Raw genomic sequence first — 57,671 nt, 5'->3', positions numbered from 1 at the left:
AGCATAACGCTCAACAAGTGAAGGAAACCCCGTGCGACAGGCAGAAACCGAGGCCCTGCCCCCTGAAGAACAGGCAGAATACTCCAGGGGCCGCATCGCTCTATGACCAATCCGCACCTTGGTGGCCACACTTATGCTGTCTCTGTCAAAGGGCGTTGCCGAGGCGCAGGAGGGCTATCCGCTGATGAAATCGCTTTTATTGAAGACCACGGCGACTGGTGCTCAATGTCGGTTGGCACAAAGTCGTTCTGGGCCATTCCTGAATGCTGGGTAGTGTCGCGAGTTTGGTGGAAATTCGAGGACGGCGTAATCTCCGGGTGCATCGAAGCCACCCAACCGGCGGCTGGAACCGCCAAGGAGATCACGCCATGACAAAGAATACAGCAACATCGACATCCGCGCTACTGGCCAATGAAGCAGGCTATGACCCGATTGAAGACCGGCTGCGCCAGAACATCCGCGCGACGATCGAGGCGGTTTTCGAAGAGGAGCTGGAGCAGTTTCTGGGCCGTTGCCGGTATGGCCGCAGCGGCGGGGCAAAGGCCGGATACCGCCACGGGCATCGCGAGCGGCAACTGGTCGGAACATTTGGAACCGAAACGGTGCGCGTGCCGCGTGCGCGGATCACAGGCGAGGCCGGCAAGGCCAGAGAATGGCGCTCGAAGGCATTGCCCCGCTACCAGCGGCTGACGAAGAAGGCCGAGGCGCTGATCGCTGCTGTCTACCTTTCGGGCACCAACACACGGCGGGTAAAACGCGCCCTGTTCGGCCTGTTTCAGGGGGCGGTCAGCAAGGATGTGGTGAGCCGCGCCTGGCGCAAGGTGAAGGTGGACTGGCAGGCGTGGTGCGCCCGCAGCCTTGCGGATGAAGACATCGTGCGGCTGATCCTGGACGGCACCGTGATCAAAACGCGGATTGACAGGAAGGCCACCAATATCTCGGTTCTGGCCGCGATTGGCGTGCGCCGGGATGGGCAGAAGGTCTTGTTATCACTGATGAACATGGGCGGCGAAAGCACCTCCGCCTGGCGTCAGTTCATCAACGATCTGGATGCGCGCGGGTTGAAACGGCCCGAATTTGTCATCGTGGACGGGGCACCGGGACTTGAGGTCGCTCTCATTGCCCTCTGGGGTGAAGATCTGCCGATCCAGAGGTGCACGGTGCACAAGCACCGCAACCTTCTGGCCAAGGCACCCAAGCGTATGCATGATGAGTTGACAGAAGATTACCGCGACATGATCTACGCCAAAACACCCGAGGAAATCGCCACCCGCCGCAAGGCATTTCTGCGAAAATGGCGGCTGAAATGCAAGGCCGTCGCTGACAGCTTGGAAGAAGCAGGAGATAAGCTTTTCACCTTCACGCGTCTGCCACAAGGCCAGTGGAAATCGGCCAGAACGACAAATGCGATCGAACGCCTGAACGAGGAATTCCGCCGCCGCATCAAGACCCAGACCGTGCTGCCATGCGCCGAGACCGTGCCGATGCTGCTTTGGGCTCTGATGGCCTCGGGGCAGATCGTCATGCGAAAGGTCGATGGCTGGGAAACGCTCGCTCAGCCCGTCGCCGACGCAACCCTTGACCAAGCCGCCTGACCGGCGCATAACTCAACCCGCTCGGAGGTGCCTGAAATCAATTTCCACCACTTTCGAGACACAACCCTTTGCAGACCGTCACAACCACATCAATGGCATCGAGAATTTCTGGAACCAAGCCAAGCGCCACATGCGCCGATTTAACGGTGTCCCCAAGGCCCAATTTGGGCTATAGGGAACCTCTAAAAATCCCCCAAAATCCGGCCTGACGGGGTAGAATCGTCATCAGGATGAAAATGATTCGACCGACGGGGTTTTGTCATGGGTCAGATGGGATTTTTTGATCTTTCCAGCCGATACGCGGGACTGGACAAATCTGGTGATCCGCTGGTGTTGCTCAACGACATGGTGCCGTTCGAGGATTACCGGGACGAGCTGAAGGCCATATGGCGCACGCCGCCCGAACAGCGCAAATCCAACGCTGGCCGCCCGCCTTGGGATGAGGTGCTGATATTCAAGACGATGGTTTTGCAGCAGCTCTACAACCTCTCTGACGATCAGATCGAGTATCAGATCCGCGACCGCCTGTCGTTCATGCGGTTTCTCGGCCTTGGCATTGAAGACAGCGTACCTGACGCCAAGACCATCTGGGCCTACCGTGAAAGGCTGGCCGGGGCCGGGAAGATGAAGGAGCTGTTTGACAAGTTCGATGCCTTTCTGCGCGAAAAGGGCTATCTGGCGATGGGCGGGCAGATTGTTGATGCGAGCATCGTTCCGGCGCCGCGCCAGCACAACAAAAGGGACGAGAACGAGAAAATCAAGGCGGGCGAAACGCCTGAAGAGTGGGAGGAAAAACCCCACAAGAAGCGCCAGAAGGACGTGGATGCGCGCTGGACGAAGAAGCACGGCAAGAGCTATTACGGCTACAAGAACCACATCAATGTCGACCGGCGGCACAAATTCATCCGCGCTTATGATGTCACCGATGCCGCCGTGCATGACAGCCAGGCGCTTGCCGGTCTGATTGATGCGAGCAACACCTCATCGGACCTGTGGGCCGACAGCGCCTATCGCTCGCAAAAGATCGAAAGCGAGCTGGAAGAGCGGGGGCTTCACAGCCATATCCATCACAAGGGCAGGCGCGGCAAGCCGCTTGGCGAGCGCCAGCAAAAGGCCAACCGGAGGCGCTCGAAAGTGCGGGTCCGGGTCGAGCATGTATTCGCTTTTCAGGAGCGCTCCATGGGCGGCAAGCTGATCCGCTCCATCGGCCTGAAGCGGGCGCGATTTCGCATCGGGATGATGAACCTGGTCTACAACATGAAGCGCTTCGTCCAGTTCGAATGCGGCCTGGCGGCGCCGGGATAAGGGTTCATGGGGTGAGGTGTGCCTGAAATACCCAAAACCGGCTTGAAACCGGTGAAAATGGGTTTATGATCCGAAGCAATCAGGCGGGACAGGCGAAAAACCGTCCACCCCGCCGCGAAGAAGGCGAAAACGGGAATTTACAGAGGTTCCCCAATGTGAACGTGCCCGCAAATGGGGCTGGAATTGCGGTGATCGCAATATCACATTCCCAGCTGAACCCTTGCGCGCCGTTCAATACTGTCGGCTGCGGGCTTGTGCAGGATTTCTTAAGGTTAACCTTCTCAACCGCAGGCAGGCTTACGGGCTTAATACGCGTCTCCGCACAGCTTTTTGGTGCCTCCAGAACGTCTGATCCATCCACAGTCAAAGTACCAGTGGCACAGTTCTCCCATTCTATGACCTTCTCGTCATCCACTTGGGCCGTGAACAATTCAACTTCGATTACTTGCGATGCTGGCGTTGTTGCGCCATCCATTTCGCAGCTCAGCAGGTCTGTTCCGATACCCTGACACGGCACGGAGGCCGATATAAATTCTGCCCCGCCAACATTGATATTCGACGCATCCTCAGAAAAAGTGAATGTTCCATCAAATGGTGTCGGCGAGATGCCTAAGTAAATTTGACACGTCCAGCTAAGGCCCAAAACACCAATGCGGGTGGTCGGCACTGGCTCCTTACACGATTTCTTCAGATCAATTGTCGGTAAAGTTGGCACTGGATCATTAGGCAAATCAACATAAGCACAAATATCGGGCAGATGATCGTTACTTAGACCGTTAGAATTTTGTTGCCCCGCCAATATATCCAAAACAGTGGCACCGTTCACATATTGATCCACGCAATTAACAGCCTGCGCGGGGTCATTCTCTACATCAAACTGAAAGCTCATATTGGCAGTTGACGTCCCACCAGCCGCGAATAAATCCGCTGATGAAAGTTCGCAATACCCCGCGCCATTACCGCCAGAGGCATCTATACAAGCCCACGGTTCATTCGAGGTGACGTTGGTCATTGGCCCATTCACCGACACATCCGTCGCGCTTGCAGGTTGTGGTGCAAGAAACCCGTCGCCAAAAAGCAAGAACCCATCGGTTGGAAGGTTTGAGCCTGTCACAGTGATCTGACAATTCATTGTCATCGGCCCGCTTGTTACAGGCAAAACAGGGTCACAGATTTTGGCAATGCTCGAAACTGGCTCCCACGGGGCGTTTACACAATTCCCCGCAATCGTTTGGTTCACACCAGCAGACGTAACATAAGAACCCTGCGCACAGTTTTGCAATTGATAGGTTGTGTTATCAACTGGGGTGTTCAGCTGATCACTGGTGACAAACAACGAAACATCAATGACTTCGCCGTCGCTATCAAAATCCGCGCCTGAAACGGTGCAAGACTGGCCTTGCGCGCAATCGAAATTACCGGAGACCGATGAAATAGGTAGTGTCGCGAGTTTGGTGGAAATTCGAGGACGGCGTAATCTCCGGGTGCATCGAAGCCACCCAACCGGCGGCTGGAACCGCCAAGGAGATCACGCCATGACAAAGAATACAGCAACATCGACATCCGCGCTACTGGCCAATGAAGCAGGCTATGACCCGATTGAAGACCGGCTGCGCCAGAACATCCGCGCGACGATCGAGGCGGTTTTCGAAGAGGAGCTGGAGCAGTTTCTGGGCCGTTGCCGGTATGGCCGCAGCGGCGGGGCAAAGGCCGGATACCGCCACGGGCATCGCGAGCGGCAACTGGTCGGAACATTTGGAACCGAAACGGTGCGCGTGCCGCGTGCGCGGATCACAGGCGAGGCCGGCAAGGCCAGAGAATGGCGCTCGAAGGCATTGCCCCGCTACCAGCGGCTGACGAAGAAGGCCGAGGCGCTGATCGCTGCTGTCTACCTTTCGGGCACCAACACACGGCGGGTAAAACGCGCCCTGTTCGGCCTGTTTCAGGGGGCGGTCAGCAAGGATGTGGTGAGCCGCGCCTGGCGCAAGGTGAAGGTGGACTGGCAGGCGTGGTGCGCCCGCAGCCTTGCGGATGAAGACATCGTGCGGCTGATCCTGGACGGCACCGTGATCAAAACGCGGATTGACAGGAAGGCCACCAATATCTCGGTTCTGGCCGCGATTGGCGTGCGCCGGGATGGGCAGAAGGTCTTGTTATCACTGATGAACATGGGCGGCGAAAGCACCTCCGCCTGGCGTCAGTTCATCAACGATCTGGATGCGCGCGGGTTGAAACGGCCCGAATTTGTCATCGTGGACGGGGCACCGGGACTTGAGGTCGCTCTCATTGCCCTCTGGGGTGAAGATCTGCCGATCCAGAGGTGCACGGTGCACAAGCACCGCAACCTTCTGGCCAAGGCACCCAAGCGTATGCATGATGAGTTGACAGAAGATTACCGCGACATGATCTACGCCAAAACACCCGAGGAAATCGCCACCCGCCGCAAGGCATTTCTGCGAAAATGGCGGCTGAAATGCAAGGCCGTCGCTGACAGCTTGGAAGAAGCAGGAGATAAGCTTTTCACCTTCACGCGTCTGCCACAAGGCCAGTGGAAATCGGCCAGAACGACAAATGCGATCGAACGCCTGAACGAGGAATTCCGCCGCCGCATCAAGACCCAGACCGTGCTGCCATGCGCCGAGACCGTGCCGATGCTGCTTTGGGCTCTGATGGCCTCGGGGCAGATCGTCATGCGAAAGGTCGATGGCTGGGAAACGCTCGCTCAGCCCGTCGCCGACGCAACCCTTGACCAAGCCGCCTGACCGGCGCATAACTCAACCCGCTCGGAGGTGCCTGAAATCAATTTCCACCACTTTCGAGACACAACCCCGTCGAACATTCTCCCCACACTAAGGCCTTCGCCGTGGCCGTTGACCAGATTAATCACCCCTATAAGTTCTTAGCTTTAATACCCTTACTGCGCTGTCAGCTAGGCACGACCCTAAGGGTTAACTGTAAACTAAAGAAAAATGCCCACTTTGTAGACATATAAAGCCCGGTTCCCACTTGAAGCGAAGGTCCGCTTTCGGCCTTGATCCCAAAGCGGCATGTCCGCTTTGGGGCTGGGAGCAGACGTTGGGTCCGATCTAACGAACGGCAACAAAGTCCGCATATCTGCCATCCCTCAAACCGTCACCACCACCTGAGCCGTTGATTTCCGCAAGCGTTGTAGGCCCCGCGTCAGGTTTTTCGGAATTCATATACACCTCGCCCGACACTTGCCTATTCCTCAATCTCTCGACAGGCACCGGCCTTGGCCAGATACAGTCGGTAACTGAAAAACGGGCCGGTCCCGATTAATGCCGAGTGCCGGGCTTCTTCCAGATAGAACGCATAGTGACCGTTCTGTTCGTCCTCGTCCCCGTATTCAAAATTTGTCCCGCCGATATCGGACAGGATTGTGTTTCGGGTTTTTATCACGATGCTACCGTCGCTGCGTTCTTTTATCCAAAGCTGGCTTTCGGCCTCGAAGGTCATGCAGGCGGGGGTGGTGGTGTCTGATCCGGTGTTTTCGTAGCAACTGTAAAAGTCGTATCCAAACTGGCCCTTGCGGTTGGTGCCGCTGAGCATGATGGATTTGTCGGTCGCGTCAATTTCCAGCGCCAGCGTGGTGACGTTCTGGTTTGGCTGGCTGCGCATGTGCTTGGCGGAATAGTGGCGGGTGTAGCATGGCTTAAGGTCGTTCAGGCCGGTTGACCAAGCGGGGTTTGCAAGGGCTGTGGCGAGGATCGCTGTTATGATGGGGAAAACAAATCTGAACATATGGGGCTACCTGTCAAAATGAATATGCCCCGAGGGTAGTGGTAAGCCTCGGTGCGATCAACGCAGAACCTGACCTGTGTTAAATATCCTTCATCAATCGCAAAGCATCATAGATCGCCGCATGGGTGTTGCGCGCCGATATGGCATCACCGATGCGAAACAGCTGGAATGCCCCTTCGGGGTTGGTGCTGACGGTTTGCGGCTGGCCCGCGATCAGCGCGTCGTAATCCACTTCGCCCAGATTGCTTGAGGATGGTTTCAGCGCGAAATACAAATCGTCCAGCGGTAGGGTGCCGTGGTTCACCACGATCTGGTCATAGGTGGCGGTGCTGCGGTAATCGCTGTAATCGGTGCCGATGATGGCGCGCAACCGGTTGCCGTCGCGTTCCACGTCCATCAGGCGGCGGGTGACGGTAAAGGTGACGTCTTTGTCCTGAAGCGCGCGCATGTAGGGCACCAGATTCATCGCCATGATTTCGGGGGCGAAGCTGCGATCAGGTGTCATGATTTCCACATGCGCGCCGCTGTTGGCGATCACTTCGGCGGCTTGCAGGGCAGGGTGGTCGCCCGCATCATCATAGACCAGCACATTCTGGCCCGGCTTCACGTCACCCGCGATGATGTCCCATGCCGACACCACCAGATCATTGCTGGTTTCCAGCACTTCGGTATCGGGCAGGCCCCCCGTGGCGATGATCACCACATCGGGGGACAGGGCCATGACATCATCGGCCTCGGCCCATGTGTTGAAACGGAATTCCACATCACGGGCGGCGGATTGGGACATGCGCCAGTCAATGATGCTGATCATTTCGCGTCTGCGCGGGCTTTGCGCGGTCAGGCGGACCTGCCCACCGGGATCAGAGGCGGCTTCAATCACGGTGACCTTGTGGCCGCGCTCGGAAGCCACACGCGCGGCTTCCAGACCGGCGGGGCCTGCGCCGACGACCACCACGTTTTTGCGCGTCTTTGCGGGCGGGATGTCGTGCGGCATGGTCAATTCGCGCCCCGTGGCGGCGTTGTGCATGCACAGAGCCTCTCCACCCTGATAAATCCGGTCCAGACAATAGGTGGCGCCGACGCAGGGGCGGATATCATCCTCGCGTCCCTCGATGATCTTGCGCACGATATGCGGATCCGCCAGATGGGCGCGGGTCATGCCGACCATGTCCAGCAGACCGGCGGATACCGCGTGCCGCGCGGTGGCAACATCGGGGATTTTGGCGGCGTGGAAGGTGGGCAGACCGGTGGCCGCTCGCACTTCGCCGGCAAAATCCAGATGCGGGGCGTTTTTCATGCCCTGCACCGGGATCACATCGGTCATCGCCGGATCGGTGTGGATGCGCCCGCGGATGACATTCAGAAAATCCACCATACCGCTGTCGCGCCATGTGTTGCACACGGTGATCCCGTCCTCGAAAGTGGTGCCGCCCTTTTGGGCCTCGTCCACGGTGAAGCGCATGCCGACGATGAAATCATCCCCCACCCGTTCGCGAATGGCGCGCAGCACGTCCATGGAAAACCGCATCCGGTTTTCCAGCGACCCGCCGTATGGGGCCTCAAGCGTGTTGGTCAGCGGCGAGATGAACTGGTCCATCAGATGGCCGAACACCTCAAGCTCGATCCCGTCCATGCCACCGGCCTGCATCCGTTCGGCGGCATCGGCGTAATCGGTGATGATACGGGCGATGTCCCAGTCCTCCATCTTTTTGACAAAGGCCCGATGCGCCGGTTCGCGTTTATGCGACGGGGTGACAGCCGGCAGCCAGTCGCCCTTGTCCCAGCGGGTGCGCCGGCCCAGATGGGTCAGCTGGATCATCACCGCAGCACCATGTTCGTGACAGGCATCGGTCAGGTTTTTGATCCACGGCACCACCTCGTCCTTGTAGGCCAGGATGTTGTTGAACACCGGCGGGCTGTCCCTGGACACGGCGGCCGATCCGGCGGTCATGGTCAGAGCGATCCCCGCCTTGGCGCGTTCAGCGTGATAGGCGCGGTAGCGGTCCTTGGGCATGCCGTCTTCGGGGTAGGCGGGCTCGTGACTGGTGGTCATGATCCGGTTTTTCAGGGTGAGGTGTTTTAGCTGGTAGGGCTGCAGCAGGGGATCATTGGACATTGATCTTTCCTTTAGTGAAGGGGCAAGCGGCGATATACGCCGGGATTATGTGGATCATCAAAATGGCTGATTGGGCCATTCTCCTGAAAATGGTTGGCCCAGCGTTGCATTTCCACCGGATCAAGTTCAACCCCGAGGCCATAACCTTCTGGAACGCGGACTGTGTCGTTGGTCTGGAGGAACGGGCCGTCCTTGATCACATCGCCGACCTGCCAACGAAACAGGGATTGCGAGGCTTCGGTGATATGCGGTGTTGCGGCGCTGACGTGCAGATAGGCAGCGGTCATGATGCCCAGATCGTTGGAATAACACCAGAAACCTTTACCCATTTCCTCGCAGGCGGCGATAAATTTCAGGGTTCTGGACAGCCCGCCAAGGGCGGCAAAATTGCAAACAAAATAGTCGGGTGCCCCCAAAGCGACAGCGCGGCGCAGGTCAGGGATATGGGTCGAGAACGGAATGATAGAATGTTGGCGCAGGGCGGCCATTTCCTCGAATGTGGCGACAGGGTCTTCGTAGTTGCGAATGTTGTAGGGTTCCAGTTCCCGTAATAACCAGCGTGCCGTGGTCAGGGAATATTGCATGTTGGAATCCAGTTTGATCTGCACATCGTTCCCCAGGGCCTCGCGCAGCATTCGAACGGTTTTGATTTCCAGTTGCGGATCGCCCATGATCAGTTTGCCCTCGAAGATGCTTGCGTTGTGTTCGGATTGCATCCTTAGGCAATAGTCGGTGATCGCTTCGGGGGTCATTTCACCACCGGCGTCGCCCTGTTTCGGGCGGAATGAAAAATACTCCGAGAATTTGATGTCTTTGCGCACCGCACCACCCAACAGTTGATAGAGCGGCATTTCAAATGCTTTGGCTCGGATATCCCACAAGGCAATTTCAACGGCACCAAAGGCGACCGACGCGGCATTTTCACCCGTATTTGCAGTGATCTGGTAGGGTGGCACACAGCGTGCCTCGCAGGCCGCCAAATCCAGAGGGTCCATCCCGATCAGCGCAGGTGCAACTTCGGATTTGATCACCTCGCCAAAATGCCACCACGGGGCTTCGCCCAGACCTATCAAACCCGCATCGGTTTCCACCTCGATGATGGATTTCGAGGCCCCTGCATAAAGGCCGGCCGTCCACCAGAACGGTGCATCAAACGGTATGTTTACATGGGTGACCTTGATATTGGTGATTTTCATCGAGTTTCCCCCTAGTACCACGCATCTTCTACCGATGCTTTTTTCTTGGCAATGAATTCTTTCAGCGCGTCGTCTTTGGCAATATCCAGCGGCGGGGCCTGATAGTCGGCAAGGCGTTTTTTCCATTGGCGGTTGGCGCGGATCATACCGTCTTCGCCGCCTGCTTCGGTCCAAGTTTCAAACGGCTGGTCATCGGTAAAGCCGCTGTCCCAATAGGCAGTTTTATAGTGGCGCATGGTGTGGTCACAGCCGAACATATGTTCGCCGGGGCCTTTTTCGGCCAGTGCCTCGAAACCCAGCGTATCATCGTTTACCTCGATCCCGTTCAGATAGCTGTGCAGTGCGCCGCACATGTCGGTGTCCATGATGAATTTCTCGCAGGACATCGACAGCAACCCATCCAGAAAACCGGCGGAGTGCAGGATATAGTTGCCGCCGCTTTGAATAGCGGACATCATCGACATCATGCTTTGCTGCATGGCCTGCCCGTCGGGCAGTTTCGAGGTGGAAAAATTGCCGGCATTGCGCAGGGGCAGGTTCAGCCGCCGGGCCAGTTGACCCATGACAAGGCTGCCGACAGCCGGTTCCGGCGTGCCGAAAGTGGGCGAGCCTGACCGCATTGCCAGCGTCACAAGGAAAGACGCCAGCACCGTGGGCGCACCGGGGCGCACCAGTTGGGTCAGGGCACAGCCCACCATGCTTTCGGCAAGGTTCTGCGCGATGGCGCCTGCCATTGTCAGCGGCGCAACCGCACCCCCCAGCAGGAAAGGCAGGTGGATCGATCCCTGATTGGCGGCGGCATAAGCGCGGATGCCACGGGTGGAAACGCCATCCCAGACCAGTGGCGAGGTCGAGTTGAAATTGCCCATGATCACGCAGTTATTGTCTACGAAATCCGCGCCAAACAGGATGCGGCACATTTCAATGCTGTCCTCGGCCCGTTCGGGCGCGGTGATTGATCCCAGAAAGGCGCGATCAGAATAGCGCATGTGGGCGTAAACCATATCCAGATGGCGTTTGTTGACGGCAATATCGGTGGGCTCGCAAATGGTGCCGCCCGAATGGTGCAGCCATGGGCTGCTTTGGGCCAGCTTCACGAAGTTCTTAAAATCCTGCATGGTGCCGTAACGCCGCCCCTTGTCCAGATCCATCACGAAGGGCGATCCGTAAGCAGGCGCAAATACCGTTGCATCGCCGCCGATCTGTACGGATTTGGCCGGATTGCGGGCGTGCTGGGTGAATTGTGACGGGGCGGTTTTCAGCAGGGCGCGGATCAGGCCGGGTTCGAATTTAATGTTCCACGTTGTGGCGGAAACTTCGGTCACCTTGCCGCCGGCCTGTTTGAACAGGCGCACGGTTTCGGGATCATCGCGAAATTCGATGCCGATTTCGGCCAGTATCCGGTCGGCACCCTGTTCGATACGGATCAGGCTTTCTTCATCCAGCAGGTCATATGGCGGGATTTTACGGGTGATATAGGGCATATACATATGCGGGTTTTGCCCCGCCTCGGTGCTGCGTTTGTTACCACGCCTGCCGCGTCTTTGAGGGGAAGATGCCATAGGAAACCCTTTGCCGGTTAGAATCGACACTACTGTCGAGAAACAAAGCATATCTGTCAATATGCTTGTCCCCCGACGGTGTGTCGGGTAAACCGTGGTCCATGGAAAATTTAGTAATATCAAAGCCTGACCGTAAAACCGCACCGCGTGGCTCTGAATCGCTTTGGCTGCAAGCGGCCTATGACATGCTGGTGGAATCAGGGGTCGAGGCCGTAAAGGTGATGCCGCTGGCCAAGGCGCTGGGCCTGTCGCGCACCGGCTTTTACTGGCATTTCGAGGACCGCGAGGCGCTGCTTGAGGCGCTGTTGCGGATGTGGGAGGCCAAGAACACCGGCAATCTGGTGCGCCAGACCCAAGCCTATGCCGAGACCATCACCGAAGCGATGTTCAACCTGTATGATTGCTGGCTGGATGAAGACCTGTTTGACGCGCGTCTGGATCGGGCCGTTCGCGGCTGGGCGCATAATGATCCGACGGTGCAGGTGCGGATTGATCAGGCGGACGCGCTGCGCAAGGCGGCAATCATGGAGATGTTCCAGCGGTTTGATTATAGCGCGGCACAGGCCGAGGTGCGTGCGATGACGGTGCTGTATACGCAGGTCGGGTATATCTCGATGCAGGTGGAAGAACCGCTTGAAGAACGTATCAGCCGGATGCCGGAATATGCAGCAGTCTATACCGGTCAAACCCCGACCGAGGCCGAAATCCGGCGGTTTCGCGCCCGCCATGCCGGGCGCAAAGAATAACGGTGTGATCTCTGGAATTATTCTAGACTATCTGTTACATTCAAGTTTGCGAATATTTTTCAGGATGGAAACAATCCCCTTTTCCGATAACGGGCACGGGGGGCATCACAGGGGAGAATGACAGTGAAAGACAAGGTGCTGGATAAGCTGAAGGGCATTGTTTACGGACCGGATGGCAAGGACATCGTAACGGCCGGGATGGTTTCGGATATTGTGGTGCAGGGCAGTAAGGTGATCTTTTCGATCTCGCTGCCGCCGGGGGCCAATGAAGGCGCCGGCGGGATGCAAAAAGAGGCCGAAGAGGCAGTGGCGGCGATTGACGGGGTGGAAACGGTTCTGGTGGTTCTGACCGCCGAAAAGCCGGTCGAACCACGCGATAGAGAAGCACCCAAGTTAAGCAGCAAGCCGGATCGCCCGGTCGGGCCGGATATGCGGCCTGCGGCGGGGGCGATCCCCGGGGTGAAGGCGGTTCTGGCGGTGGCGTCGGGCAAGGGCGGGGTTGGCAAATCGACCACCTCGGTCAACCTTGCGCTGGGGTTGCGGGCGCTGGGGCTGAAAGTTGGTCTGCTGGATGCGGATATCTACGGCCCCTCGATCCCGCGTCTGATGGGGATTACCGAGCGGCCCAATATCGTGAACGAGCGGATCGTGCCGATTGACCAATACGGTCTGAAGGTGATGTCGATGGGGTTCCTGATGGACGAGGAATCGCCGGTGATCTGGCGCGGCCCTATGGTGGTTTCGGCGCTGATGCAGATGGTGCGCGAAGTGGAGTGGGGCGAGCTGGACGTGCTGGTTCTGGATATGCCGCCGGGCACGGGGGATGCGCAACTGACGCTGGCACAACAGGTGCCGCTGGCCGGATCGGTAATAGTATCGACCCCGCAGGATCTGGCGCTGATTGACGCGCGCAAGGGTCTGAAGATGTTCAAACAGGTGGATGTGCCCATTCTGGGGATCATCGAGAATATGAGCACTTTTGTCTGTCCGCATTGCGGCGAGAAATCGGATATCTTCGGCCATGGCGGCGCGCAGGAAGAAGCGGCCAAGCTGGGTGTGATGTTCCTGGGTGCGGTGCCGTTGCATATGGATATCCGGCATTATTCGGACGAAGGCACGCCGGTGGTGATTGCCGAGCCGGACGGGGTGCATGCCAAGGTTTACAAGACCATTGCGATGAAGGTTGCCACCCTGATGGGCGAGGCCGGAGGTGACGAGGAATAGCGGTTTCGCCGGGCTGACGCCCGACGACCAACGCGCGCCCCTTGGCAGGCGCGCGCGTTTTGCCTTCGGCGAAGGTATTTAGAGCAAGAAGAAGGGGATGCTGTCCCTTGTTTCAGACATAAGAAAGCCCCGCGAACCGGTCTGGTTGGCGGGGCTTTTGTTATTAAGCGTTAGGGCTTAGCCGCGCATGGCGGCCCATTCCATGTATTTGATGCCAAGGATGCCCCCCAGTACGATGAACATCAGTGTGAGGCCGGAGCCAACCGCAAGGGTGGAAAAGCCGGTGACGCCCTGGCCTATGGTGCAGCCCAGTGCGACAACCCCGCCGATGCCCATCAACGCCGCGCCGATTGTGTTGCGCACGGTGTCGGATTTATCGGCAAAAGTGGTCATCGACAGTTTGCCTTTGCTAAGCGCGCCAAGGAAGCCGCCCAGCAGCACGCCAGCAAAGGTCATCACGTTGAAGCTGGGGCCGGAATAAGCCGTGGCGCGCATCAGGTAGTCCAGCGTGTCGCCAGCGGGGCGCATATAGGACAGCGAGGCCAGCGCCACTGGCACATCGGCGAATTCATCCTGTGCAAGGCCGGTCAGCAGCCAGCCCGCCGTGACGCACAGCCCGATGCCAACGCCTGCGATGATGTGGGTGGGGGATTTGCGAAAGCCTGCATCCTTGAAGCAGTAAACCAGCAGCCCGCCTGCAAGGACGGCTAGTGCGATTGTGGTCGACAGGCCAAGGTCCATGCCGGTGAAATGTGCGATGAAATCGCCGAAGCCCTGTGTTTCCATGCCCAGTTCCGACAGATCAACGGTTGCGCTGCCAAACAGGGCCACGCGGATCGGGCCGATCAGCCCGCCGATGGTCATATAGGCAAACAGCCCCGCCACCAGCAGCACAAAGCCCGAGCGCAGATCGCCGGACCCCGCCCGTACCAGATTGCGCGACAGGCACCCGCCCGAAAGCACCATGCCAAAGCCGAAGGTCAGACCACCCGCGATATTGGCCAGCCACGTCAGGTTGGGCGCCATATACATGGTGGTGCGGTAATCCGCGACCTCGAGTTTTTGCAGCAGGGCCACGCCCAGCATTGCCGTTGCGGTGGCCAGCAGCCACGAACGAAAGCGGCGTTTGTCCCCGAACGACATCATGTCCGATATCGAGCCCATTGTGCAGAAGTTGGTCACATAAACAATGTATCCGAACACCGTTGCAATGATCAGGCCGCCCCAAGCGACATAAAAACCTGGTGATTCAATCACCATTTCCCGTAGCGTTTCCAGCATTTCACCATCCTGTCAGACGTAGATTATTATATTTTACAGGGGATTCTTTGCGCCCCTGCATACATATTAGCATATAGGGAACCTCTGTAAATTCCCGTTTTCGCCTTCTTCGCGGCGGGGTGGACGGTTTTTCGCCTGTCCCGCCTGATTGCTTCGGATCATAAACCCATTTTCACCGGTTTCAAGCCGGTTTTGGGTATTTCAGGCACACCTCACCCCATGAACCCTTATCCCGGCGCCGCCAGGCCGCATTCGAACTGGACGAAGCGCTTCATGTTGTAGACCAGGTTCATCATCCCGATGCGAAATCGCGCCCGCTTCAGGCCGATGGAGCGGATCAGCTTGCCGCCCATGGAGCGCTCCTGAAAAGCGAATACATGCTCGACCCGGACCCGCACTTTCGAGCGCCTCCGGTTGGCCTTTTGCTGGCGCTCGCCAAGCGGCTTGCCGCGCCTGCCCTTGTGATGGATATGGCTGTGAAGCCCCCGCTCTTCCAGCTCGCTTTCGATCTTTTGCGAGCGATAGGCGCTGTCGGCCCACAGGTCCGATGAGGTGTTGCTCGCATCAATCAGACCGGCAAGCGCCTGGCTGTCATGCACGGCGGCATCGGTGACATCATAAGCGCGGATGAATTTGTGCCGCCGGTCGACATTGATGTGGTTCTTGTAGCCGTAATAGCTCTTGCCGTGCTTCTTCGTCCAGCGCGCATCCACGTCCTTCTGGCGCTTCTTGTGGGGTTTTTCCTCCCACTCTTCAGGCGTTTCGCCCGCCTTGATTTTCTCGTTCTCGTCCCTTTTGTTGTGCTGGCGCGGCGCCGGAACGATGCTCGCATCAACAATCTGCCCGCCCATCGCCAGATAGCCCTTTTCGCGCAGAAAGGCATCGAACTTGTCAAACAGCTCCTTCATCTTCCCGGCCCCGGCCAGCCTTTCACGGTAGGCCCAGATGGTCTTGGCGTCAGGTACGCTGTCTTCAATGCCAAGGCCGAGAAACCGCATGAACGACAGGCGGTCGCGGATCTGATACTCGATCTGATCGTCAGAGAGGTTGTAGAGCTGCTGCAAAACCATCGTCTTGAATATCAGCACCTCATCCCAAGGCGGGCGGCCAGCGTTGGATTTGCGCTGTTCGGGCGGCGTGCGCCATATGGCCTTCAGCTCGTCCCGGTAATCCTCGAACGGCACCATGTCGTTGAGCAACACCAGCGGATCACCAGATTTGTCCAGTCCCGCGTATCGGCTGGAAAGATCAAAAAATCCCATCTGACCCATGACAAAACCCCGTCGGTCGAATCATTTTCATCCTGAAAGACCTCTGCATAACATCGGGATTCCCCCGGGTTGGCCGTTTTGGTAAGCTAGCCGGGAAATCTCTGGGGTGAATAGATGGACCTTTTCCTGCACGAAGCGGCGGCACGGATCGGCGCGGATGACGTTCTGTCGAAGATCGACGCGCTGATGGATTGGAACTCGTTTTTGCCGATCCTGCGGCGCGGTCTGGGGCGCTCGGGGATCGGGCCTCAGGGCTATGATCCGCTGGTTCTGTTCAAGTGTCTTCTGGTTGGCCAGTGGCACGGGCTGAGCGACCCGAAGCTGGAGCGGGCCTTGAAGGTGCGGCTGGATTTCATGCTGTTCTGCGGGCTCGATCTGCACGCGTCGGTGCCGGATGAGACGACCCACTGCCGGTTCCGCAATGCGCTGGTCCGGGGTGGCGTTTACGATGAGCTGCTGGCCGAGGTCTGCCGCCAGATCGAGGCGCATGGGCTGAAGCTGAAAGAGGCTGAGGCGGCGATCATTGATGCGACCCTGATCGCGGCGGCGGCGCGCCCGCGCACCCATATCGACGCCCCGCAGGACCGGGCAGAGGACGGGGCAAGGGAAGGGACGCCGGATGATCCGCCCGAGGTCTCACCCGACGGGGCACAGCTGCATTTCAGCGCCGACCCTGATGCCCGCTGGGTCAAGAAGGGCCGCAAGAGCACGCTCGGCTACAAGGGCTTTGCCCGCTGCGACGAAGAGGGCTTTATCGACAAGGTGCACACCACGCCCGCCAATGCCGCCGAAAGCCCCGAATTCGCCACCATGATCGCGGGCGCAAAGGCGCAGCGGGTGCTGGCCGACAAGGCCTATGCGAGCAAGGCCAACCGCCAGATGCTGCGCGGCAAATACCGCGACGGCATCCTGCGCAAGGCAGCGCGCGGCCGCCCCCTGCGGCAATCGGAGAAACGCTTCAACCGGCTGATTTCGAAACGCCGCTTCCGCATCGAGCAGACTTTCGGCACGATGAAACGCCTCTTCGGCCTGCAGCGGGCGAGATATTTCGGGCGCGCCAGGGTGCATGCCCAGATGGTCATGGCCGCCATCGCGCAAAACCTGCTCAAGGCCGCAAACAGGATCACCCTCAACCCGCAAACCCCCGCAATCGCATAGCCCCAAACCCCGCCACCCGTCTGTCCGCCGGACCCGCAGGGGCGCAAGGTGGGCGGCCGAAATCTTGCTTCAACCGAAAGCCATGGCCTCATGCAGAGGTCTTCCTGATGACGATTCTACCCCGTCAGGCCGGATTTTGGGGGATTTTTAGAGGTTCCCTATAATCATATGTTCATGCAGGGGCCAAACGGTTTTACGCTTTGGGCAGGGGGGTATAGAAGAGATTTTATGCCTCCGGCGGGGATATTTAGGGAACAAAGATGTTTTAGAGCGAACCTTTGGGGGTCAGGCTCATACCGAATTTCCCGTCCTGATCATCTGCAAACCAGCCCAGTTTGTCGCGCAGGGTGACCACGCCGCCGATGATGATAATCGAGGGGCCGGTGAATTTGGCCTCGGTCGCCTTTTGATACAGATCGGCAATGGTGCCGGTGATGATCCGCTGGTTTGGCCGGGTGCCGTTGTCGATGATCGCGGCCAGTGTGGTCGGGTCAACACCGTGGCTGGCGAAGACTTCGGACAGGACTTTCAGACTGGACAGCCCCATGTAAACCGCAACGGTCTGGTTTTTTCGGGTCAGCACGTCCCAGTCCAGATCAAGCACCCCTTCGCGCCCGTGGGCGGTGACGAAGATGCAGGATTGGGCGTGGTCGCGGTGGGTCAGCGGGATGCCGGCATAGGTGGAACAGCCGGCGGCCGCGGTGATGCCGGGCACCACTTGAAAGGGGATGTTGTGTTCGGCCAGCATCTCGATTTCCTCGCCGCCGCGCCCGAAAATGAAGGGATCGCCCCCCTTCAGGCGCAGCACGCGTTTGCCGTCTTTGGCCAGTTTCACCATCAGCGCACTGATGTCTTCCTGAAACATTGCGTGGTTGTCGGGGCGTTTGCCGACATAGATGCGTTCGGCGTCACGGCGCACCAGTTCAAGGATACCATCCCCCACCAGCCGGTCGTAAAGCACAACATCGGCGCGTTGCATCAGGCGCAGGGCACGGAAGGTCAAAAGATCAGGATCACCTGGGCCAGCCCCGACAAGGAACACTTCGCCCTGTTCGCATGGTGCGCCTTTGCCGGTGGCACATTCGAGCGAGGACAAGAGGTGGCTTTCGGCGCGCTCCAGATCGCCGGCAAGGAAATGGTCACCCGCAGGCCCGTCGATCATGGTTTCCCAGAATCGGCGGCGTTCGGTGGTGCCTTTGATACCGGCCAGCACACGGTCACGGAACTTGCCAAGGAATTCGGCCATGCGCCCGTATGCGGGGGGCAGCAGGCTTTCGATACGGGCGCGCAGGATGCGGGCAATCACGGGGGCGGTGCCGCCCGAGGATATGGCGATAACCAATGGCGAACGATCCACCACCGAGGGGGTGATAAAATCGCAGTATTCGCCCACATCCGCGACATTGGCCAGAACACCGGCCTGTTTGGCGGCGGTATAAAGCAGGGTGTCGCGGGCCGCGTCCTCGGAGGCGCCATAGGCGACCACGGCACCGGCTATATCCTCGGCTGTGATGGCGCGGGGGTGGTGGGTCAGGTTTTCGTGGCCCAGCAATGTGCTGAATTCATCCGACAGGTTTTCGTCGAACAGATGCACTTTGGCGCCCGCCAGAAGGGCGCGTTCGACGCGGCGGGCGGCCACGGTTGTGCCGCCATCCACGACGACCAGTTTGTCGGTGATATCAAGAAAGATAGGAAGGTAATCCATTGCGCGCGTCTCTTTATATATAGGATCGGGCCTAGCCCTGATTGCTTTTCGCCCATTCCGATAGGGTAGCACCGAAATCGGCAGCACTTTCGGGGTCCAGATCAAAGATGGTAAAGCGGCGCTGTTCGCGGATGGTCACGCGCAGCCAGTTTGATCCATTGTCATAGGCGACGTTTTTCAGCGTCACATGCTTTTTGAATGGAAAATTGAATTCCGCAACGTCTGTGATGACTTCGTCAGACATATTTCAGCCCCGCTGCAAATACGGCCTCTAGCCGCCATTCCCATTTTCTGGGCGTATCCTTGTAGTCAGGTTTGACGTCGAACTCCAGAAACATCTCGCCTGACTCGCCAGCATGGGCGACCAATAGTTCGAGCGCCTTGAAGGTGTCAATTTCCGGGTGTCCTATAATAAGGTCGCTAAGTTTGGCCATTTCAGTTTCTCCCTGTAACGCGATTGTGGAACCTTACACGCATAAGCAGGCGCGCGCTGGGCTTTTCGCTGTTTGCGTCAAAACCCGTGCGGTTGTGAAGCGAATTATTGCATAACAGCCCGTCGCCGTCCTGCATTTTGATGGTCTGGATATAAGGATCATTCGAATTCATCACCGAATTCAGGAAATCCACGGCGGCCCGGGTGGCGGAATCATCGCGCCACTCAATCGAACGGGTGCGGGCGGTATAGCGCATTTCCAGATGGCCGGTATCATTGTTCACCTCGAACACGGGGCCGATGCTGGCGGGACGCACATTGCCGTTTGGTTCGCGGTTTTCCGGAATGGCCATCGCGCTGGTGTGTGACAGTGCCTCGATATAATCGGGGTTTTCGTCACGCAGGCGGATATAGGCGATTTCCGGATCGAACACCTGATTGACGCCACCATCCTGTGCGGCGCGCACACAATGCAGAACCATCGCGCGGATCTTTTCATCAGGTGCATTATAGTAGCCGTCGGTGTGCCAATTCATCGGTTTTGTCGAATAGGGAATATAGCCTTTTTGACCGGGCGAATCTGAAACCTGGAGGGAAACGATTCCGTCTTTTCCCGCCGATCGGTGCTTTTCCGCGATGCACAAACCCAGTTTTTCGGCAAAAAGCCGCATTTTTTTGCTGGCCTCGTCCGGGACGGCAGTTTTCTGCATATCGCGGTAGAAAACAGCGTTGGATATTTCACAACGGCGAAACAACTCGTCTTGTTCGGCTGGTGTTACGGCCGCTAGATCAGCAATTTCGACCGGGTCGGATTTTTCAAGCAATTCAGATGTTTGTTGCAACTTGTCCGTGCGCCACGCTTGATAGGCTGAGTCATCCCCAAGCGCAAAAGGATTGCCATTCGGATAGCGGGCCCGGGAATCGTTCATTAATGTCTCTCCTTACGCATTACGGCTAAGATTGTTTCGTTTTGTATCTAATTATCGGAATATTTAGATGCAAACCGATTTTTGGCACAGCTTTATCTTTACATTCAAAAAGTGTAATGTAAAATCCAAGTCAAACAAGGCTCCGGAATTTTAGGTTGCGCCGGTCGAAAGAATAACGACCAGACAGGTGATCTAACTTTGGGGCTTAAACCAAATTCGGGGGGCAAAACCCGAAGAAACGCGCAAACAGGGAGTTTGTTATGAAAGATGGCGATCACAAAGACGGCAAAGCAAAAGATGCCGAGATTCACCCAACACCTATGCTTGACCAGTTGGAAGACGGCCCTTGGCCGAGCTTTGTCACCGGCTTAAAACGGCTGCGTGATGCCAAAGGCGAACAATATGCGCCGATGATGAATGACCTAATGGGGCAGCTGAACCATTCCTACGAGAACCGTAAAGGGTATTGGAAAGGTGGCGTTGTGTCCGTGTTCGGTTATGGCGGCGGTATCATCCCGCGCTATTCCGAAGTGGCTGACAAATTCCCCGAATCCAAAGAATTTCACACCCTGCGGGTTATGCCGCCCCCCGGCTTTCACTACACCACCGAGATTCTGCGCAAACTGTGTGATATCTGGGAAGAGCATGGCTCGGGCCTGATCGCGCTGCATGGTCAGTCCGGCGATATCATGTTGCAGGGCTGTACCACTGAAAACACCCAGGCTGCATTTGATGCGATCAACGAATTGGGCTTTGACCTTGGGGGCGCTGGCCCTGCATTGCGCACCGCCATGAGCTGCGTTGGTGCTGCCCGTTGCGAGCATTCCTGCTTTGACGAAGGCAAGGCGCACCGCCAGATTATCAACGCTTTCCTTGATGAAATGCATCGTCCGTCGCTGCCATACAAGTTCAAGTTCAAATTCTCGGGCTGTGGTAACGACTGTGTGAACGCGATCCACCGTGCCGACTTTGCGGTGATCGGCACATGGCGTGACGACATCAAGATTGATCAGGAAAAGGTGAAGGAACACGTCGCAAACGTGGGTCGTAAATATACCATTGATACCGTGGTCAACATGTGCCCGACCCGTGCGATTTCGCTGCATGACGATGACACGATGGAAATCGACAACGCATCTTGTGTGCGCTGCATGCACTGTATCAATGTTATGACCAAGGCGCTTAGCCTGGGTGACGACAAAGGTGTATCGGTGATGATCGGCGGCAAACGTTCGCTGAAAGTGGGCGACATGATGGGCATCATGGTTAAACCATTCATCAAGCTGGAAACACAGGAAGATTTTGACGATCTGGAAGAATTTGCAGAAACCTGCATCGAATTCTTTGCCGACAACGCGCTGGAGCACGAACGCGTCGGAGAAACCATCGACCGCATCGGCCTGCCGGCGTTCCTCGAGGCGGTTGGTGTCGAGGCTGACCCGAACATGGTCAACCACCCGCGCACATCCAGCTATGTCAGAACCGATGATTTTGACGACGAAGCCGCCAAATGGTTCGAACGCAAAGCGGTTGAGGCCGGTATGACGGTTGCAGGCGAATAAACCGCCGGTTTCGGATGACTGATAACTAGAACTCTGCCGCCCCTTGGCGGGGCGCGCAGAGACAGGGAGAAGAATATGAGCAACGAAAAAACCACACCCAGAGCCGCAGACGAGGTCGGTGTACCGGATCACCACCAATACATGCACCCCGTGCTGGAAAAGAACCACGGCAACTGGGCCTATCACGATCGCCCTCGCCCCGGTGTTTTGCACCACGTTTCGAAATCGGGGGACGAAATCTTTACCGTTCGCGCCGGCACCCAGCGCCAGATGGACGTTTTCACTATCCGCAAGCTGTGTGATATCGGCGACGAATTTGCCGACGGACACGTCCGCTTCACCACCCGCTCCAACATCGAATTTATGATGTCGGACGAAGCCAAGGTTCAGCCGCTGATCGACAAGCTGGGCGAAGAGGGCTTCCCCGTGGGCGGCACCGGTGCGTCTGTGACAATGATTTCCCACACGCAGGGCTGGTTGCACTGCGATATTCCGGGCACCGATGCGTCCGGTGTTGTGAAGGGTCTGATGGACATGCTTCACGAGGAATTCATTCAGGAAAAGATGCCGAATCGCGTGCGCATCACAACATCCTGTTGCCAGATCAACTGTGGCGGCCAAGGCGATATTGCGATCAACGTGCAATACACCAAGCCACCGAAAATCAACCACGATCTGGTTGCCAACGTCTGTGAACGCCCCGCTGTTGTGGCCCGTTGCCCTGTGGCTGCGATCCGCCCTGCGATGGTGGACGGCAAGCCGACGCTGGAAGTTGACGAAAAGAAATGCGTTTGCTGTGGCGCCTGTTACCCGCCATGTCCACCGATGCAGATCAACGGCGACGATTCCACCAAGATTGCGATCTGGGTGGGCGGCAAGCACTCGAATGCGCGCTCCAAGCCGACATTCCACAAGCTGGCCGTCGCCAACCTGCCCAACAACGCGCCGCATTGGCCCGAGGTGAACGCTGTGGTAAAGCGCATCATCAAAGCCTACAAAAAGGATGCCAAGCATTGGGAACGTATGGGCGAATGGATCGAACGTATCGGTTGGAACCGGTTCTTTGAAATGACCGATCTGGCCTTTACCAAACACCATCTGGATACATGGACCGGCGCACGTAAATCCATGAACCAGTCGGCCCACATCCACTTCTAAGGAGCGATCAACGTGAAATTCGGAGTCGTTGTAAGCGAAGGCCCATATACGCACCAAGCGTCTGATACGGCCTATCATTTCGTCACCGCCGCGCTTGCGGCGGGACACGAAGTGCCACGTGTGTTTTTCTATCACGACGGGGTTAATGTGGGCACGCGCCTGTCAATCCCGCCACAGGATGAACGCAACATCCAGCAACAGTGGAGCGCCTTGGCCAAAGAACACGGCACGGATTTGGTGATTTGTATTGCAGCGGCCCAGCGTCGTGGTCTGCTGGATAAAAACGAAGCAGACCGTCAAGGCAAGGATGCCGACAATATCGCCGAGGGCTTCCGGATTTCCGGCCTTGGGCAGTTGATTGAAATGGCCATCGACGCTGATCGTCTGATGACTTTCGGGGACTAGGGGGAAAACATGGAAGATGGTGTTAAAAAATTCCTCTATGTAAATCGCAAAGCGCCTTATGGCACGATTTACGCACTGGAAGCTCTGGAAGTTGTGCTGATTGGCGCGGCTTTCGATCAGGATGTCAGCCTTGCGTTTCTGGATGACGGGGTGTTCCAGCTGACCAAGGCGCAGGACACAAAGGAAATCGGTGTTAAAAATTTCTCGCCGACATTCCGTGCTTTGGGCGACTACGAGGTCACAAAGCTGTATGTCGAAAAGGAATCGCTGGACGAACGCGGCCTAACCGCAGACGACTTGCAGGAAATCACCTATGAGGATGAGGATGACGATTGGGCCGAGAAGCCTTCGATCATCATCATCAGCCGGTCCGAAATGGCCGATGTGATGGCCGGCCAAGACGTAATTCTTAGCTTTTAGGGGGTAGATATGGCTACTTTACACACAGTTAACAAATCCCCTTTCGCAACGCAGACATTGCTAAGCTGTCTGGGGCACGCAAAAGCGGGCGACACCGTTCTGCTGATCGAGGATGGCGTTTACGGCGCTGCGGGTGGCACGGGATTGGCTGATGCAGTTGCGGGTTTGGGCGGAGCGGTGACGTTGGCCGTTATGGCCCCGGACCTGAGAGCACGAGGAATAGACGAGGGACGTCTGATGGACGGTGTAAAAACCGTCGATTACGCCGGATTTGTGGAACTGGCGGCATCGCATGACCGCACACAGGCCTGGCTTTGAATTAACACTCATTACGAACACTTTTACCGAAGGGAACTAACATGTCTTACGAAGTAGACGGACAAGAAATCGCAACCGACGAAGAAGGCTACATCACCAATCTGGCAGATTGGACACCGGAATTGGCCGAAGTTATCGCCAAAGCCGAAGATGTTGAAATGACAGACGAGCATTGGGCTGTTGTGAACTTCCTGCGTGATTACTACGAGGAATATCAAATCGCACCGGCCGTGCGCGTTCTGATCAAATCGATCAAGAAATCCATGGGCCCCGAAGTTGGCAACAACAAATATATGTACGAGCTGTTCCCGTATGGTCCGGCCAAACAGGCCTGTAAGATTGCCGGCCTGCCCAAGCCAACCGGCTGCGTATAATAAACTAGCTAACCCCCCGAAATAAAAACAATAAATTCGGGGGGCACACGTCTGGGAGGACTTCAAGTGTTGTCAACGCTTTATGCAGTGCTGTTTTATGTCGCGACGGTTATCCTGATCGTCGGCACGGGGATGAAGGTGGCAAGATATGCCCGCACTCCGGCACCGCTGAAAATTCCGGTATCACCTGCACCACGCACCAAACGGGGTGTCTGGTTCAGAATGTTCCGCGAGGTGGCTTTCTTCCAGAGCCTGTTCAAATCCAACAGATGGATATGGATTTTCGCCGTTCTGTTCCATTTCGGCATGCTGCTGGTGCTGCTGCGCCACCTGCGCTATTTTACACAGCCGGTTTGGTGGTGGGTCGATCTGATCCAGCCAATCGGCGTTTACGCCTCCTTTGCGATGCTGGCCGGACTTGGCGGTCTGTTACTGCGTCGAATTGTGGTGCCGCGTATCCGCTATATCTCGAGCCCGTCCGATTACCTGATGCTGGCCCTGTTTCTGGGCATCGTGATATCCGGTATGGGTATGAAATTCCTGATGCCGGTCGATATTCTGGCGGTGAAACAGTTCTTTCTGGGCCTGATGCGGTTCCAGATCAACGAATTGCCCGCGCAACCAGGCATTTTGATCCATCTGGCGTTGGTTGCCACCCTGATGATCATTTTCCCGATCTCGAAACTGCTGCACGCGCCGGGTGTATTCTTTGCCCCATCGCGCACACAGGTCGATAACGCACGTGAATTCCGGCATCTGTCCGCTTGGGCAAAACAACTGCCGCCGCTTCCTGAAGGCATACCAGAACCAGAGGAGGGCAAATAATGGCACCTCTTGATAAAAAAGAAGAATACGGCGCTTTCGACAGTGTTGATGAAATCTTCAAGATTCCGACGCTTGAATGTGGCGCAATGGCCGATACAAACACCTTTGCAGCCGCCCCCGAGCATAATGAGGCACTGGGTTTCCCCGGTGAGTTGATTGACAACTGGCAAGAGGTTGCCATCGCCAAGATGGGCGAGCTGGCCGAAAAGAACCGCGCCTTTCAGGTCTATCTGGATGCTTGCGTGAAATGTGGTGCTTGCACCGATAAGTGTCACTACTTCCTTGGCACGGGTGATCCGAAAAACATGCCGGTCGCACGGCAGGATTTGCTGCGTTCGGTTTATCGCCGCTACTACACATTCGCGGGTAAATATTTCCCGTGGCTGGTGGGTGCGCGTGATCTGACCAAAGAGGTGCTGGACGAATGGTACACCTATTACCACCAGTGTTCGCAGTGCCGCCGTTGTTCTGTTGCCTGCCCCTATGGTATCGATACCGCTGAAATTTCCATGGCCGCGCGCGAGATTATGGACAGTGTCGGGGTTGGGCAGAAATACTGCAACGAGATCATCGCAAAGCTAAAGAAAACCGGCAACAATCTGGGCCTGAATCCCAAGGCGTTGCGGGCCACGCTGGAAGATCTGGAAGAGGATCTGGAAGACGAAACCGGCATAGCGGTGAAACTGCCGCTGGATGTAAAGGGGGCGGATATCCTGCTGATCACCCCGTCCGCCGATTTCTTTGCCGAGCCGCATATCGACGGGTTGCTGGGATACGCCAAAGTATTCCACGCCGCCGGCGTCAGCTGGACGATGAGTTCTTACGCCTCGGAGGCCGCGAATTTCGGCATGTTCATCGGGTCCTACGAAAATATGCGCGAGGTATCCTGGCGCATCCGTCAGGCGGCCAAGGATCTGGGCGTCAAGCGGATCATCTTTGGCGAATGTGGCCATGCGTGGCGGGTTGGCTATTCCTTCCTGAACACATTGGCAGGCCCGTTCGATTTTCTGGATCAGAACTATCCGATCCCGCAGCACATCATGGAATTCACGTCTGATGCGATAGATGATGGCATCCTGAAGATCGACAAATCGAAAAACGACGAATTTATCATGACCTATCATGATAGCTGTAACGTTGCGCGCGGCTCTTCAATGGGACGCAAGGAAGGCGGCCAGTTTGATCTGCCGCGCAAAGTGCTGAAAGCCGTGTGCAACCATTTCTACGATATGGAGCAGGACACCATCCGTGAAAACACATTCTGTTGTGGCGGGGGTGGCGGTCTGTTGACCGATGATCTGATGGATTTGCGTATCAAAGGCGCGAAGCCCCGGATGACGGCCCTGCAACAGGTTACAACGGATTATGGCGTTAATAAAATGGCGGCGATCTGCGCCATTTGCAAAACCCAGTTTTCCAAGGTGATGCCGAAATACGGGTATGACATGGATGACATCATGTCAGTGCACCAACTGGTCGCCAACGCCGTCATTCTGGACGGACAGGAAACAGAAGAAGAACAAGACGCGCCGGAAGCGGCCGCAGTGGAGGAGAAATAAGATGGACGGTCAACACAACACCTACCGACGCTTTGAAGAGGGTGAAACGCCTGACGATTGGGACCTCAAAGAGAAAATCTTTACTCAGGATAAGTCCTATAAGTGTCCGACTTATATCAATAAAACGCCTCCTTGTCAGGGTAGTTGCCCGTCGGGCCACGAAATCCGTGGCTGGCTGGCGATTGCACGCGGCATGGACAAGCCACCGGTCGAGGATATGGCATGGCAGGAATATGCGTTCCAGCGGATGGTCGAAGCCAACCCGTTTCCCGCCACCATGGGCCGCGTTTGTCCCGCCCCTTGCGAGGCAGGCTGTAACCGCAACGAAGTAGACGATTACGTCGGCATCAACGCGGTAGAGCAATATGTGGGCGACTGGGCCAACGAAAACGACGTAAAAGCCCCCGAAACGGGCGCTGATACCGGCCGCAAGATTGCGGTGATCGGTGGTGGCCCTGCCGGTCTGGCGGCGGCGTTCTTTCTGCGCAAGGATGGCCATTCGGTCACTCTGTTTGAAGAGCACGACAAACTGGGCGGCATGATGCGTTACGGCATCCCCGGCTACCGGACACCGCGTGATATGCTGGACAAGGAAATCGGCCGCATCACCGCGATGGGCGTCGATATCCGCTGCAACACCCGCGTTGGTACCGATGTATCGGTGGACGAGCTGGAAAAAGCATTCGATGCCATCTTCTGGGCGATGGGCGCACAAAAGGGCCGTGGTCTGCCGCTGGAAGGCTGGGACGAAACCGAAAACTGTATCAACGGTGTCGAATTTCTGGATGCGTTCAACCAGGGCTATGTTCTGGGAACTGCGAAAAAGGTGATCGTGGTTGGTGGTGGCGACACCTCGATCGACGTTGCCTCGATTGCGCGGCGTCTGGGCAACATCACCGAAGTAAAGCGCGAAGCACCCAGCGATTTCACCGGCCATGATGTGGCCGGCGCGATTGTGCGTGACGGGATGCAGGCCACCCTGACATCGCTGTTCCCGATTGACCAGATGACAGCAGCCGAACACGAACGCGAAGATGCACTGCGCGAAGGCGTGGACATCAAAGGGTCCGTGATGCCGCTGGAAATCATCAAGGGTGCCGATGGCCGTGCCAAGGGCCTGAAGATGTGCGAATGCACCATGAAGGGCAACGTTCCGCAGCCGATCGAGGGCACCGAATTCGAGATCGAGGCCGACATCATCATATCCGCAATTGGCCAGTTTGGCGATTTCACCGGCATGGAGGATTTGGACAACGGCCGTGGCGCAATCGACATCGACAAAGGCACCTACGCTGTCAAGGGTCGCGAGAAGCATTTCGCCGGTGGCGATATTCTGCAGCCGCACCTGCTGACCACAGCGATTGGCCACGGCCGCATTGCTGCTGATGCGATCACCGATTTTCTGGATGACGGCGAAGTTGAAAAACGCCCGCCGGTGGATGTGGCCCATTTCGACCTGCTGGAAGAGCTGAAACAGCGCGGCCATGCGCCGACGCCTTACAATCACGTTCAGGAAAGTGGCACATTTGAAGCTGACTATGCCGTGCACAACTACGAAGACCGCTCGGAATCACAAATCATCAAGCATACCGAACTGTTCAAAGGCCACTTTGATTTTGTGCCACGTGAAAAACGCGAGGAAAAGCACATCTCGGCGGACGAGGTTCTGGGTAACTTTGAAGAACGCATCATTGCCTATTCCGAAGAGCAAGCCCAGAAAGAGGGCGAGCGTTGCATGTCCTGTGGCATGTGTTTCGAGTGCGACAATTGCGTAATCTACTGCCCGCAGGATGCGATTTTCCGGGTCAAGAAATCGGACCGCACGGTCGGGCGTTATGTCGATACCGATTATACCAAGTGCATCGGGTGCCACATCTGTCAGGATGTTTGCCCGACCGGTTACATCAAAATGGGTCTTGGAGCATAGGTATGATGCGGCTTGTTGCAACCCTTCTGGTTCTGATCGGCCTGTCCACGGGCGTGGCGATGGCGGAATCTACCTATCCGGACATCCCCAAGGCTGTGGGTGCACCGCATCCTGAAGGCAATGATTACATGCGGATCAACCACATGCGATTGTTGCGTCATGATCGAAATCTGACGGTGCATGACGGGGACCGGTCGATCAAATATTCCATCAAGGAATGTGTTGCCTGTCATGCCGTTATGGGGCCGGATGCCCTGCCGATTTCAGTTCAGGAAAAAGGACACTTTTGCCGCAACTGTCATGAATATGCCGCGGTAAAAATTGATTGTTTCCAGTGCCATAACTCGAAACCCGAAGAAGGTTTCGTTGATTTACTAAAACAGAACCCGCCCGCTACTGATGACGAAATACAAGCCTATCTGGATGGGATGTCGCAATGAAGCTACCTGCATTGAACAACAAATCCGAACGGCCCGCCGAATTGAACCGGCGCGAGTTTTTCAAAAGCGGCGCAGCGGTGGCTACAGTCACACTGGCCCCCGGCGTGACGCTGATGGCCTTTGGCGGCGAAGCCAGCGCAACTGCCGATCCAGGCAAACGCTGGGGTATGCTGATCGACGTGAACAAATGTTCCACCGATTGCAACGCCTGTGTGACGGCCTGTTCCGAAGAAAACGGCTGGAAGCTGGACGGCAACCCCGAAACCGATCCCCAGTGGATCCGCAAAGTAGACCTGAAGCACAAGGAAACGGGGCGCGAGGCCTCGTTACCGATGATGTGCCAGCATTGCGAAGAACCACCTTGCGTTGATGTTTGCCCTACAGGCGCATCGTTCAAACGGGTGGATGGTATTGTGCTGGTGGATCGGCATATCTGCATCGGCTGTCGCTATTGTATGATGGCCTGCCCGTTCAAGGCGCGCAGTTTTGTGCATGAAGAAATCGAAGACCAGAAATCATATGCCCCGCGCGGCAATGGCACGGTCGAGGCATGTAACCTTTGTGTGCATCGTGTTGATGCAGGCAGAATTCCGGCCTGTGTCGAATCCTGTTCGGCCACGGGCAATGGCGCGATGATGTTCGGGGATCTGAATGATCCGAACAGTGAAATTGCCCAGGCACTGAAAAATTATCCCTCGATGGGCCTGCGTGACGATCTGCGGGTTAACCCCGGCGTTCGATACACAAACCTGTAGTGGATGGAGACTGAATAATGGACCGCACCGTCTATCGCGAAGTGAAACCGACCCCCGCCATCTGGTTGATGGCTGTTATTGCTGCTGCTTTTATTGGCGCTGCGGGGCTGGCGGTTTTATATATCGAACAGCACGGCCATATCGTCACCGGCATGAACAACCAGATCGTCTGGGGTCTGCCGCATGTGTTTGCGATTTTCCTGATTGTGTCGGCGTCGGGCGCGTTGAACGTGGCCTCGATTGCATCGGTGTTCGGCAAGATCGAAAACAAACCGATGGCGCGCTACTCCGGTCTGTTGTCGATTGCCCTGCTGGCTGGCGGACTGGGGGTCCTGGTGCTGGACCTTGGGCGGCCCGACCGTCTGATCGTGGCGATGACCAAGTATAATTTCACCTCGATATTTGCGTGGAATGTTATCCTGTATAATGGCTTCTTTGCGGTTGTCGGGGCTTATCTGTTTGTGCAGATGGCACGCAATATCTCGCCCAAAGTGGTCCGCTCTGTCGGTACCGCCGCTTTTGTCTGGCGTCTGGCGCTGACCACCGGCACCGGCTCGATCTTTGGCTGGCTGGTGGCCCGTCCCGGATATGACGCGGCGATCATGGCCCCGCTGTTTATCATCATGTCGTTTTCTTTTGGTCTGGCATTTTTCATTCTGGTTCTGGGTACAACCTTCCCTATGACGGGCCGTTACATCGGGCCAAATCTGGTCAAACGGCTGGGCCGGTTGCTGGGCGTGTTTGCGGTGGCCGTGCTGTATTTCACAGCTATTCGCCACCTGACAAATCTATACGCGGCCGAACACGCGGATTTTGAGTATTTCATTCTGTTCAGTGGCAATATCTACACTAAACTGTTCTGGATCGGTCAGGTGTTGATCGGTGGTGTTATTCCGGCAGCGATGCTGCTACGTCACGCCGAGAACACCACCAAGGGGCAGGTGATCCTTGCTTCGGTTCTGATTATCATCGGTGGCTTTGCCCATCTTTACGGCATCATCATCGGTGGTCAGGCGTTCCCGCTGGAAATCTTCCCGATGTACGAGGTCACAAGCACTTTCGCGGATGGCCAAATCAATGCCTATACCCCGACCATTTACGAATGGGCACTGGGCATGGGCGGTGTTGCATTGGCGGTGATGATTGCCGGCATGGGCGTTGTGGCCTTGCGGATTTTGCCGATGAACCTGTCGGACAGAAATATCGACCCGACCGAACCTGATTTCTGATAGGATCGGATTCGTCCGGTCAATGGGCTGGCCCTGCACTTGTTTGAAAAGGCCTGAATGATGGCGCGGTTTCTGATATCGGCGGCACATAAATCATCCGGTAAAACCGTGGTCAGCACAGGTTTGGCCGCTGCCCTGACAGGGCAGGGGGATGTGGTGCAATGTTTCAAAAAGGGGCCGGATTACATTGACCCGATGTGGCTGGCGGCGGCCAGCGGGCGGCCCTGTTACAACCTTGATTTCAACACCATGCCCGCGGCGGAATTCACCACCCTGATGTGTGACCGCGCGTCTGGGGCCGACATCGCGATGATCGAGGCCAACAAGGGGCTGTTTGACGGGGTGAAACTGGATGGCTCAGACGCAAACGCGGCGCTGGCCAAGGTGACGAAAACGCCGGTAATCCTGGTGATAGACACCAACGGCATGACACGCGGCATTGCACCGCTGCTGATTGGTTATCAGGGGTTCGATACGGATGTGGACATTGCCGGTGTGATCCTGAACAAGGTCGGTGGCCCCCGTCACGAGGGCAAGCTGCGCGCAGCGGTTCAGGTCTATACCGACATTCCTGTGATCGGCGCCGTGGGCCGCAATCCGGCGTTGGATATCGGCGAACGCCACCTTGGTCTGACCACCCCGACCGAGACCAACCATTTGGACAGCAAGATCGCCCAGATCGCCGAAATTATCGGCGGGCAGGTCGATCTGGATCAGGTTCGTGCCATTGCGGTAACCGCACCCGTGCTGGATGCCGCTCTTGCGCTGGCGGTGGAACCAGTGTTCAAAGGGTTGCGCATCGCCATCGCACGGGACCGGGCGTTCGGGTTTTACTATGCCGATGATTTGGACGCGTTTACGGCATTGGGGGCGGAGCTTGTACCCTTCAATGCGTTGACCGATACGGCGCTGCCGGATGCTGACGGGTTGTTTTTGGGTGGGGGGTTTCCCGAAACCCAGATGGAAGGGCTGGCTGCGAATACGGCCTTAAGGGCCGAAATCAAACAGGCGTTGGCGGCGGGGATGCCGTGCTATGCGGAATGTGGCGGGTTGATGTACCTGTGCAGGTCGCTGGGCTGGAATGATCAATCCTATCCCATGTGCGATGTGGTGGCGGCAGATGCGGTGATGTGCAAGCGGCCACAGGGGCGGGGTTATGTGGAATATACAACTGCGCCCGCACATCCGTGGGGGCCGCGTAACGGGCAGACCAAGGCGCATGAATTCCATTATGCACGGCTGGACAATCTGGCGGCGGATACGGTGTTTGGCCGTGACCTGACCCGCGGAGCGGGGATTGACGGATCACATGATGCGATTGTTACGGACAATGTGCTGGCCGGGTTTTGCCACCAGCGGCACACGCGGGAAAATCCGTGGGTCAAACGGTTCTTGGGCTTTGTGCAGCGGTGCAAGAATCGCTAACGTCAAAGAAAAACCCCGCAAAAAGCGGGGCTTTCAAAAAATTCGTCCGGAAATAGCGATTATGCGCGCTTGATTTCGAACATGTAAACATCACCTTCCGAAGAAGAAGACAGTAGCTCGTTACCGGTGTGTGTGCAGAACGCAGCAAAATCGGCAACCGAACCGGGATCGGTCGAGCGGATTTTTAGGATGTCGCCCTCGGGGATACCTTTCAGCATTTTCTTTGCTTTCAGGATCGGCAGGGGACAGTTCAGACCTTCTGCATTCAGTTCATGTTCAGCCATAAGTAACCTCTTTTGTGTTGGAGTATCTTTATTTGTTGTTGTTTAGATAAACAGGTTGATGTCCGAGCGTGAAGCGACTTCCATATAAGTCGCAGCGCCACCCAGTTCGATCCCGTCGATCATGTCGTCCGGTGTGTATTCAAACAGGTCCAGTGTCATCTGGCAGGCGATCATGCGTATTTCCAGATCAACCGATGCTTCGCGCAGATCCTCGATCGAGGCCACGCCCTTTTGTTTCATCAGGTTTTTCATCATCTTGCCGGCAGCGCCACCAACGCCGGGCATAACCGACAGAAGGTTCGGCATCGCCATGTGACCACCCATCATCGGCATTTCCATCGCAGGGTTGCCAAGGGTAGTGAATTTCAGGTTCAGCTTTTTCTTCAGCAGGGCAAGGCCGTAGAAGGTAAAGAACATCGTCACCTTCATATCCATCGCTGCTGCGGTTGTCCCCAGAATGAACGGGGGATAAGCCCAGTCCAGCGACCCCTTGGTCACGATGATGGACATGCTCTTTGCATTGTCTGTGCTATCGTCTAACAATTTCATTCCTCCCGTTCGTGCGATTTTAGTCCGCCTTTTGTATCGCGATAATTGAATATATATTTGCCCGTCTTGTCAAGTCACACCCTTGTGCAGTTGGAAAAATAGCCGTTTCAGGCGTATTTTGACAGGATGTAATCCAGGGCTTCCACCACTCCGCGGGTTGTGGGTTCCTTGGCGGTGAATTTGCAAATTTCGCGCACTTTCGGGCTGGCGTTGGCGGGGCATAGGGCATGGTGGACAAAGGATAAAACCGGAATGTCGCCTATGCTGTCACCAATTGCATAAGCCGCGCTTGGGTCTATGGCGTAACGGTTCAGAAGATACGCCGCGCCGGTCTGTTTACTGATCCCTTTGGGGGCGATGTCGATAGCGGAAATCGAATAGGTCCAGATCACGTTGAACCCGTCACATTTGGCCTGATAAGCCTTCATCTGCTCTTCGATCGCCGCGTTTTCGGCCCCGACGATTCCCGGCCCGGTGATGCTGAGGGCGAAATCCTTGCCGGGTTCCAGCACATGTTTGTTACCATCCCCCACAAGCGTTTGCAGATGCTGGCGCAGGCGGGCGATTTCGGTGCGGTCATCAGGGGAGAGCAGGGATATGGCCTCGTCTGTTTCGGGATCAAACACCATTGCGCCGTATTCACAGATAAAGGGGGTGTGCAGGTCCAACACTTGCGCCATTGCCTCGGCATAGGGTTGCGGGCGTCCGGTGCAAAGCGACAGGGTTATACCGTGGCCCTTCAGGGCGCGGATGCGCTGGCGCACTTCGGCCAGTGAGTCCAGATCCAAACCGATGTGCTTGCCGTCATTCAGACAGCCGTCTATGTCGCAGAAAATGATTGCCTTGGGCACAGGGTTATTCCGCGACCAGCCGCATTTCCGAGGGGTCCATCATGATCGATACGCTGTCGCCCATTGCCAGCGGGTTGGCGGTGGTGTTGCTGATCACGAACAACTGCCCCAATTCACCGTCCACGGTATATTGCACCTGATTGCCCAGATAAGCGGCATAGCTGATCACGCCTTCAAACCCCTCGTCCGCCACGCGCGCCTTTAGCCTGATCTGGTGCGGCCGGATCACAATCCTTGCACCGCCCTTGGGCCGGTCAGTATTGGGTACGTTCAGTTTTTGCCCTGCCACCTCGATGTCTGCGGTTTCCCCATTGGCCTGCACCACCTCGCAATCAATCAGGTTCGCGTCGCCAATGAAGTCGGCGATAAAGCTGGAGTTGGGGCGCTCATACAGATCATGCGGCGTGCCTTCTTGTGCGATCTCGGCGTCTTTCATCACGATGATGCGATCCGATACCGCCATCGCTTCTTCCTGATCGTGAGTGACGTAAACAGCCGTCAGGCCCAGATTTTGCTGGATCTGGCGGATTTCCTCGCGCACATGGCGGCGCAGTTTGGCGTCCAGATTGGATAATGGTTCGTCCAGTAACAGAACCTCGGGTTCCAGCACAATCGCGCGGGCCACAGCAACCCGCTGTTGCTGGCCGCCAGACAATTCGGACGGCAGGCGTGGGCCATAACCCTTCAACCCGACCAGTTCCAGCCCCTCTTCGGCCTTTTGATGGGCCTCGCGTTTGGGTACGGATTTCACCGTCAGGCCATAGGCCACGTTATCCAGCACCGACATATGTGGAAACAGTGCGTAGGACTGGAACACCATCGACACCTTGCGATAGGTCGCCGACAGATGCGTCACGTCCTGTCCGCCAATTATGATGCGCCCCTCGGTGGCTGGCTCTAACCCTGCGATCAAACGCAGGGTGGTGGTTTTGCCGCAACCCGAGGGGCCAAGCAAAGTTACCAGCTTGCCCGGCTCGATCATCAGATCCAGCTTTTTCAGCGCGGTAACTACGCCATATTTTTTGACAACGCCGTCGAATTGCACCGACCCTTTGGTAAGATTTGTCATCTGTGGTCTCCGGTAATGTATGTCATATCAGGCCGCCTTTTGCACACGGTTGCTGCGGCGCAGGGTGCGTTGGCCGATGATCAGTTGCAGCAGGATAATTGCGGCCAGCATGGTGACGATCAGCACAGCGGAATAGGCAATCGCGATGCCGAATTCGCCGTTTTCCACCCGCCCGACAATAAAGGCCGTGGCCATATTATGCCGCGCACTGACAAGGAAAATCACCGCGGATACCGAGGTGATTGCCCGCACAAAACTGTAGGTCAGCGCTGCCATGATCGCGGGTCCCATCAGGGGCGCGATAACGCGGCGCACAGTGGTAAAGGAATTGGCGCCAAGGGTGATCGAGGCTTCGTCCAGTGACGCATCCAGTTGCGACATTGCGGCAATCCCGCCGCGCACGCCGACAGGCATGTTGCGGAATACGAAAACGATGATCAGGATGATGCTTGTGCCGGTCAGCTCGATCGGCGGGAAATTGAAGGCCAGAATATAGCTGACCCCGATCACCGTACCGGGAATGGCAAAGGACAGCATGGTGCTGAATTCGAACGCATCCTTGCCAAAAAATTTCTGCCGCACCAGCAAATAGGCCGTGCCCAGCCCGACAATGGCGGTTAAGGGCGCGGCTATACTGGCAATTTGCAGGGTGGTGAAATAGCTGTCCCATGCCACACCTGATAGCCGCCAGCCGTGCGCGGTGTGTTTGATGCCAAAGGCGCGAATATAATGCGCCCATGTGAAGGTGTTGTCATAGCCCCATAGTTTCACAAAGCTGCCAAACACAATCATCGAATAGACAATGGCAGTAAAGGCTGCCCAGGGCAGTGCGGTGGCATAGGCGGCAATTTTAACACCCCGCGACAGGGCGGCGTGTTGGCCGGAATCGGCCTTGCCGGTGACGGTGGCGTAGGATTTCTTTCCAACCCAGGTGCGTTGCAGCAAAAAAGCCCCCAATGTCAGCGATAGCAACGCAATTGCAAGGATCGCCGCTTTGGCAGGGTCCGCCACAGTGCCGACGATGGAAAAATAGATTTCGGTCGACAGAACATTGTACCGTCCCCCGCCCAGCACCAGCGGGTTGCCGAAATCGGCCAGACTTTCGATGAAGGTCAGCAAAAACGCGTTGGCCAACCCGGGCCGCATCAGCGGAAAGGACACATAGCGAAAGGTTTGCCAGGCATTGGCATCCAGCGTCTGGCTGGCCTCTTCCATCGAGGGGCTGATACCTTCGACCACGCCGATCAGCACAAGGAATGCAATCGGGGTAAAGGATAAAACCTGTGCCAAATAGATCCCGCCAAAGCCGTAAATCCAGCGGGTTTTTTCCACCCCGAACAGATTGGCAAACAGCGCTGTTGCGGTGCCCGTGCGCCCGAATAGCAGGATCAGCGCCAGCCCGATCACAAAGGGCGGGGTGATGATCGGGATCACGGTCAGCATCCGCAGCAATGGTTTGGCCTTGAAATCGGTGCGGGTAAAAATCAGCGCAAAGGCCAGCCCCAGCAATACGGATGTCGTGGCGGTCATGATCGCAAGGATCACCGAGTTGATCGCCGGCCCGCAGCTGTGGGTGAATGTCAGGCAGCCCAGCCCCCACAAGTCGGACGAAAAGAAACGGCTTAGAAAGTGGGTAAAGGAAAAGCCGCCGCCCTCGACCCGGAAAGCGTTGATCAGAATATGGGATACCGGAAAGAACACAAACACGCCGACCAGTGAAATGATCAACCCGATCAGCCCCACCACAAAGGCATCGCCACGCGCCTTGCCAGCCGAGGAAAACGCCGTGGTCAGGATGAACAATAAAGAGGCCAGCGTTACCAGCGCACCGGCCCCCATGCCTGCCTGTCCGCCTTCGCCCCCCAGCGCCAAAAATATATCCGTCATGAAACGGGGGCCTGCACGGACAACGGCCAAACCTTGTAAGGCGGTCAAAAACAGTCCGATGGCTGCAATCGCCACCATTAACCGCGCCTTTTTCACAGGCGTTGGCACCAAAGCCAGCACACCACCGATTAATATAAAGGGAACCTCTGTAAATTCCCGTTTTCGCCTTCTTCGCGGCGGGGTGGACGGTTTTTCGCCTGTCCCGCCTGATTGCTTCGGATCATAAACCCATTTTCACCGGTTTCAAGCCGGTTTTGGGTATTTCAGGCACACCTCACCCCATGAACCCTTATCCCGGCGCCGCCAGGCCGCATTCGAACTGGACGAAGCGCTTCATGTTGTAGACCAGGTTCATCATCCCGATGCGAAATCGCGCCCGCTTCAGGCCGATGGAGCGGATCAGCTTGCCGCCCATGGAGCGCTCCTGAAAAGCGAATACATGCTCGACCCGGACCCGCACTTTCGAGCGCCTCCGGTTGGCCTTTTGCTGGCGCTCGCCAAGCGGCTTGCCGCGCCTGCCCTTGTGATGGATATGGCTGTGAAGCCCCCGCTCTTCCAGCTCGCTTTCGATCTTTTGCGAGCGATAGGCGCTGTCGGCCCACAGGTCCGATGAGGTGTTGCTCGCATCAATCAGACCGGCAAGCGCCTGGCTGTCATGCACGGCGGCATCGGTGACATCATAAGCGCGGATGAATTTGTGCCGCCGGTCGACATTGATGTGGTTCTTGTAGCCGTAATAGCTCTTGCCGTGCTTCTTCGTCCAGCGCGCATCCACGTCCTTCTGGCGCTTCTTGTGGGGTTTTTCCTCCCACTCTTCAGGCGTTTCGCCCGCCTTGATTTTCTCGTTCTCGTCCCTTTTGTTGTGCTGGCGCGGCGCCGGAACGATGCTCGCATCAACAATCTGCCCGCCCATCGCCAGATAGCCCTTTTCGCGCAGAAAGGCATCGAACTTGTCAAACAGCTCCTTCATCTTCCCGGCCCCGGCCAGCCTTTCACGGTAGGCCCAGATGGTCTTGGCGTCAGGTACGCTGTCTTCAATGCCAAGGCCGAGAAACCGCATGAACGACAGGCGGTCGCGGATCTGATACTCGATCTGATCGTCAGAGAGGTTGTAGAGCTGCTGCAAAACCATCGTCTTGAATATCAGCACCTCATCCCAAGGCGGGCGGCCAGCGTTGGATTTGCGCTGTTCGGGCGGCGTGCGCCATATGGCCTTCAGCTCGTCCCGGTAATCCTCGAACGGCACCATGTCGTTGAGCAACACCAGCGGATCACCAGATTTGTCCAGTCCCGCGTATCGGCTGGAAAGATCAAAAAATCCCATCTGACCCATGACAAAACCCCGTCGGTCGAATCATTTTCATCCTGATGACGATTCTACCCCGTCAGGCCGGATTTTGGGGGATTTTTAGAGGTTCCCTAAAAGCGATTAGCGGGGCGGCCAGATACAGGCGGCCCTGTCCCAGAACCTGCGCCAAAGCCGACGCATTTTCGCTCGAGAAAATTCCCGTAACCCAGCCAAATGACCAAAAGCCACCGTCGGCCATATGCCACGGCAACAGGCAATATCCGATTGCTCCCACCAAAAGCCAAAGGGCGGCTGTGCGTGTCATTGGGTTGTTCCTTTAGGGCTGAAATGCACTGTCAAAATCGAAAAATTGCGGGGCGCACAGGGAAAACAGGCGCCCCGCAATACGGGCGATTTAATTGCCCGGTTTTACTTCTTTATCCCAACGCGACAGCAAACGTTCGCGGGTATCGGTCGCGCCGTATGTGGCAAAATCATAGTCGATCAGCTTGATCGACTCGACAGCCGGTGCTTCGGGCGGGATGGTCGCGTTTGAATTTGACGGGATGTTGAACACGCCAACTTGTGGCCCGGCGGACTGGGCTTCGGCGCTCAGCACGAAATTGACCCACTGTTTGGCCTCGTCAAGGTTTTTGGCACCCTCGATGATCGAAACGCCGCCAACTTCGTATCCGGTGCCTTCACAAGGCGATACGATTTTCAGCGGGAAACCGGCGCGGGCCAGCTTGACCATATCGTGTTCAAAGCCGATGGAAATACCGGTTTCACCACGCGCCACCGCCTTGGACGGGGCCGAACCGGATTTGGTATAACTGTTCACATTTGCACCGATTTCTTTCAGCAGACGGAACGCGTCGTCTTCGCCGAAAATCTGCACGATGGTGGCCAGTTCGGTGTATGCCGTACCCGAGGAATTCGGGTTCGCCACCTGAATTTCACCCTTGTATTGCGGGTCGGTCAGGTCTTTCCAGCAGGCTGGTGGCTTAATGCCCTTTTCTTTCAGAATATCCTCGTTATAGGCAACGCCCAGCACACCCAGATGGATGCCGATGGTGCGCCCACCCGAAATTTCAGCCAGATTTTGCGCCCAGCCCAGCAATTCGGAAGTGTCCGCGCCAGATGGCTGGGTTAGCCCTTCGGCAGCCGCGATCAGATGCGGATCCCCCGTGCCGCCCCACCAGACGTCGATTTTCGGATTGCCCGCTTCGGCGCGCACCTGTGCCAGCGTTTCACCGGTGGATTTGCGCACCATTGCAACGGAAATGCCGGTTTTGTCCTCGAAATTTCCGGCCATCAGATCGCACCAGTCTTGCTCGTTGCTGCAAACCACGTTCAGTTCACCTGCAAATGCACCACCGGCCGACAATGCGGCGGATAGGGCTAATGCGCTAATTAGGGTCGTTTTTTTCATGATATTCTCCCAAGTATATTGATCTGGAAAACGGTAGCGACTCTGTATTGGGTGCTCCGCGATCATGCCGAGATTAGCAGGCAAAATGCTGGCTGGCAGGCGTCTATGTTAACAATGCAAGACCTCTGCATAACATCGGGATTCCCCCGGGTTGGCCGTTTTGGTAAGCTAGCCGGGAAATCTCTGGGGTGAATAGATGGACCTTTTCCTGCACGAAGCGGCGGCACGGATCGGCGCGGATGACGTTCTGTCGAAGATCGACGCGCTGATGGATTGGAACTCGTTTTTGCCGATCCTGCGGCGCGGTCTGGGGCGCTCGGGGATCGGGCCTCAGGGCTATGATCCGCTGGTTCTGTTCAAGTGTCTTCTGGTTGGCCAGTGGCACGGGCTGAGCGACCCGAAGCTGGAGCGGGCCTTGAAGGTGCGGCTGGATTTCATGCTGTTCTGCGGGCTCGATCTGCACGCGTCGGTGCCGGATGAGACGACCCACTGCCGGTTCCGCAATGCGCTGGTCCGGGGTGGCGTTTACGATGAGCTGCTGGCCGAGGTCTGCCGCCAGATCGAGGCGCATGGGCTGAAGCTGAAAGAGGCTGAGGCGGCGATCATTGATGCGACCCTGATCGCGGCGGCGGCGCGCCCGCGCACCCATATCGACGCCCCGCAGGACCGGGCAGAGGACGGGGCAAGGGAAGGGACGCCGGATGATCCGCCCGAGGTCTCACCCGACGGGGCACAGCTGCATTTCAGCGCCGACCCTGATGCCCGCTGGGTCAAGAAGGGCCGCAAGAGCACGCTCGGCTACAAGGGCTTTGCCCGCTGCGACGAAGAGGGCTTTATCGACAAGGTGCACACCACGCCCGCCAATGCCGCCGAAAGCCCCGAATTCGCCACCATGATCGCGGGCGCAAAGGCGCAGCGGGTGCTGGCCGACAAGGCCTATGCGAGCAAGGCCAACCGCCAGATGCTGCGCGGCAAATACCGCGACGGCATCCTGCGCAAGGCAGCGCGCGGCCGCCCCCTGCGGCAATCGGAGAAACGCTTCAACCGGCTGATTTCGAAACGCCGCTTCCGCATCGAGCAGACTTTCGGCACGATGAAACGCCTCTTCGGCCTGCAGCGGGCGAGATATTTCGGGCGCGCCAGGGTGCATGCCCAGATGGTCATGGCCGCCATCGCGCAAAACCTGCTCAAGGCCGCAAACAGGATCACCCTCAACCCGCAAACCCCCGCAATCGCATAGCCCCAAACCCCGCCACCCGTCTGTCCGCCGGACCCGCAGGGGCGCAAGGTGGGCGGCCGAAATCTTGCTTCAACCGAAAGCCATGGCCTCATGCAGAGGTCTTAATGCTACAGTTGATCGGGAATGATGTTAACAAAGTTACAAACCATGGAATTGCCCTACGCAAGCCCGCCGCTTGAAAATAAATAGGATTTCTAGGGGTATTCTGTGCAACACTGGGGCATAATTCAGGGAACAAAGAAACGGTTCGCTATGAATAGGGAAAACACAATTAGCAAACTTGCTAAGATCGCCATCATTGACGATAATCCGGCCGTGCGTCTGGCGCTGGAATCCCTGTTGCAGGAAAACGGGTTTGAGCCGCTACCGATGCAGGGTAGCCGTGATTTTTTTGCTCTCGGGGATCATCCCGATGTTGATCTGGCCCTGATTGACCTGCGCCTGAATGGTGAATCCGGGCTGTCGCTGGCCATCCATATCCGCGAACATCTGGACCTGCCGATTGTTATGCTGACAGGTGTCGGGGACGAGGTGGACAAGATTGTCGGCCTTGAGGCCGGTGCCGATGACTACCTGATGAAACCGTTTAACCCGCGCGAATTGCTGGCCCGCATCCGCGCCGTTTTGCGCCGTTATGGCAAGGGGCAGCCAAACGGCGGCCCGTCCGTGCCCGCCGATCACGATACAATCAGGTTTGGCGACAAGCTGCTGGATCGCACACGGCGTGAACTGTTTGACAACACGGGGGCGGAAATCCCGCTGACCAATGGCGAATACCGCCTGCTTGAGGTGTTCCTGAGCAAACCCGACGAAATTATTCCGCGCGAGGAATTGCTGGAACAACTGGGCAGTGATCTGTCGCATTATGTGGACCGTACGATTGATGTGCTGATCCTGCGCCTTCGCCGCAAAATTGAATCTGTGCCCTCAAAGCCGGTCCACCTGCAAACCCGCCGTGGTCTAGGCTATATTTTCGTGCGCGATCCGCAAGGGGCGCTGCGAAATTCCGGCACCTGATGCGCGGGTTTTTCAATCCCTATATCCGCCAGCGCCTGTGGATTGCGCTGGCGCTTTTGGCGGGGTAGTGTCGCGAGTTTGGTGGAAATTCGAGGACGGCGTAATCTCCGGGTGCATCGAAGCCACCCAACCGGCGGCTGGAACCGCCAAGGAGATCACGCCATGACAAAGAATACAGCAACATCGACATCCGCGCTACTGGCCAATGAAGCAGGCTATGACCCGATTGAAGACCGGCTGCGCCAGAACATCCGCGCGACGATCGAGGCGGTTTTCGAAGAGGAGCTGGAGCAGTTTCTGGGCCGTTGCCGGTATGGCCGCAGCGGCGGGGCAAAGGCCGGATACCGCCACGGGCATCGCGAGCGGCAACTGGTCGGAACATTTGGAACCGAAACGGTGCGCGTGCCGCGTGCGCGGATCACAGGCGAGGCCGGCAAGGCCAGAGAATGGCGCTCGAAGGCATTGCCCCGCTACCAGCGGCTGACGAAGAAGGCCGAGGCGCTGATCGCTGCTGTCTACCTTTCGGGCACCAACACACGGCGGGTAAAACGCGCCCTGTTCGGCCTGTTTCAGGGGGCGGTCAGCAAGGATGTGGTGAGCCGCGCCTGGCGCAAGGTGAAGGTGGACTGGCAGGCGTGGTGCGCCCGCAGCCTTGCGGATGAAGACATCGTGCGGCTGATCCTGGACGGCACCGTGATCAAAACGCGGATTGACAGGAAGGCCACCAATATCTCGGTTCTGGCCGCGATTGGCGTGCGCCGGGATGGGCAGAAGGTCTTGTTATCACTGATGAACATGGGCGGCGAAAGCACCTCCGCCTGGCGTCAGTTCATCAACGATCTGGATGCGCGCGGGTTGAAACGGCCCGAATTTGTCATCGTGGACGGGGCACCGGGACTTGAGGTCGCTCTCATTGCCCTCTGGGGTGAAGATCTGCCGATCCAGAGGTGCACGGTGCACAAGCACCGCAACCTTCTGGCCAAGGCACCCAAGCGTATGCATGATGAGTTGACAGAAGATTACCGCGACATGATCTACGCCAAAACACCCGAGGAAATCGCCACCCGCCGCAAGGCATTTCTGCGAAAATGGCGGCTGAAATGCAAGGCCGTCGCTGACAGCTTGGAAGAAGCAGGAGATAAGCTTTTCACCTTCACGCGTCTGCCACAAGGCCAGTGGAAATCGGCCAGAACGACAAATGCGATCGAACGCCTGAACGAGGAATTCCGCCGCCGCATCAAGACCCAGACCGTGCTGCCATGCGCCGAGACCGTGCCGATGCTGCTTTGGGCTCTGATGGCCTCGGGGCAGATCGTCATGCGAAAGGTCGATGGCTGGGAAACGCTCGCTCAGCCCGTCGCCGACGCAACCCTTGACCAAGCCGCCTGACCGGCGCATAACTCAACCCGCTCGGAGGTGCCTGAAATCAATTTCCACCACTTTCGAGACACAACCTTTGGCGGCTTCAACCATTTTTGTCGGCGGGATCGCGTGGTATGCGCTGGACCGTGCCGGCACGCGGATGGAACGGCTGCACAGCGAAACTCTGACACAGGTCGCCCGTGCGCTGAACCTGTCGAAACAATCCTCGGACATTGCCACATCTGCCCCGTTCCTGCTGAACCTGAAATCCCATTATCTGATTGAACGCGAAGGGGGCGTGTTATTGACCACGCTGGAACCTGTGCTGACGGCATGGCCCTCGGTCGAGGCCCGCGCACAATCCCCCATCGACACCTACGAGGTGGAGATCGCCGCGATTGTCCAGAAGATGAAAAGCGCCATCACCGATTTGGTTGCAGCGGCAGAAAAGCTGAATGTCGAACAGGATGCCACTCTGGCCCTGAACGCCCGCCTTGCCCGCCTTGAGGCTGCCTATTACCGACTGTCTACCGACGAGGACCGCGATAGCGCCGAGCGCCGGATTTGGTTGGCCCTGCAAGGCATGGCGAACGAGCTGGTCGGCGCGGGGCATGCGCAAAACCTGCCGGGTGTCGGCGAACACCAGCGGAATTTTCAGAAGATGGGGCGTGATTTCAACGCCACAAACGCAATGGACATCCAGACGGACGCCTACCGGACGTTGGTCGAGATATCTTCGGGCGAGCAGGGCTTGTTCCAGGTCCGCCGCCGCGAGCTTTCGCATAGGCTGGAAAGCCAGAACGCGCTGTTTCGCATCCGCTATAACGCCAGTGCGATCAGTGATCTGGCCGCCAAATTTGCCCGCAACGCCGAGGATTTCCTGTCCGAGGAGCGCCACAAAACTGCCGTTTCTATCGATTTTGCCAAAGCCGTGATTCTGGTTGCGGGCCTTGCCAGTGTCACCATTGCACTATTGGCGGCCATATTTGTCTCGGGTTATGTGACCGGCAATATCAAGGCGATTTCCGATGCAATGTTGCGATTGGCCGAGGGGGATCGCAGCACCGAATTGCGCCGCAAACCTGTGGCGGATGACGAAATCGGCAAGCTGCACCATTCCTTTCGTGTGTTTCGCGCCAATGCCTTGCGGCTGGACCGCTCGAACAGGCAGTTACATCAAAAAAACGCGCTGTTTGAAAAGATGTTCGCGAATATTTCCGAGGGCATTGCAATTACCAGCGACAGCGGCCATTTGACGGCCACAAACCCGAATTTCGCCAGTGTGTTGAGAATTGATCCCGCATTGCTGAAGGGCAAACCCTCAATCAACGAGGTGATGCAGCATAGCGATTTTGCAGATCAGGCTGTGGTGGCCGGTATCCGTGCAGGATTTCGGGGGTTTACCGAATTGCAGAACGATGCGGGGCAGACTCTCGAGGTGCGTTGTAGTCGCTTGCCGGATGGCGGTGGCATCTGGCTGTTTTCCGACGCGACCGAGCGGCGGCAAATGGACAACCGGCTGCGCCAGATTCAGCATATCGAAAGTCTGGGCAAGGTAACCGGCGAGGTGGCGCATGATTTTGGCAATGTGTTGTCGACCATCACCGCCAACATCCACCTGCTGGAAACCGGCAGCAAGAAAACCGCGCGTAAAACCCTATTGCAACGCATGGAAAACGCAGCGGAACTGGGCATGTCCCTGACCCAGCGCCTGCTTGCCTTTGCCCGCAAGCAACGTCTGAAACCCGAGGTGGTCGAGTTGAACGAACTGGTTGACGGGTTGACCGATCTGGTCGGCATCGGGCTTAAGGACGGGGTGAACCTGACCGCTGAACTGGCTGACGAAAAACTGCCGGTGCGGGTTGACCCCGGCCAATTGGAAAGCGCTATCCTGAACCTTTGCCTGAATGCCAGTCAGGCAATCGAAGGGCAGGGGGAAATTCATATTACGGTGGCGAAATCCGGCGAAGAAACGGCGATAATCGAGGTGGCCGACAACGGCTGTGGCATGGATGAAAGTGTGCTTTCGCGATCATTGGAGCCGTTCTTTACCGCCCGTAAGGACGGGCAGGGGACGGGGCTGGGCCTGTCGATGGTATACGGCTTTATCAAACAGACCGGTGGCGATATCCGGATTGATAGCACGCCTGGCAAAGGCACCCGCGTGCGTTTGGTGCTGCCGCTACAGGTTGTTAGCAAGGCTGCTGAAACTGTGCCCGTTTCCGGTCGGGCACTGGTGGTCGAGGATGATCCCGCAGAACTGCAATTTGCCACCGGTCTGATGCAGAATTTGGGGTATGACGTGGTTCGGGCGGCCAGTTTCGCCGAGGCCGAATCTGCCCTTAAATCCAATCCCGATTTTGACGTGGTTCTGACCGATCTACATCTGGATCAGGGCCGCTCTGGCTGGTCTGTCGTTGAATATTGCCTTGAGAATACGAATAGCCGCATCATTGTGGCATCGGGTCGGCTGCCCCAAACGCATCCCTATTCCAACCGGCAAGAGCCGCGTGTGACCTGCCTTGAAAAGCCCCTGATGGCAGAGGTTCTGGCACAGGCGCTTGCTGCAAAGCCAACCGCCTTTGCAGCCGCCGGTGCCTGACAATATCGGTTATCCCGCACGAACAGCCTCAAGGTGCCCGTCAAACCCGCCGCTTTGCATCAAGGTCTTGCAGCGCTCAAATCGTTCAACAGAATAGGCCCAGAAATCTTCGGCAGGATTTCCATCAGCGTGCTGGATCAGCCCCACCAAGATTTACGAAGTGGCCTCGCAGGTGGTTGCAGCGGGCGAGCCTTTGAAAGTGATTGATGAAAACGGGTATTTCGTTGGGGCGATTGACGCACAGCGGGTGATTGACGTGCTGGTCCGGAACGGGGTCTGATATGGCACAGCTCTCCACCAAATCCATAATCTGGCTGGGGCTGTTTGCCCTGACGTGGCTGTTGGCCACCTTCGGCCAAGGCTGGCTGGAAGCGGCAGGTCTGGGCTGGGCCATGCAATACCCCGATGCGTGGGTGATCCAGTTAAAAGACAGCATTTCGGCGGCAATGAAATGGCTGGTCGAGGAGGCATCCTTCGGCCTATTCACCTTTACCGATCTGACCCGCGGCATCAGCTGGGTGATCGAGCAGCCCTATAATCTGGCCCGCGCCCTGCTGGCCGAAGGATTTGTCGAAGGGCATGGTCGCCGTGCAGTGCAATTGGTGCCGCCCTTTAGCTGGATCGCGGTCACTGCAGGAGTGGTGGCACTGGGCCATTACGCGCGTGACTGGGTGCTGGCCGCTATCGTTGGTGCGGCGTTCCTGTATCTGGCGGTGTTCGGGCAATGGGAAAGCGCGATGGTGACGCTGGCCTCGGTGGTGATCGCGGTGCCGATCGGCGTTGCGGGCGGGCTGTTGCTGGGCATCACGGCCTATCGTCACCCTTCGTTTGAACGCCTGCTGAAACCCGTTCTGGACCTGATGCAAACCATCCCGATTTTTGCCTATCTGGTGCCGATCCTGTTTATGTTCGGCTTTGGCCCCGTTTCGGCGCTGGTCGCCACCGTGATCTATGCCATGCCGCCAATGGTGCGGATCACCACCATGGCGCTGCATGCGGTTGATCCCGAGATCAGGGATTTCGGCGTGATGTCCGGTTGCACACGGCGGCAGATGACATGGCGGGTGCTGGTGCCCTCGGCACGGGCCAGCCTGATGTTGGGGGTTAATCAGGTGATCATGCTGTCGCTGAACATGGTGATCATCGCCAGCATGATCGGGGCGGGGGGGCTGGGCTTTGATGTGCTTGCGTCCTTGCGCCGTCTGGATATCGGCGGCGGGTTTGAAGCGGGCATCGCGATAGTCATTCTGGCGGTGGCGATTGACCGGCTGAGCCAGGCATTCGCCACCCGCGCCACCACCTTTACCCCGCCACCCAAAGGCGACACATGGATCAAACGCCACCCGCGCAGTATGATCGTTCTGGTAATCCTGCTGGTCTCATACGGGGTCGGCGTGATCCTGCCTGCCGTGCAGACCTATCCCGACGCCGCCACCCTGACCACCGGCAAGTTCTGGGACAACGGGGTGAAATATCTGAACGTCAATTTCTATGACCAGTTCGAGGCGGTGAAACTGTTCTTCCTGCAAGGTTTCATGTTACCGGTAAAACGGTTCTTCCTTGGCATCCCGTGGGTCTGGGCCATTGTGATGGTCACCACCATTGGCTGGACCTTTGGCGGCTGGAAACTGGCCCTAATGAACCTGCTGATGGCGGGGTTCATCGTGACCACCGGTATGTGGGAAAAGGCGATGATTACGGTTTACCTGTGTGGATCATCCGTAGTGATTGCCAGCATCATCGGTATCCCGCTGGGGGTTCTGGCGGCAGTGAATGAACGGGCCGGGCGCATCATCGGTGTGCTGATCGATACGCTGCAAACCCTGCCCAGTTTCGTCTATCTGATCCCCGTGGTGATGCTGTTTCGCATCGGCGATTTTACCGCGATGGTCGCCATTGTCCTATACGCAGTGGTGCCCGCCGTGCGTTATGCGGCGCATGGCGTGCGTTCGGTCAGTCCGGAACTGATCGAGGCGGGCGTGGTCTCGGGCTGTACCAAACGTCAGTTGCTGACCCGTATCCGTTTGCCGCTGGTTTTGCCGGAAATCCTGCTCGGCCTTAATCAGACGATCATGCTGGCCCTGTCGATGCTGGTGATCACCGCGCTGGTGGGCACACGCGACTTGGGCCAAGAGGTCTATATCGCCCTGACCAAAGCCGATACGGGGCGCGGGTTGGTGGCCGGTTTTGCCATTGCATTTATCGCGATAATTGCCGACAGGGTGATCAACGCGTCGGCCAGATCGGCGCGGATCAGATATGGACTGGAGGGGGCCAATGGATAAAGAAACCGCCCTGAAACGCATCAAATCCCTGCCGATCTGGCAAGGGGACATCAGCACCGCGCCTTTGGGGGGTGGACGCACCAATCTGAACTTTACCGTCAGGGACGAAACCGCCCGCTATGTGGTGCGTTTTGGCGATGACATCCCCGAACATCAACTGCTGCGCTTTAACGAGTTGGCCGCATCCCGCGCTGCCCATGCCGCCGGTCTGTCGCCTGCCGTTGTCCATGTCGAGGACGGGCTGACCGTGATTGACTATATCGACGCCAAAACGCTGGACGAGCCCGACGTGGCCGACCCCGACATGCTGGCCCGCATTATCCCGTTGCTGCACCGCTGCCATCACGACATTCCGAAATATTTCCGCGGTCCCGCGCTGATATTCTGGGTGTTCCATGTGGTCCGCGATTACACCGCCACCCTGCGCGGTGGCAACAGCAACTACACCGCGCAACTGGATGATTATCTTGCCATTTCCGAAAAGTTGGAGGCCGCCGTTGGCCCCGTCGAAATCGTCTTTGGTCACAACGACCTGATGGCGGCGAATTTTCTGGATGACGGCAAACGCCTGTGGCTGATCGACTGGGATTACGCCGGTTTCAACTCGCCGCTGTTCGATCTGGGCGGGTTGGCCAGCAACAATTCCCTGAACGAGGGGCAAGAGGCCACCATGCTGGATCTCTACTATGAGGGACAGGTCACTGACGATCTGCTGCACCGCTATCATGCGATGAAATGTGCCTCGCTTCTTCGGGAATGCATGTGGAGCATGGTTTCCGAACTGACCTCGACCCTCGACATTGATTACGCCGCCTATACCGCTGAAAACCTTACCCGTTTCCAGCGCGCCTACGACACTTACAAGCAAAGCTGAGACCCCTATGAAAACCCTGCCCAAATCCTCGCGTGTTGTCATTATTGGTGGTGGTATCGTCGGCTGTTCCACGGCCTACCATCTGGCCAAACTGGGGGTCGAGGTGGTTTTGCTGGAACGCCAAAAACTGACATCGGGCACCACGTTTCATGCCGCCGGTCTGGTCGGGCAGTTGCGCAGCAATGCCAATATCACCCAACTGCTGGGCTATTCGGTGGACCTGTATAACACCATCGAGGATGAAACGGGGCTGGGCACGGGTTGGAAGATGAACGGCGGCTTGCGGCTGGCCTGTAATCAGGAACGCTGGACCGAGGTCAAAAGGCAGGCCACAACCGCCCGATCCTTTGGCTTGCAGATGGACCTGCTGACCCCGAAAGAGGCGCAAGACCTGTGGCCGCTGATGAACGTGGATGATGTGGTCGGCGCTGCCTTCATGCCGACGGACGGGCAGGCCAATCCTTCGGATATCACTCAGGCGCTGGCCAAGGGTGCGCGCATGAACGGGGCGCAGATCTATGAGGATTGCAAGGTGGCGGACCTTGAAATTGACAAGGGCCGTATCCGCGCGGTGATCACCGATCAGGGGCGCGTTGAATGTGAATCCGTGGTGCTGTGTGCGGGGCAGTGGAGCCGCACCTTTGCCGCCCGTTTCGGCGTTAACATCCCGCTGGTCAGCATGGAGCATCAATATATGGTGACCGAACCGATCAAAGGGATGCCCAAAAACCTGCCCACCCTGCGCGATCCCGACCGGCTGACCTATTACAAGGAAGAGGTCGGCGGGCTGGTGATGGGCGGCTACGAGCCAAACCCCATTCCCTGGGCGGTGGATGGCATTCCCAAGGGGTTCCACTATACGCTGCTGGACAGCAACTTTGACCATTTCGAACCATTGATGGAACTGGCACTGGGCCGTGTGCCTGCTCTGGAAACGGCGGGGGTCAGGACGCTAACGAATGGGCCGGAAAGCTTCACGCCGGATGGCAATTTCATCATTGGCGAAGCGCCCGAGCTGCGCAATTTCTTTGTCGGCGCTGGGTTCAACGCCTTTGGCATTGCCGCGGGTGGCGGGGCTGGCATGGCGCTGGCCGAATGGGTGAAAAACGGCGAGCCACCCTTTGATCTGTGGTCCGCCGACATCCGCCGCTTTGGCCGCCCGCATTTTGACACCGACTGGGTGCGCACCCGAACGGTGGAAGCCTACGGCAAGCATTACACGATGGCCTGGCCTTACGAAGAACATTCCTCGGGCCGCCCCTGCCGCAAGTCACCGCTTTATGAGGTGCTAAAGGATCAGGGCGCCTGTTTTGGTGAAAAGCTGGGCTGGGAGCGGCCGAACTGGTTTGCCGGCGCGGGCGAAACCCCGCAGGATGTCTACAGCTTTGGCCGCCAGAACTGGTTTGACGCGGTGGGGCGCGAGCATAAGGCCTGTCGCGAGGCCGCGGCGCTGTTTGACCAGACATCCTTCGCCAAATTCGCGCTGAAGGGGCCGGATGCGCTGGCCGCGCTGAACTGGATTTGCGCCAACAATGTCGACAAACCCGTCGGTGCGCTGACCTATACCCAGATGCTGAACGATCACGGCGGGATCGAATGTGATCTGACCATTGCGCGGATCTCGCAGGATGAGTTCTACATCGTCACCGGCACCGGCTTTGCCACCCATGATTTCGACTGGATTTCCCGAAATATTCCAGACGGGATGAATTGCCAACTGTTCGACATTACGTCCTCTAACGCCGTGCTGTCTCTGATGGGCCCTCGTGCGCGCGACATCCTGCAATCGGTCACCCGTGCGGACGTGTCAAACGCAGGCTTCCCCTTTGGCACCACCAAAACCATCGGCATTGCCGGTTGCCCTGTTCTGGCGCTGCGGGTGACCTATGTGGGCGAACTGGGGTGGGAACTCCACCTGCCGGTCGAATACGCCACCACGGTTTACGCAGCCCTGATGCAGGCGGGCGCGCAGCACGGGCTGAAAAACGCCGGTTACCGCGCGATTGAGAGCCTGCGGCTGGAAAAAGGCTATCGTGCGTGGGGGGCTGACATTGGCCCTGACCATACCCCGCATGAATCCGGCCTTGGCTGGGCTGTGAAACTGAAGGGCAACACCCCGTTCAAGGGCCGCGAGGCCGCACAGGCGCAGGCCGACAGTGGGGTGAAAAAGATGATGGCCTGTTTTACTTGCGATCCCGATGTGGTGCTACTGGGCCGCGAAACCATTTACCGCAACGGAGAACGGGTGGGCTGGCTGACCTCGGGCGGCTTTGGCTATACCGTCGATAAATCAATCGGTTACGGCTATATCCGCAACCCGGACGGGGTAACGCGCGATTATATCATGGAGGGCAGTTATGAACTGGAAGTCGCCACCGACCGCGTGCCCTGCACGGTTCACATGACCCCGTTGTATGATGCGAAAATGGAGCGGATCAAGGGCTGATGAAACCATCTTTGATTATCGGGTATCCATCTGCATGGTGTCGTGTGGGGTCGGGGTGAATCGCTGAATTGCATTCTCGAATGCGAGCCTAGGCTGCTATTGGTATTCCTCCATAGGGTGTCCAGTTTGAATGTTATGTTATATGTCCGTCGTCAAATAAAATGGGACATCAGTAAGCAACTTCCGCGCAATCCATATGCCACAGTATCAACCACCGGCATCGGCGGTGGAATGATCAGGCCTTCTTTGCTTGATAGTCATATAGGCGAATGAACAGACCATCTTCTTTCGGCTCACCTTCGAGAATCCTGATACCATAGCCTGCAATTATCCTAAAAAATTCAATTGAGTATTTTTTGTTTCTAATCTTGGAAAAACCCATAATAACAGGGCACTGATAATTGACATCTGATTTTCCAAAAGTATGGAAAACCCAATGCAAGTTATCAAATTTCTGCACCAATAAATCGCCTATATACATGTTGATATCTATTGCCAGCGACAACTCCAAAGGACCCAGCTTTTCGTGCCCGACAATTTCCGAGCAAACGCCAAAATCATTCAGAACCGGAAGGAAGTCTCTTCCCTCCAACACTGGATAACCACACTCATTCACAAAGTCCTTCAACCCCTTGATACGTTCGGGAATCGACTCAATAAACCAGTTGTACGCAGCCCTAGCTTCTTTCCGCTCCGCAAGATGGCACGGCTTATTCAGTTTTGGGCGAAAAACTTCATATTCACTCATCAGTCAATGATCCTAATTTCAAACAGATATTTCCCATTCTTATAGTTTCCGCCTGTAGAACTACGTTGTCATTATCAGTTTTATGGTCGGGCGGGTGTAATTGGTGTTGGCGAAAAGACCTCATGAGGCATTGTGTAAGTCAATGTGTTCCAGCCAGCCCCATCCACCCTTAATCCCTCAACCGCGCCCGCAATACCCGCAGCATATTCTCGCCCGCGACCTTGCGGATTTGCGCTTCGGTCAGACCCGCCCGCAGCATTGCATCGGTCAGGGCTGCCAGTTCGGACGTGTCGAACGTTGTCTTGACCGACCCGTCGAAATCGGACCCCAGTGAAACTGCATCCTCGCCCACCACTCCAATCGCCGCCTTGATGGATTTTGCCACCCCGTCTGGGCTGTTATCACAGGTCACTTCCTGCCAATACCCCATGCCGATCACCCCGCCCGTGGCGGCGATGCGTTTCATCAGGGCGTCAGGGATATTGCGCTTGGTGTCGCAATTTGATTTGATCCCGCTATGGGACAGCACAACCGGAATATCCACCATATCCAGCACATCCTTGACCACCTGCGTGCTGGAATGGGCCACATCCAGCACCAGCCCGCGTTTGGCCACTTCGGCCACCACTTGGCGCCCGAAATCGGTCAGCCCGTTGTTTTCGCGGCTGTGCAGCGTGCCGCCCAGCTCGTTATCAAAGAAATGCTGCAAGGCGATCAGCCGGTAACCCGCCGCTTCCAGCTTGTCCAGATTTTCGATTTTGCCTTCCAGTGGATGCCCGCCTTCGATCCCCAGAATACCACCGACAATCTTTTCCCCTGCCGCGCGGCGCTTGAGCACCTCTTCCAGATCGCTGCGGGTGCGGATGATCTTCAGGTTGTCCGGCCCCGCGGCTTCGAACGCCTTCAGCTTTTCGGCCTGATAAATTGCCCGCTCATAAATACTGGACCATGTGCGCGTTGGCCACAGCTGGAAAAACGCAATCAGCTTGATGTTGTCAAAGGCATCCGGATCATTGTGTTCGTAATTCAGCCCCTTTGGGCTTTTCGTCACCGCCGTGAATACCTGTATCGCCACGTTGCCATCCTGAAGGCGCGGGATGTCCACCTGCCCGTAGCTGCCCCGTTTGGTCAGATCGCGGTTCCACAACAGCGGGTCGGCGTGCCAGTCGCCGATTACCATGCTGTCATGCAGCGCGCGGGCGGCATCGGACACGGGGTAGGGATCATGCGGGGCCACCGCATTGCGGCCCTTTTCCACATAGCCGGGTAAAAAGATGAAGGTGGCAATCAGGGCAACAGCCCCCAGTAGCAAAAGTCGTCCCAGCCATTTTCCGAATGTGCGCATGGTATTCTCCCTTAGTATTTGCCGTGAAAGTAGTAGAAATGCCGTTGTTGACCAAGGGAAAAGGACCGTGAGCTATTTCAAGCGGTTGCAGGTCATCGGACCGGCTCCACCTTCTGACATGAGTACCATCCTGTCATTGTCGAATTCCACGATTTCACTGCGGCTGGTTTTGTTGGATAGGCTGACGGCCCCGCCACCCTTTGCTGTAAGGGTTGCGCGCGAGTGTTGTATCAGCATCGAAATGGTCCTGTCGCTAAGGTCCCATTTTCCAGACATGGTGCCACGCATGCCTTTTGAGTCGGGGGAATCTGTGAACCGCATCTCGAATTTGATCTTGAACCGTCCGTTATCGCGATAGGTTATCTGGCTTGTCTGGCTGGTTCCATCGCGGCCTTCATGACATGACCACTGGCCAACCAGATCACTTTGCGAGGCTTCGGCAACGGCCAAATTCGTCCCGCACAGCAGCATGGAAATAGTTACTAATATACGCTTCATTATATGCTCCAAATTGTCGGTGTCTTCTGCCTGACAGGGGTATAGAGGAAAGTCGGGTATATCCAGCGTTGATATTTGGCGTGCAAAACCGCTAGGCTCAAGGTGATACTGAACAGATCAGGAGCAAGCACATGGCCGGCGGATGGGCGCGCGATGGCGCGGTGGAAGAACAGATCGAGGCGTCCATATCGGACGAACTGGCCCGCATGAAGGCCCGCAAATCGCCGGTCGGGGAAAGCCTGACCCATTGCGCGGAATGCGAAGAACCGATCCCCGAAGCCCGGCGGGCGGCACTGCCTGGTGTGAAGCTGTGTATCGACTGTATGCAGGAACGCGACGCGGCTTATAAGCCAAGGCCTGGGATAAACCGGCGGGGAAGCAAGGACAGTCAGTTACGGTGAGGGGAAAATCCACCTTATTCTTCATCGTATGGCAGTCCCCGATGCTTGGCATCATCGTTATCAAAGCCATCTTTCAGCGCCCCCATCTTCTTTTGATAAAGCATTCGGATTTCTAAAGCCTCTATAATATTTAGAAGACCTCTGCATAACATCGGGATTCCCCCGGGTTGGCCGTTTTGGTAAGCTAGCCGGGAAATCTCTGGGGTGAATAGATGGACCTTTTCCTGCACGAAGCGGCGGCACGGATCGGCGCGGATGACGTTCTGTCGAAGATCGACGCGCTGATGGATTGGAACTCGTTTTTGCCGATCCTGCGGCGCGGTCTGGGGCGCTCGGGGATCGGGCCTCAGGGCTATGATCCGCTTGTTCTGTTCAAGTGTCTTCTGGTTGGCCAGTGGCACGGGCTGAGCGACCCGAAGCTGGAGCGGGCCTTGAAGGTGCGGCTGGATTTCATGCTGTTCTGCGGGCTCGATCTGCACGCGTCGGTGCCGGATGAGACGACCCACTGCCGGTTCCGCAATGCGCTGGTCCGGGGTGGCGTTTACGATGAGCTGCTGGCCGAGGTCTGCCGCCAGATCGAGGCGCATGGGCTGAAGCTGAAAGAGGCTGAGGCGGCGATCATTGATGCGACCCTGATCGCGGCGGCGGCGCGCCCGCGCACCCATATCGACGCCCCGCAGGACCGGGCAGAGGACGGGGCAAGGGAAGGGACGCCGGATGATCCGCCCGAGGTCTCACCCGACGGGGCACAGCTGCATTTCAGCGCCGACCCTGATGCCCGCTGGGTCAAGAAGGGCCGCAAGAGCACGCTCGGCTACAAGGGCTTTGCCCGCTGCGACGAAGAGGGCTTTATCGACAAGGTGCACACCACGCCCGCCAATGCCGCCGAAAGCCCCGAATTCGCCACCATGATCGCGGGCGCAAAGGCGCAGCGGGTGCTGGCCGACAAGGCCTATGCGAGCAAGGCCAACCGCCAGATGCTGCGCGGCAAATACCGCGACGGCATCCTGCGCAAGGCAGCGCGCGGCCGCCCCCTGCGGCAATCGGAGAAACGCTTCAACCGGCTGATTTCGAAACGCCGCTTCCGCATCGAGCAGACTTTCGGCACGATGAAACGCCTCTTCGGCCTGCAGCGGGCGAGATATTTCGGGCGCGCCAGGGTGCATGCCCAGATGGTCATGGCCGCCATCGCGCAAAACCTGCTCAAGGCCGCAAACAGGATCACCCTCAACCCGCAAACCCCCGCAATCGCATAGCCCCAAACCCCGCCACCCGTCTGTCCGCCGGACCCGCAGGGGCGCAAGGTGGGCGGCCGAAATCTTGCTTCAACCGAAAGCCATGGCCTCATGCAGAGGTCTTTTTAGGGGCATTCTAACTATGAACTGTAATCCATCGGTAGTATAGGCAGATTGGTATGCATTAGGTAAGAGGTGGTCCCACTTTTTTGACCAGTCAGCAGCCAGTTTAAGATGGATCAGGGTTTCATTTAGGCTGCCAAACTCATTGGTTTTGTTTTTCTGTCATAGGCTTCATCCGGGGTCAATATTCCGTGGGTGGAATGCGGGCGCTCGGTGTTGTAGTAAGCCAACCATTTCCCGATCCCGGCGCGGGTCTGCGAACCCGTTTCAAATGCATTGAGGTAAATGCATTCGTATTTCAAGGATCGCCAAAGCCGCTCGATCATCCGGTTATCGACCCAGCGACCTTTGCCATCCATCGAGATTTTCACGTCGGCTTCTTTCAGCGCCTGCGTCCATTCAAACCCGGTGAACTGGCTGCCCTGGTCGCTGTTCATGATATCGGGCTTGCCGTATTTGGCCATAGCCTCTTTCAGGGCTTCAACGCAAAAATCTGCCTCCATGCTGTTTGACAATCTCCAGCTCAAAACCTTGCGGCTGTGCCAGTCCATGATCGCGACCAAATAGAGGAACCCGCGCTGCATCGGAATGTAGGTGATATCTACGCACCACACATGGTTTGGACGATCAATCGTCAGGTCTCGCAGCAGATACGGGTAGATCTTATGCTGCGGATGTTTCTTGCTCGTGTTGGGCGTCTGGTAGATCGGAACCAACCGCATCAGCCGCATCAAACGGCGGACCCTGTGGCGACCACACTTGTAACCTTGGCGCTGCATGTGCCGGGCCATTTGCCGTGATCCATACCACGGCGTCTGCAAGAATTGCTTGTCGATTATTGTCATGAACCGCAAATTTTCAGCACTTTCGCCTTTTGGCTGGTAATACAGGTTCGAGCGCGCCAGAGAAAGTAGCCCGCATTGTCGTCGCACACTCAGATCATGCTCACGGCTCACCATTTTTTGCCTCGCTTCCCGAGCAACTGTTGCGAGGCGTTGGCTAAAAAATCCCGTTCCACGACCAGCTGACCAATCTTGGAGTGCAGCTTCTCAATCTGGGCTTCATCAACCCGATCAGGATCACGGCCCCGTCTGGAAAATGCCGTGGCCATGTTTTCAATCGCTGCTCGTTTCCATGTGCCAATCTGGGTTGGATGCACACCATACTTCTTCGACAGCTCCGCCATCGTCATTTCCTCGCGGATTGCTTCAAGCGCAACGCGGGCTTTGAATTCGGGAGAATGGTTCTTTCGTTTCGTCATTTTGAATCGTCTTTCTCATAAGTCGATCCACCTTAACAACTGGTCCGAATTTCCGCGACCACCTCTGAGTCGCCTGAGCCACTACAAGCAAGACCGTCTTACGGAGCATTTTGTTTCGGGATCGACAGCACGAACAGCAGCCAGTTTGTGTGGTGTAAACCGCAAGACCGCAGCGTTTTATTTTCTACGCCTGC

The 57,671-nt window shown here is 57.0% G+C and carries 51 protein-coding genes and 2 pseudogenes (1 of these 53 running past the window's edge); 31 read left to right on the top strand and 22 right to left on the bottom strand.

Features of this window, described 5'->3' with window-relative positions:
• The 4 genes and pseudogenes from ACQY4M_RS02250 to ACQY4M_RS02235 form a co-directional block, all read left to right on the top strand.
• Nucleotides 1-21 carry the 3' portion of a PDZ domain-containing protein gene (locus tag ACQY4M_RS02250; protein WP_428540275.1) on the top strand. The gene continues 552 nt to the left of window position 1, outside the view, so 21 of the gene's 573 nt are visible here — the last part of the coding sequence; its start codon lies beyond the left edge, outside the window; its stop codon occupies nt 19-21.
• A gap of 347 nt (nt 22-368) precedes the next feature.
• Nucleotides 369-1,595: an IS256 family transposase gene (locus ACQY4M_RS02245; RefSeq protein ID WP_428539582.1), complete on the top strand. Its 1,227-nt coding sequence runs from the start codon at nt 369-371 to the stop codon at nt 1,593-1,595.
• Between the two features lie 67 nt (nt 1,596-1,662).
• A pseudogene (locus tag ACQY4M_RS02240) lies at nt 1,663-1,767 on the top strand (IS1595 family transposase); the annotation flags it as partial.
• 89 nt (nt 1,768-1,856) lie between these two features.
• Entirely contained in the window at nt 1,857-2,900 is a 1,044-nt protein-coding gene (locus ACQY4M_RS02235; RefSeq protein WP_428539227.1) for an IS5 family transposase, read from the top strand.
• Nucleotides 2,901-2,979: 79 nt separating this feature from the next.
• On the opposite strand, the gene ACQY4M_RS02230 is transcribed toward ACQY4M_RS02235, so the two are convergent.
• Nucleotides 2,980-4,236, bottom strand: coding sequence for a hypothetical protein (locus ACQY4M_RS02230; protein WP_428540272.1), 1,257 nt, complete (start codon nt 4,234-4,236; stop codon nt 2,980-2,982).
• Between the two features lie 199 nt (nt 4,237-4,435).
• On the opposite strand from ACQY4M_RS02230, the gene ACQY4M_RS02225 reads away from it, so the two are divergent.
• On the top strand, nt 4,436-5,662 hold the full coding sequence (locus ACQY4M_RS02225; RefSeq protein WP_428539582.1) for an IS256 family transposase: 1,227 nt from the start codon (nt 4,436-4,438) through the stop codon (nt 5,660-5,662).
• A gap of 460 nt (nt 5,663-6,122) precedes the next feature.
• Here the strand turns inward: ACQY4M_RS02225 and ACQY4M_RS02220 are convergent, their stop codons facing one another.
• The 4 genes from ACQY4M_RS02220 to ACQY4M_RS02205 form a co-directional block, all read right to left on the bottom strand.
• Nucleotides 6,123-6,662: a hypothetical protein gene (locus tag ACQY4M_RS02220; RefSeq protein WP_428540269.1), complete on the bottom strand. Its 540-nt coding sequence runs from the start codon at nt 6,660-6,662 to the stop codon at nt 6,123-6,125.
• Nucleotides 6,663-6,741: 79 nt separating this feature from the next.
• Nucleotides 6,742-8,778: an FAD-dependent oxidoreductase gene (locus tag ACQY4M_RS02215; protein WP_428540266.1), complete on the bottom strand. Its 2,037-nt coding sequence runs from the start codon at nt 8,776-8,778 to the stop codon at nt 6,742-6,744.
• A gap of 11 nt (nt 8,779-8,789) precedes the next feature.
• A complete protein-coding gene (locus tag ACQY4M_RS02210; RefSeq protein ID WP_428540263.1) occupies nt 8,790-9,974 on the bottom strand; it encodes a mandelate racemase/muconate lactonizing enzyme family protein in 1,185 nt (394 codons plus the stop codon).
• An 11-nt stretch (nt 9,975-9,985) separates the two neighbouring features.
• Nucleotides 9,986-11,536, bottom strand: a complete 1,551-nt coding sequence (locus ACQY4M_RS02205) for a trimethylamine methyltransferase family protein (RefSeq protein WP_428540260.1) — start codon at nt 11,534-11,536, stop codon at nt 9,986-9,988.
• 101 nt (nt 11,537-11,637) lie between these two features.
• Here ACQY4M_RS02205 and ACQY4M_RS02200 point away from each other — a divergent pair, with 101 nt between their 5' ends.
• Together ACQY4M_RS02200 and ACQY4M_RS02195 are read left to right on the top strand one after the other, a co-directional pair.
• On the top strand, nt 11,638-12,282 hold the full coding sequence (locus ACQY4M_RS02200) for a TetR/AcrR family transcriptional regulator (protein ID WP_428540257.1): 645 nt from the start codon (nt 11,638-11,640) through the stop codon (nt 12,280-12,282).
• Between the two features lie 117 nt (nt 12,283-12,399).
• A complete protein-coding gene (locus ACQY4M_RS02195; RefSeq protein ID WP_428540254.1) occupies nt 12,400-13,506 on the top strand; it encodes a P-loop NTPase in 1,107 nt (368 codons plus the stop codon).
• 177 nt (nt 13,507-13,683) lie between these two features.
• On the opposite strand, the gene ACQY4M_RS02190 is transcribed toward ACQY4M_RS02195, so the two are convergent.
• Together ACQY4M_RS02190 and ACQY4M_RS02185 are read right to left on the bottom strand one after the other, a co-directional pair.
• A complete protein-coding gene (locus ACQY4M_RS02190; protein WP_428540251.1) occupies nt 13,684-14,787 on the bottom strand; it encodes a YeeE/YedE family protein in 1,104 nt (367 codons plus the stop codon).
• A gap of 227 nt (nt 14,788-15,014) precedes the next feature.
• A complete protein-coding gene (locus tag ACQY4M_RS02185) occupies nt 15,015-16,058 on the bottom strand; it encodes an IS5 family transposase (RefSeq protein ID WP_428539227.1) in 1,044 nt (347 codons plus the stop codon).
• Nucleotides 16,059-16,172: 114 nt separating this feature from the next.
• On the opposite strand from ACQY4M_RS02185, the gene ACQY4M_RS02180 reads away from it, so the two are divergent.
• Nucleotides 16,173-17,216, top strand: a complete 1,044-nt coding sequence (locus ACQY4M_RS02180; protein WP_428539221.1) for an IS5 family transposase — start codon at nt 16,173-16,175, stop codon at nt 17,214-17,216.
• Between the two features lie 265 nt (nt 17,217-17,481).
• On the opposite strand, the gene cysG is transcribed toward ACQY4M_RS02180, so the two are convergent.
• The 4 genes from cysG to ACQY4M_RS02160 are packed head-to-tail and all read right to left on the bottom strand — an operon-like array spanning nt 17,482 to nt 20,283.
• A complete protein-coding gene (gene cysG, locus ACQY4M_RS02175; protein WP_428540248.1) occupies nt 17,482-18,921 on the bottom strand; it encodes a siroheme synthase CysG in 1,440 nt (479 codons plus the stop codon).
• A 31-nt stretch (nt 18,922-18,952) separates the two neighbouring features.
• Nucleotides 18,953-19,165, bottom strand: coding sequence for a DUF6967 family protein (locus tag ACQY4M_RS02170; RefSeq protein WP_428540245.1), 213 nt, complete (start codon nt 19,163-19,165; stop codon nt 18,953-18,955).
• Complete coding sequence (locus ACQY4M_RS02165; protein ID WP_428540242.1) at nt 19,158-19,355, bottom strand: hypothetical protein; 198 nt, start codon at nt 19,353-19,355, stop codon at nt 19,158-19,160. The genes ACQY4M_RS02170 and ACQY4M_RS02165 overlap by 8 nt, the downstream gene beginning before the upstream one ends.
• 1 nt (nt 19,356) lies before the next feature.
• On the bottom strand, nt 19,357-20,283 hold the full coding sequence (locus ACQY4M_RS02160; protein WP_428540239.1) for a TauD/TfdA family dioxygenase: 927 nt from the start codon (nt 20,281-20,283) through the stop codon (nt 19,357-19,359).
• Nucleotides 20,284-20,543: 260 nt separating this feature from the next.
• Between ACQY4M_RS02160 and dsrA the strand changes: the two genes are divergently transcribed.
• From dsrA to ACQY4M_RS02095, 13 genes are all read left to right on the top strand, one after another.
• On the top strand, nt 20,544-21,845 hold the full coding sequence (gene dsrA, locus ACQY4M_RS02155; RefSeq protein WP_428540236.1) for a dissimilatory-type sulfite reductase subunit alpha: 1,302 nt from the start codon (nt 20,544-20,546) through the stop codon (nt 21,843-21,845).
• Nucleotides 21,846-21,920: 75 nt separating this feature from the next.
• Nucleotides 21,921-23,003, top strand: a complete 1,083-nt coding sequence (gene dsrB / locus ACQY4M_RS02150; protein ID WP_428540233.1) for a dissimilatory-type sulfite reductase subunit beta — start codon at nt 21,921-21,923, stop codon at nt 23,001-23,003.
• 12 nt (nt 23,004-23,015) lie between these two features.
• Entirely contained in the window at nt 23,016-23,408 is a 393-nt protein-coding gene (gene tusD, locus ACQY4M_RS02145) for a sulfurtransferase complex subunit TusD (RefSeq protein WP_428540230.1), read from the top strand.
• A gap of 9 nt (nt 23,409-23,417) precedes the next feature.
• Nucleotides 23,418-23,828, top strand: coding sequence for a sulfurtransferase complex subunit TusC (gene tusC / locus ACQY4M_RS02140; protein ID WP_428540227.1), 411 nt, complete (start codon nt 23,418-23,420; stop codon nt 23,826-23,828).
• Between the two features lie 9 nt (nt 23,829-23,837).
• Complete coding sequence (gene tusB, locus ACQY4M_RS02135) at nt 23,838-24,146, top strand: sulfurtransferase complex subunit TusB (protein ID WP_428540225.1); 309 nt, start codon at nt 23,838-23,840, stop codon at nt 24,144-24,146.
• Nucleotides 24,147-24,187: 41 nt separating this feature from the next.
• Nucleotides 24,188-24,520 carry a TusE/DsrC/DsvC family sulfur relay protein gene (locus ACQY4M_RS02130; protein WP_118941962.1) on the top strand — a complete coding sequence of 111 codons (333 nt, stop codon included), beginning with the start codon at nt 24,188-24,190 and terminating at the stop codon, nt 24,518-24,520.
• A gap of 222 nt (nt 24,521-24,742) precedes the next feature.
• Nucleotides 24,743-25,345, top strand: a complete 603-nt coding sequence (locus tag ACQY4M_RS02125; RefSeq protein ID WP_428540222.1) for a respiratory nitrate reductase subunit gamma — start codon at nt 24,743-24,745, stop codon at nt 25,343-25,345.
• On the top strand, nt 25,345-26,904 hold the full coding sequence (gene dsrK / locus ACQY4M_RS02120; protein WP_428540219.1) for a sulfate reduction electron transfer complex DsrMKJOP subunit DsrK: 1,560 nt from the start codon (nt 25,345-25,347) through the stop codon (nt 26,902-26,904). Before ACQY4M_RS02125 ends, dsrK begins: the two co-directional genes overlap by 1 nt.
• Nucleotides 26,786-28,831 (top strand): NAD(P)-binding protein, encoded by a 2,046-nt coding sequence (locus tag ACQY4M_RS02115; protein WP_428540216.1) that lies wholly within the window; start codon nt 26,786-26,788, stop codon nt 28,829-28,831. Before dsrK ends, ACQY4M_RS02115 begins: the two co-directional genes overlap by 119 nt.
• Entirely contained in the window at nt 28,792-29,271 is a 480-nt protein-coding gene (locus ACQY4M_RS02110; protein WP_428540213.1) for a hypothetical protein, read from the top strand. The genes ACQY4M_RS02115 and ACQY4M_RS02110 overlap by 40 nt, the downstream gene beginning before the upstream one ends.
• On the top strand, nt 29,268-30,026 hold the full coding sequence (gene dsrO / locus ACQY4M_RS02105; protein WP_428540210.1) for a sulfate reduction electron transfer complex DsrMKJOP subunit DsrO: 759 nt from the start codon (nt 29,268-29,270) through the stop codon (nt 30,024-30,026). Before ACQY4M_RS02110 ends, dsrO begins: the two co-directional genes overlap by 4 nt.
• A 17-nt stretch (nt 30,027-30,043) precedes the next feature.
• Entirely contained in the window at nt 30,044-31,255 is a 1,212-nt protein-coding gene (gene nrfD / locus ACQY4M_RS02100; RefSeq protein ID WP_428540207.1) for an NrfD/PsrC family molybdoenzyme membrane anchor subunit, read from the top strand.
• 60 nt (nt 31,256-31,315) lie between these two features.
• Nucleotides 31,316-32,680: a cobyrinate a,c-diamide synthase gene (locus ACQY4M_RS02095; protein WP_428540204.1), complete on the top strand. Its 1,365-nt coding sequence runs from the start codon at nt 31,316-31,318 to the stop codon at nt 32,678-32,680.
• A gap of 59 nt (nt 32,681-32,739) precedes the next feature.
• Here ACQY4M_RS02095 and ACQY4M_RS02090 read toward each other — a convergent pair whose 3' ends face one another.
• The 7 genes from ACQY4M_RS02090 to ACQY4M_RS02060 all read right to left on the bottom strand — a co-directional run bounded on the left by ACQY4M_RS02090 (nt 32,740) and on the right by ACQY4M_RS02060 (nt 40,040).
• Nucleotides 32,740-32,964 (bottom strand): sulfurtransferase TusA family protein, encoded by a 225-nt coding sequence (locus ACQY4M_RS02090; protein WP_428540201.1) that lies wholly within the window; start codon nt 32,962-32,964, stop codon nt 32,740-32,742.
• A 42-nt stretch (nt 32,965-33,006) separates the two neighbouring features.
• Nucleotides 33,007-33,507 (bottom strand): sulfur carrier protein DsrE2, encoded by a 501-nt coding sequence (gene dsrE2 / locus ACQY4M_RS02085; protein WP_428540198.1) that lies wholly within the window; start codon nt 33,505-33,507, stop codon nt 33,007-33,009.
• 113 nt (nt 33,508-33,620) lie between these two features.
• Nucleotides 33,621-34,364, bottom strand: coding sequence for an HAD family hydrolase (locus ACQY4M_RS02080; protein WP_428540195.1), 744 nt, complete (start codon nt 34,362-34,364; stop codon nt 33,621-33,623).
• Nucleotides 34,365-34,368: 4 nt separating this feature from the next.
• Complete coding sequence (locus tag ACQY4M_RS02075) at nt 34,369-35,433, bottom strand: ABC transporter ATP-binding protein (RefSeq protein WP_428540192.1); 1,065 nt, start codon at nt 35,431-35,433, stop codon at nt 34,369-34,371.
• A 27-nt stretch (nt 35,434-35,460) separates the two neighbouring features.
• Nucleotides 35,461-37,320: an ABC transporter permease gene (locus ACQY4M_RS02070; protein ID WP_428540189.1), complete on the bottom strand. Its 1,860-nt coding sequence runs from the start codon at nt 37,318-37,320 to the stop codon at nt 35,461-35,463.
• 289 nt (nt 37,321-37,609) lie between these two features.
• Nucleotides 37,610-38,653, bottom strand: a complete 1,044-nt coding sequence (locus ACQY4M_RS02065) for an IS5 family transposase (protein ID WP_428539227.1) — start codon at nt 38,651-38,653, stop codon at nt 37,610-37,612.
• A gap of 370 nt (nt 38,654-39,023) precedes the next feature.
• Complete coding sequence (locus tag ACQY4M_RS02060; protein ID WP_428540186.1) at nt 39,024-40,040, bottom strand: ABC transporter substrate-binding protein; 1,017 nt, start codon at nt 40,038-40,040, stop codon at nt 39,024-39,026.
• A 196-nt stretch (nt 40,041-40,236) separates the two neighbouring features.
• Between ACQY4M_RS02060 and ACQY4M_RS02055 the strand changes: the two genes are divergently transcribed.
• The 7 genes from ACQY4M_RS02055 to ACQY4M_RS02025 all read left to right on the top strand — a co-directional run bounded on the left by ACQY4M_RS02055 (nt 40,237) and on the right by ACQY4M_RS02025 (nt 51,866).
• Entirely contained in the window at nt 40,237-41,280 is a 1,044-nt protein-coding gene (locus ACQY4M_RS02055; RefSeq protein ID WP_428539221.1) for an IS5 family transposase, read from the top strand.
• 252 nt (nt 41,281-41,532) lie between these two features.
• A complete protein-coding gene (locus tag ACQY4M_RS02050) occupies nt 41,533-42,297 on the top strand; it encodes a response regulator (RefSeq protein ID WP_428540183.1) in 765 nt (254 codons plus the stop codon).
• A gap of 162 nt (nt 42,298-42,459) precedes the next feature.
• Complete coding sequence (locus ACQY4M_RS02045; protein WP_428539582.1) at nt 42,460-43,686, top strand: IS256 family transposase; 1,227 nt, start codon at nt 42,460-42,462, stop codon at nt 43,684-43,686.
• A gap of 67 nt (nt 43,687-43,753) precedes the next feature.
• Complete coding sequence (locus ACQY4M_RS02040; protein ID WP_428540180.1) at nt 43,754-46,261, top strand: ATP-binding protein; 2,508 nt, start codon at nt 43,754-43,756, stop codon at nt 46,259-46,261.
• Nucleotides 46,262-46,542: 281 nt separating this feature from the next.
• Nucleotides 46,543-48,546 (top strand): ABC transporter permease, encoded by a 2,004-nt coding sequence (locus ACQY4M_RS02035; RefSeq protein WP_428540177.1) that lies wholly within the window; start codon nt 46,543-46,545, stop codon nt 48,544-48,546.
• The gene (locus tag ACQY4M_RS02030; RefSeq protein WP_428540174.1) at nt 48,539-49,420 is read left to right on the top strand and encodes a phosphotransferase; all 882 of its coding nucleotides are present in this window, start codon (nt 48,539-48,541) and stop codon (nt 49,418-49,420) included. Before ACQY4M_RS02035 ends, ACQY4M_RS02030 begins: the two co-directional genes overlap by 8 nt.
• 7 nt (nt 49,421-49,427) lie before the next feature.
• Nucleotides 49,428-51,866 (top strand): GcvT family protein, encoded by a 2,439-nt coding sequence (locus ACQY4M_RS02025; RefSeq protein WP_428540171.1) that lies wholly within the window; start codon nt 49,428-49,430, stop codon nt 51,864-51,866.
• 235 nt (nt 51,867-52,101) lie between these two features.
• Here the strand turns inward: ACQY4M_RS02025 and ACQY4M_RS02020 are convergent, their stop codons facing one another.
• From ACQY4M_RS02020 to ACQY4M_RS02010, 3 genes are all read right to left on the bottom strand, one after another.
• Nucleotides 52,102-52,614: a hypothetical protein gene (locus ACQY4M_RS02020; RefSeq protein WP_428540168.1), complete on the bottom strand. Its 513-nt coding sequence runs from the start codon at nt 52,612-52,614 to the stop codon at nt 52,102-52,104.
• A gap of 169 nt (nt 52,615-52,783) precedes the next feature.
• A complete protein-coding gene (locus ACQY4M_RS02015) occupies nt 52,784-53,959 on the bottom strand; it encodes a dipeptidase (protein ID WP_428540165.1) in 1,176 nt (391 codons plus the stop codon).
• A 72-nt stretch (nt 53,960-54,031) separates the two neighbouring features.
• Complete coding sequence (locus ACQY4M_RS02010; protein WP_428540162.1) at nt 54,032-54,457, bottom strand: hypothetical protein; 426 nt, start codon at nt 54,455-54,457, stop codon at nt 54,032-54,034.
• 131 nt (nt 54,458-54,588) lie between these two features.
• Here ACQY4M_RS02010 and ACQY4M_RS02005 point away from each other — a divergent pair, with 131 nt between their 5' ends.
• Together ACQY4M_RS02005 and ACQY4M_RS02000 are read left to right on the top strand one after the other, a co-directional pair.
• On the top strand, nt 54,589-54,858 hold the full coding sequence (locus tag ACQY4M_RS02005) for a DksA/TraR family C4-type zinc finger protein (RefSeq protein WP_428540159.1): 270 nt from the start codon (nt 54,589-54,591) through the stop codon (nt 54,856-54,858).
• A 212-nt stretch (nt 54,859-55,070) separates the two neighbouring features.
• Entirely contained in the window at nt 55,071-56,114 is a 1,044-nt protein-coding gene (locus ACQY4M_RS02000) for an IS5 family transposase (RefSeq protein WP_428539221.1), read from the top strand.
• 230 nt (nt 56,115-56,344) lie between these two features.
• Here ACQY4M_RS02000 and ACQY4M_RS01995 read toward each other — a convergent pair.
• A protein-coding gene (locus tag ACQY4M_RS01995) for an IS3 family transposase (RefSeq protein ID WP_428539245.1) occupies nt 56,345-57,477 on the bottom strand; the annotation gives its coding sequence in 2 pieces (ribosomal slippage) (nt 56,345-57,225 and nt 57,225-57,477; 1,134 coding nt in all).
• 64 nt (nt 57,478-57,541) lie between these two features.
• On the opposite strand from ACQY4M_RS01995, the pseudogene ACQY4M_RS01990 reads away from it, so the two are divergent.
• A pseudogene (locus ACQY4M_RS01990) lies at nt 57,542-57,671 on the top strand (IS1595 family transposase); the annotation flags it as partial.

It is taken from the genome of Profundibacter sp., from assembly GCF_965277155.1.
Taxonomy (GTDB): Bacteria; Pseudomonadota; Alphaproteobacteria; order Rhodobacterales; family Rhodobacteraceae; genus Profundibacter.
Note: the sequence above shows the minus strand (reverse complement) of the source record. Positions and strands in the feature narration are given on the sequence as shown.

Coding starts and splice junctions, on each gene's coding strand:
- ACQY4M_RS02245 (WP_428539582.1), top strand. CDS start 369: ATGACAAAGAATACAGCAACATCGACATCCGCGCTACTGGCCAATGAA.
- ACQY4M_RS02235 (WP_428539227.1), top strand. CDS start 1,857: ATGGGTCAGATGGGATTTTTTGATCTTTCCAGCCGATACGCGGGACTG.
- ACQY4M_RS02225 (WP_428539582.1), top strand. CDS start 4,436: ATGACAAAGAATACAGCAACATCGACATCCGCGCTACTGGCCAATGAA.
- ACQY4M_RS02220 (WP_428540269.1), bottom strand. CDS start 6,662: ATGTTCAGATTTGTTTTCCCCATCATAACAGCGATCCTCGCCACAGCC.
- ACQY4M_RS02215 (WP_428540266.1), bottom strand. CDS start 8,778: ATGTCCAATGATCCCCTGCTGCAGCCCTACCAGCTAAAACACCTCACC.
- ACQY4M_RS02210 (WP_428540263.1), bottom strand. CDS start 9,974: ATGAAAATCACCAATATCAAGGTCACCCATGTAAACATACCGTTTGAT.
- ACQY4M_RS02205 (WP_428540260.1), bottom strand. CDS start 11,536: ATGGCATCTTCCCCTCAAAGACGCGGCAGGCGTGGTAACAAACGCAGC.
- ACQY4M_RS02200 (WP_428540257.1), top strand. CDS start 11,638: ATGGAAAATTTAGTAATATCAAAGCCTGACCGTAAAACCGCACCGCGT.
- ACQY4M_RS02195 (WP_428540254.1), top strand. CDS start 12,400: ATGACAGTGAAAGACAAGGTGCTGGATAAGCTGAAGGGCATTGTTTAC.
- ACQY4M_RS02190 (WP_428540251.1), bottom strand. CDS start 14,787: ATGCTGGAAACGCTACGGGAAATGGTGATTGAATCACCAGGTTTTTAT.
- ACQY4M_RS02185 (WP_428539227.1), bottom strand. CDS start 16,058: ATGGGTCAGATGGGATTTTTTGATCTTTCCAGCCGATACGCGGGACTG.
- ACQY4M_RS02180 (WP_428539221.1), top strand. CDS start 16,173: ATGGACCTTTTCCTGCACGAAGCGGCGGCACGGATCGGCGCGGATGAC.
- cysG (WP_428540248.1), bottom strand. CDS start 18,921: ATGGATTACCTTCCTATCTTTCTTGATATCACCGACAAACTGGTCGTC.
- ACQY4M_RS02170 (WP_428540245.1), bottom strand. CDS start 19,165: ATGTCTGACGAAGTCATCACAGACGTTGCGGAATTCAATTTTCCATTC.
- ACQY4M_RS02165 (WP_428540242.1), bottom strand. CDS start 19,355: ATGGCCAAACTTAGCGACCTTATTATAGGACACCCGGAAATTGACACC.
- ACQY4M_RS02160 (WP_428540239.1), bottom strand. CDS start 20,283: ATGAACGATTCCCGGGCCCGCTATCCGAATGGCAATCCTTTTGCGCTT.
- dsrA (WP_428540236.1), top strand. CDS start 20,544: ATGAAAGATGGCGATCACAAAGACGGCAAAGCAAAAGATGCCGAGATT.
- dsrB (WP_428540233.1), top strand. CDS start 21,921: ATGAGCAACGAAAAAACCACACCCAGAGCCGCAGACGAGGTCGGTGTA.
- tusC (WP_428540227.1), top strand. CDS start 23,418: ATGGAAGATGGTGTTAAAAAATTCCTCTATGTAAATCGCAAAGCGCCT.
- tusB (WP_428540225.1), top strand. CDS start 23,838: ATGGCTACTTTACACACAGTTAACAAATCCCCTTTCGCAACGCAGACA.
- ACQY4M_RS02130 (WP_118941962.1), top strand. CDS start 24,188: ATGTCTTACGAAGTAGACGGACAAGAAATCGCAACCGACGAAGAAGGC.
- ACQY4M_RS02125 (WP_428540222.1), top strand. CDS start 24,743: ATGTTCCGCGAGGTGGCTTTCTTCCAGAGCCTGTTCAAATCCAACAGA.
- dsrK (WP_428540219.1), top strand. CDS start 25,345: ATGGCACCTCTTGATAAAAAAGAAGAATACGGCGCTTTCGACAGTGTT.
- ACQY4M_RS02115 (WP_428540216.1), top strand. CDS start 26,786: ATGACATGGATGACATCATGTCAGTGCACCAACTGGTCGCCAACGCCG.
- dsrO (WP_428540210.1), top strand. CDS start 29,268: ATGAAGCTACCTGCATTGAACAACAAATCCGAACGGCCCGCCGAATTG.
- nrfD (WP_428540207.1), top strand. CDS start 30,044: ATGGACCGCACCGTCTATCGCGAAGTGAAACCGACCCCCGCCATCTGG.
- ACQY4M_RS02095 (WP_428540204.1), top strand. CDS start 31,316: ATGGCGCGGTTTCTGATATCGGCGGCACATAAATCATCCGGTAAAACC.
- ACQY4M_RS02090 (WP_428540201.1), bottom strand. CDS start 32,964: ATGGCTGAACATGAACTGAATGCAGAAGGTCTGAACTGTCCCCTGCCG.
- ACQY4M_RS02075 (WP_428540192.1), bottom strand. CDS start 35,433: ATGACAAATCTTACCAAAGGGTCGGTGCAATTCGACGGCGTTGTCAAA.
- ACQY4M_RS02070 (WP_428540189.1), bottom strand. CDS start 37,320: ATGACGGATATATTTTTGGCGCTGGGGGGCGAAGGCGGACAGGCAGGC.
- ACQY4M_RS02065 (WP_428539227.1), bottom strand. CDS start 38,653: ATGGGTCAGATGGGATTTTTTGATCTTTCCAGCCGATACGCGGGACTG.
- ACQY4M_RS02060 (WP_428540186.1), bottom strand. CDS start 40,040: ATGAAAAAAACGACCCTAATTAGCGCATTAGCCCTATCCGCCGCATTG.
- ACQY4M_RS02055 (WP_428539221.1), top strand. CDS start 40,237: ATGGACCTTTTCCTGCACGAAGCGGCGGCACGGATCGGCGCGGATGAC.
- ACQY4M_RS02050 (WP_428540183.1), top strand. CDS start 41,533: ATGAATAGGGAAAACACAATTAGCAAACTTGCTAAGATCGCCATCATT.
- ACQY4M_RS02045 (WP_428539582.1), top strand. CDS start 42,460: ATGACAAAGAATACAGCAACATCGACATCCGCGCTACTGGCCAATGAA.
- ACQY4M_RS02035 (WP_428540177.1), top strand. CDS start 46,543: ATGGCACAGCTCTCCACCAAATCCATAATCTGGCTGGGGCTGTTTGCC.
- ACQY4M_RS02030 (WP_428540174.1), top strand. CDS start 48,539: ATGGATAAAGAAACCGCCCTGAAACGCATCAAATCCCTGCCGATCTGG.
- ACQY4M_RS02025 (WP_428540171.1), top strand. CDS start 49,428: ATGAAAACCCTGCCCAAATCCTCGCGTGTTGTCATTATTGGTGGTGGT.
- ACQY4M_RS02020 (WP_428540168.1), bottom strand. CDS start 52,614: ATGAGTGAATATGAAGTTTTTCGCCCAAAACTGAATAAGCCGTGCCAT.
- ACQY4M_RS02015 (WP_428540165.1), bottom strand. CDS start 53,959: ATGCGCACATTCGGAAAATGGCTGGGACGACTTTTGCTACTGGGGGCT.
- ACQY4M_RS02010 (WP_428540162.1), bottom strand. CDS start 54,457: ATGAAGCGTATATTAGTAACTATTTCCATGCTGCTGTGCGGGACGAAT.
- ACQY4M_RS02005 (WP_428540159.1), top strand. CDS start 54,589: ATGGCCGGCGGATGGGCGCGCGATGGCGCGGTGGAAGAACAGATCGAG.
- ACQY4M_RS02000 (WP_428539221.1), top strand. CDS start 55,071: ATGGACCTTTTCCTGCACGAAGCGGCGGCACGGATCGGCGCGGATGAC.